A 57,671-nucleotide genomic window follows, 5' to 3' on the forward strand; every position below is an offset into this window, starting at 1 on the left:
TTCTTCATCTAGCAACGTTTGTGACTGATCAGCCATATGATTATAAAGCTCTTGGTAACTGCTCGCTACTTTACCCATTAGTTCAGCACTGTCATTGAAATGGTTATTAACTTTCGCTTTATATGCGTCTAATTCCGCTTTGTTTGCTTCAATTTCTTTTTGTTGAATACTTTGTTTTTTACTCGCAAAACCGAAATGAGAAATGATAAAACCAATAATACCACCTGCTACAAAGGTGAATAAAAAAGTTACAATCTCGTTTGTTTCATTCATATTAAGTTTCCTATCATTATGATTAAATGTTATCGGATGAGCAGAGCTACTATCCTAATAACCCGATAACAAATTTACTTTATTGACTATTTATTGTTAATAATAACCATCTTACTTTATATATTACTTACTTGTAAGTGTAAATAATGTTGCAATCCCATTTTCTTCTGCCTTTCCTTCCAAAGAAGGTTGTAACGCAAAAATTTGTTTATCTTCAACCTTTTCTTGCTGAATTAATTGAATTTTAATTGCGTTAAGACGACGTTGTGCCAATTGAGTGAGTTCAAGTTCAGCAATAGGTTGTTTTTCTTTGAGTACATTTTTCAAAGATTGTTCATAATTTTCTTTAATAACTTGCTGTTTTTTGTCTTTATCGGGATCTTTCTCCGTTAGTAATAATGCATTTTGCACAGTTGACTTTATTTTGTTTAATTCATTATTAGCATTAAATTTAGTCAGCAGTTCCTCAATAATATTAAGGCGTTGTTGCTGGTCAATATTATTGTTGATGCCTGATTGCGTAAGTAGTCGATCCATTTTTACCTGTTGTAGTGCAAGTGTATCCTGTTGTTTATCGACATAAGGACGAATTTCCAATGCTAATTTAGGACGGCTTTTTAATACGTCAGCCAATGTTGCCAATTGCTCATTATTTTCAGACGATAAAGTGGCCTTTCCTGCTGCAAAGTCCAATGATTTTAATTTATCAGGATCGCCTCCAACTAAATTAGCTACCATTGAAAACGGTGAGGTCACGGCTTTAGTAATTAAATTAACGAAGGTTTTCATTAAAATTCCGCCAATTGCAAAATCAGGGGAATTCATATCACCGGTGATTGGCAGTTTGATATCAATGACACCGTCTTTATCGGTAAATAGGGCAAGGGCCAGTTTAAGTGGTAGATCGATGGCTTCTTCACTCTTGATTTTTTTACCGAGTGTAAATTGATCCAGTACGAGGTGGTTTTTTGCATCCAGCGCATTTTTAGCAATTTTATAATTTAACGTTAAGCTCAGTTTACCTTTGTCGATACTATAACCTACATAACGACCAGAATAAGGGGTCATTGGAGCCAGTTCAATTTTGTCAAAAATAACATTAAGGTCTGTGTAGAGATCGCCTGACAGTGGATTGATTTTGCCCGCGACTTTCATTTTCCCATATTCTTCAATATTACCGTCAATATTGACATCTGCACGGGCTAAATTATCCGATGATAGTCCTGTTATTTCACCGTTGATATGTTCAATGCTAGTGCCAAATTGTGGTTTTAGGGATAAATCGGCAAAGTAAGCATCACCATCGGTAATGACTATTTTATCAATGGTAATAGGTAAAGGTTGTGAATCAGTTTTACTTTCCGTTGTTGCAGGCGATGTATCAGTGGTTGCCGTTTTATCTTCCGGTGCAGGGGCATCGTCACTATTAATCGCTAACTGAGCAAGGTTCATTGAACGGTTTGGTGTGATAACAAGTCGTGCGTAGGGTTGTGTAATTGCAATTTTATTAATCGCAATACTTAATGGATTTAAATTGACTTTGATAGGGTCGATAGCAAGACTTTGCCAGCCAATTAAACGCTGATTAATTCGAGTGTCTTTGGTGTTAAATTCATTAATATTAAAACCACCCTGGAAATCACCCGCAATTTGTCCGGTGTTGTCATTACTGACATTAATATCACCTTCGACGGAAAGTTTACCTTGTTCTAATCGAACCTTGGCAATGTCATTCAAATAAGGCTGAATAGCGGTTAGGGATAAATCCTTAAGCGATAAATGCGCCTGTAGATTTAATGGGGTTGCGGTTACGTTACCACTAATATTTGTATCACCTGCTTGATCAACTGAGTAAGCCAGATTAAATGGAAGGCTTTTCGATAAATCCTGGCTAACATCTTTCACATTGAAGTTGATTTTATTAATCGAAATAGTGGCATCTGTAGAAGGTTGTTTGTCAACATAATTGACTTGGCTATTATTCAAGGCAACGTCACTAATAGCCCACTTGAATGTTGATGCTGATTCGGTGTTGGCGGCGGCAGTTTCTTTTGTTGCGCTTTCTTCGGGTTGATTTGCAAAGGGAGCTAATAAATTAATATTGCCTTGTTTATCTCGATTAACGTTTAAATCTAAACTATCAATGGTCACGTTATCAATTTGCACCTGTTGATTTGCCAAACTGAAACCAATAGGGCCAACGTTTAATTTAGCTATATTGGCAAAGCTTTCCGGTGCGGCTTTATTCGCAACTTTTATATCGCTTACCTGTACATTCGCGTTACGAATATTAAGTTGCATAGGGTCATTGGCCATACTAAATTCATAGTCACCTGAAATACCCACAATAGCTTGTTTTAAGGTATAAGGTACTTGTTCAGAGAGGTATTCCCAAAAATCTTGAACTCTTAGACCACTGATATTCAGCGAACCTTTTGACTGAACAGGCGTCATGCCCAAGGTACCATCCCAGGTGATATTTTGTGCTTTACCAAGGGATATATCTAAGTGATAAGTTCCTTCCTTTTCGCCAAAAGTGAAGAAATTTTTCAGGTTAAATGAAATAGGGTGAAGTTGGTAAGTTACCGGCTGAGCTGGAGAGTTATCGACTATGTTGATTTTACCATCAACTAAATTGATGTTATCAAAGAGTAGCTTAACCATTTCGCTTTCTGTTGTTTCTTCTGCCGCTGCTTCTGGTGGATTTTTTTCCTGTTGTGCTTGTATCGCATGTTGAAAATTACTCACACCATTTTTATCGAGGGTCACATTGATATTGGGATCGACTAATTCAATATCTGCAAAAGTAAAAGCACCTTCAACGATAGAGCGTACTTCGAAGTTGATATAAAAGCGCTTAAAAGCAATTTGTTCAACCGACTCTTGATCTGCAATATTTAAATTATCGATTGAGAAGGTGAAGTTGTAAGGATTAAATTCAACTTTGTCTATTGTTGCTTGCCACCCAAGTTGCTGTTCGACTTGCGCTACAATCGTTTTATGAATGTATTTAGGGAGTGCAATAAAACCACCTAAAGTATAAATGGCGACTAATAACAAGCTCCAAAAAAGAGTGGAACGATAGAATTGTCGACTGAATAATTTTTGCAGATATTTCACATTATCTCCCTGTTCTTGTTGCAAGAACTGTTATTGGTGGTCTTATTTAGGGAAGAATTATAATCTACCCCCTTTTGTATTTATAGCTTCAATTAAGGAATAAATCCGATCCCGATGGTGGATGTAAAAATAGAGGAATATTTAGCGATAACATGAATAAATAAAATTCACCTTTTTTTGATTGTTCAATAAGTTATACTTTTTGTTAATAAGGTTATTTTAAAAATCGATTGAGGAAAATACGATGGTAAAAAAAATTGGTGTGCTAACCAGCGGTGGTGATGCACCGGGAATGAATGCGGCTATTCGAGCAGTGGTTCGTGAAGGTCTCCATAATGGTTTAGAAGTGTATGGGATTTACGAGGGTTATGCTGGGCTGCATAAAAATAAAATAGAGAAACTTAAACGCTCGGATGTCTCCGATGTCGTTAACTATGGAGGAACTTTTTTAGGGTCAGCGCGTTTTCCTGAATTTAAAGAGGAACATATTCGTCAAGAGGCCATTGAAAATCTTAAAAAACATGGCATTGATGCGCTTGTGGTTATCGGTGGTGACGGTTCTTATATGGGGGCTAAAAAGTTAACGGAAATGGGCTATCCGTGTATTGGTATTCCTGGCACGATTGATAATGATATAGCAGGTACGACCTATACGATTGGTTATGATACCGCGCTTAACACCGTTGTTAATGCCATAGACCGTTTGCGTGACACGTCTTCTTCCCATAAACGAATTTCCATTGTTGAAATCATGGGGCGTTACTGTGGTGATTTAACATTACGCGCAGCAGTTGCAGGGGGGATTGAGTTTATTGTTGTGCCTGAAAAAGAATATAATAAAGCGGAATTTATTGCGCAAATCAAAGAAGGTATTACACGTGGTAAAAAACATTTGTTAGTGGCGGTTTGTGAACACGTTACCGATATTCGACAGCTTGCAAAGGACATTGAAGCCGAAACAGGGCGAGAAACACGAGCAACTATTTTGGGGCATATTCAACGTGGCGGTGTTCCCACTGCACGGGATCGTATTATCGCTAGTCGTATGGGATCTTTTGCCGTGAAAAAATTGCTAGAAGGCCATGGTGGGCGATGTATTGGTATGTTGAATTCAGAAATGGTACATCATGATATTATTGATTGTATTGAAAATATGAAGCGTCCTTTTAATAAAGAGCTTTATGATCTTTCAAATTCCTTATTCTAATCGAATAAACAGGTGCGCAATAAGATAAAAATATTATTGCGCTATCCTTGTACCCGTTGGGTTATTGACGAAAAGCATCAATAATCGCACAATCTGGGTTTTCATCACCATGACACTGCTCAGTGATTTGCGTTAGCGTATCAAGTAAGGCTTGTTGTTGTGAAATCCTCGCTTTTAGTTCTGCTATTTTTTGCAAAGCAATTTTTTTCACATCGGCACTGCTGCGAGTCGTATTTTCGCATAAATGTAATAAATCCTTGGCTTCCTTTAGATTAAACCCTGCATCTTTGGCTCTTTTTATAAAGTGAAGCTGTTCAAGCAGTTGGTCAGAGTAATAGCGATAGTCATTATCTCCTCGGGTTGGTGAGATTAAGCCAATTGACTCGTAATGACGAATCGACTTAACTGACAATCCGGTGTGTTTCGCTGCTTGGCTAATGGATAACATGGCGTGTCCTCTTAATCTTTAAATCGTTTTAGTAATAACGAATTAGTTAATACCGTGATACTTGAGCAAGCCATCGCTGCACCTGCAATCGCTGGATTTAAATACCCTAATGCAGCAGCTGGAATAGCAATACTATTAAAAATAAAAGCCCAAAATAGATTTTGTTGTATCTTACGCCATGTCGCTTTAGAAATATCAATCGCCGTAGCCACTAATCGAGGATCGCTGCGCATCAAGGTGATAGAGGCACTTTGTTTTGCGACATCACTACCACTTCCCATGGCAATACTCACATCAGCTGCTGCGAGAGCGGGGGCATCGTTGACTCCATCGCCTACCATCGCAACGTCATGTTGTTGCTGTAATGATTGCAAATGGGCTAACTTTTCCTGTGGCTTTAATTCTGAAAAGTATTGATCTACCTGTAATTGTTGGCTTATTTTTTTTACCGTCGTATGTTTATCTCCGCTTAAAATAACGGTGTTTATATGGCGTTTTTGAAGTGCTTGAATAGCAGGTTCACTTTCCGGGCGAATTTGATCCACGATGGTTATATAACCACTAAATTGCCCATTTTCTGCAATATAAACAAGACTGCCTTGTTGTTGCGATGCGGCTTGAAGATACGCATTGGGAATCTCAATACCAAAGCGCGTCATTATACGTTGATTACCCGCAATCACGGCAAAACCATTAATCATACCGTGTACACCTTCTCCATTAATCGCCTGTACTTGGTCGGCTGAACTGATTGAAATATTATGTTTCAAACAATAGGATTTAATCGCATTGGCAATAGGGTGTTTACTACCTGCTTGCAACGCATTGAGTTTGCTTAGCAGCATATTATTATCACCGGTTAGATTTACTATTTCAGTAATGCGCCCATTGCCCTGTGTTAGGGTACCCGTTTTATCAAAAATAACCGTTCGTAAACGATGTGCCTGCTGTAGGGTTTTAATATCTTTAATTAATATGCCGTGCTGTGCAGCAACCCCCGTTCCCACCACAACGGCGGTCGGTGTTGCTAATCCTAAGGCACAGGGGCAGGCAATGACTAATACAGATACGGTACAGATTAATGATTGTTGAAAATCGTTACTAATCAAGTACCAACTTAAAAAAGTCATGGCTGCAATTACCAAAACAACGGGGACAAATACAGCGCTTATCTTATCGACTAATTGCATCACAGGCGCTTTGCTCATTTGCGCATTTTCAACCAGGGAGATGATTTTATTTAATGTGGTTTGTTCTCCAACTGCAGTCGTTTTAATCAGTAAAACCCCATCACCATTAATACTGCCAGCGATGACAGCACTGTTTCTTTGTTTTAAAATAGGGTTGCTTTCACCGGTTAATAACGACTCATCAATATGACTTTTTCCCTCAATCACAATGCCATCTACGGCAACTTTTTCACCAATCGCAACTTCGACTAAATCATCAACTTGAATATCTTCAATATCAACCTCAATGAATTTCTTTCCTTTTTTTACCCGTGCTTTATTCGGACGAAGTGACATGAGTGCATTAATAGCGGTACTGGTACTTTGTTTGGCCCGATGTTCGAGGTATTTTCCAAGTGTGACGAGGGAAATAACGAGGGTGCTTGATTCAAAATACAGTGGCATATCCGAGCCGCTTAAAAATAGGATCAAACTATAGAAATACGCTGCGCTACTGCCCAGTACAACGAGCACATCCATATTGGTCGAATAAGTTTTTAAGCTAGACCATGCTCCCTTATAAAATCGCCATCCGATAAAAAATTGTACGGGTGTCGCTAATAGAAATTCACTCCATGGTGCGAGTAATGGTTGATGATCATTGAGGCTCATATTCACCATGCTAATTAAAAAGGGCAAACTTAATAACATTGCGATAACGATGGTAAATAATGCTTTTTGGTTAGCACGTTGCTGCTGTGCCATTTTCTGTTGATGCTGAACATCAAGGTTTGTTTTAGATTTTAATGTTAATTGATAAGGCACTGATTGCGATAATTCAGTTATTTTTTGTTGTGTTAACGCCCCTTGAATTGTTCTAATTTGAACGGTTTCCGTGGCTAAATTACTCTGGGCTTCAATCACTAATGGTTGTTTATTAAGTATTTGTGCCGTTTTATTTGCACAGCTTATGCAATGCCAACCCGTTGCCGATAATAGTATTGTTTCCGTATCGGTTTGGTAGCCTTTCTGTTCAAGCACTTGAAGAATATCGGATAGGGTAGTGCGATGGTCAATATTGTTTGAAAAATTTATTAATGCACTTTCTAACGTAAAGTTAACTTGTGCCTCAATACCCTCAATTTTGTTAAATGCATTTTCTAAAGAGATTGCACAATTTGCACAGTTCATGCCATACACAGGTAATGTTAATGTAGTGACCGTTCCCATAATTGACCTCTAATTCGGTAACAATGAATAAATCGTATTATGTGCCCATTGCAATATCTTGAATACGCTTTAGATAAAGCATAAAAGGGCTTTACTTATTTACTCTAATTTTAAGGCTTACCCTTAGGGGAAGGTCAATGTCTTGAAGGCATTTTTCTGATGTTTATTAATGATGGACTGGTAATATACCCGTTACCATTCAAGATGCAGAAATCAGCAAGACGAGAGGTGAGCAGATTCTAGGCATAAAGGTGAAGATCTAACGGGTTAAATCGAGACTTTATAACAACGAAGATGTTTGCCTCTCGTCTTGCCCTGCGGTTCACTATCTCGAACACCAATACTGCGTTATAACATTCGATAAGGACTAGCCATTAAAGATGTAAAGTCTTGTTTTTACATCTACCGATAGAGGATTAACGCAGTTAATCGCTCGAAAGGTCATCATGTTACGCCTTGCCTTGGTATCCGAGCTAGTGACTGATAAACGCATCTTGATTGGTAACGGGTATAGAGTTTGTGACTGGTTTAATTTATCTAGATCTTTTAAAGGATAAATGACCATTTTGGTAGCTTGATTGCCAGTTAATAAGCCTTAATGGTTTTTTCAGCGTAATGTTTCATTCTCATTTGGTCTGAAATTGCAGATAAAAAGGGTGATTTCATAATAACGCCTTATTTTAATTGTAAATTGGATTTATATACAGTGAGGGGGGGTCTACATTTCCACCGTAAATCTGGCATGTTGTCGCATTTCTACATGATTTATATTTCACAATTGTATTTTAACTATTTGATATACGGTTAGGTTATAGTAAGATTTATTTTTGTTATGTAATTAGATTGCAGCCGTATTTGCAACGGAATTACGACTTTCTGCTGTCTAAGAAGCTGTTAAATGCATTTCAGGAATGTCAAATCCAAGGATAATTATGGGTTCAATTGTAAGTTTAGGTATTGGATATTTTGAAATTGACTGGGGTAAAAACAACCTTTTTATAAATCATTCCAAACTATTTTTGAAAGGCGATAAAAAATTAATTAATTCGTATGATTATGAAGGTGAATTATTTCAAGAATTTGGGTACTCAAGGAAGTTAAGAGATGTAAAGCTTCGGCTTGATTTACTTGGTTATTCAATGGGGGGCATAGAGAAAAAATACAATAATATAGTTGCCAACTTCCCTGAATACTATCCAGAGATTAATCTTAGCTTCGCTGAATTTACAGAAGTGATCTCTGAAATAGATTTGAGTAAAATTGCATTTTCTGAAGATCACCCTGATCCTGATTTAGGAGAATATGTAACTAAAATAATATTTTCAAAACCAGAGTTTGCAAAATTATCTGAGAAGATAGACATAACGGATAATGATATAGGTACTTTCTTTGAAAACTTAGACCCTTATATACAACTAAGGATTTTTGCTGAAAACAAAGCGAATTTAGACTTAGATCTTGAATGGAGGACACAAGACATTATTAAGGGTGGTTACGTTAATGAAGATGAATTATTTGAATGTATTCAAGACAAAGATAAGTTTTTAATTGTCACTGAAGGAACCTCTGATTCTTTTGTTATAGAAAGGGCAATTAACTTATTACGGCCTGATATATCAGACTTTTTTACTTATGTAGATATGGAAGAAGGTTACCCTTTTTCAGGTACTGGTAATTTATATAAATTTTACCAAGGCTTGGTAAGTATTAAAATGCAAAATAAATGCCTATTTATCTTCGATAATGATGCCGAAGGTATAGAGACATTCAATAAATGTGTTGATATTACAGGACCAAACAATATTCGAGTAACTAAGCTGCCTGACCTAGACGAATTTAATGACTTTTTAACAATTGGGCCAAATGGAGAACATAAAGTAGATGTAAATGGGCAAGCTGTTGCAATTGAGTGCTTTCTAGATTTATCGTATAAAAATAGAGATACTCCAATTATCAGATGGTCTTCTTATAAAAAATCTCTTCAATTATATCAAGGCTCGTTGGTAGGCAAAGATTACTACACTAAACAATTTAAAAAGGTAAAAGATAGAGAGGAAAATTATGACTTTTCAAAATTATATTTTCTAATTGATCATATTTTCGACCAATGCATACAAGGCGTTTAAACGTAACAAAAACAGTGTGTTACGTTTCGCTTCGCTACACATTATATGTTTGCGATTGATGGCTGCAAAATTAGATCCAATGCAAGCAAGGAATGGAGCGGTACGTTTGAAGAGCTTGAGCGTAAACAAACTAAACTACGCCGCGCAAGCCAACGCATTATAGCGCGTCATCAAGCTCAAGATAGTTTGAGTGAAGATGAAGTTGCTCATGATTTAACACAACAGGCCAAACTTGATAAAAGCGCAGATAAAATTAAGGCATTTTTAGCGAGCAATGAAGAGAAGCTAGGTAGTCAGAGAAAACCAGTGAAAAGTAATATCACCGATCCTGATAGTGCAAAGATGACGACCAGCAAAGGCACTATCCAAGGCTACAACGGCATTGCCATTAACGATGATAAACATCAAATCATCTTACAAGCCCAAACATGGGGCTCAGTTGGTGAGCAACAAACCTTAAAACCCGCTATTGAGCAGTTACAAAAGCAACTCTCCCAATTAGGTACGCCCGATACATTATCTCAAGCTAAATTCACCGCAGACAGTGGTTTTCATAGTGAGGTAAACCTTGAGTTCATGGCAACCACTGGGCTCGATGCTTATATGGCTGATACTGCTTTTAGAAGCCGTAACCCTTTGTTCCAAGAAAGTGAAACCTACCAAACAGAGCAAGAAAAACGACGAATAAAACGCAGTAAAGGCCGACCAAGGTTATTTAATAGCAACGACTTTTATTTTGATAAAAAGAAAAATGAATGCCATTGTCCTGCGGGTAAAGAAATGTGGTTAAGTGTTAAAAACATTGAAACAGCAGGTCGGCAGTATGTACGTTTCTCAGGTTACTTAAAAGATTGTCGTGTTTGCTCATTACAAAAGCAATGTATGCGTAAAGCCCCCACTAAACGAGGTCGACAAGTGCAGTTTGAAACAAACAGCAAAGGTAAAACTATCTCGTATACCGACAAAATGCGGATAAAAATAGACAGCGGTGTAGGACGGCGGCAATACAGTAAACGACTTGGCGCCATTGAACCCGTATTTGGTAATATTACGGTCAATAAAGGCATGAATAAATTTACACTGCGCGGGCAAGAGAAAGTAAATACGCAATGGCAGATGTATTGCCTTGTTCATAACATTGAGAAGTTAAGGAATAGTTTACATTAACCTAAGGGTTAAGCCCTTAAACCGCAATAATCCAGTCTAATTAACCTTATAAACACCTTTACAACTCAATTTAATCAATCATTTATTGAAAAGAGAATAATCTATTTGAATCTCAAGTAAATGTGAATTAATGTGGTTTTTATTTTAAATAATCAGGCTGAAAATGAGAAATTCTACAGCCTCGTTATGCGTCAGGAGTTTTCAATGGAATGGCAATCTACAATAACTGATAATGATATTGGTGTGCTCACATTTGATGAGGAAATGAATTGGTATACAGTAATAATGAATACTGGACACGGCAATGTAGAAGTTTCACTCGGATGTGATGACTTTGAAAACCAATCAGATCTGTTAAAAGACCTGAAAGGTTTTTGCTTTAATTTAAATTCAATATTAGATAGTGCATTACATGAGTTTGTAAAAGATTTGCTACCTCTGAAAAATGAAGATTGGTTGTCTAGTTCCGAGAGTATATATACGGAAAGTAGCTTCTTAAAACGGGTTAAGTCATCGAAAATTAGTATTAGTATGAGTGAGGGGGGACTAGCTGAAATATTTTTTGATGATCACGGTCTATTTGCAGATCACTCGATGGTAGTTTGGCATGAAGAAGATGGTGTTGTTAGCGGTTCCCATCTAGCAGGCTGAGCGCATAACAAACGATTCAAATCGGAACAAAAACAGCTGGCTTTGTTTACAAGTTTAGCCAGCAATTTTAGTTCGCTTGAGCGGGCGGTATAAGGTAATTAAATCGAACTCGTAGTATGGTTAAATCACTCCTCTTATTTCATTGAAAATCTAGTTTTTAGATTGGATATCGTGCGCTATGAACGCACGACGACTACTGGATATTCATCTAATTGGATAATCTGGGAGTTAACATTAAACAAATTATAAATTAACTGCTTATCGATAATTTTTTTAGGTTCTCCATATGTAAATAATTTACCATTATCTAATGCCGCTACTTTATCTGAGTATTGGATTGCTAGGTTTAAATCATGCACAACCATCAGCGTACATGCTGAATACTCTCGGGTGTAGGTTTTTACATATTCAAGTAGTTTTAATTGATTCTGCATGTCTAGGGCAGAAGAAGGTTCATCGAGAATTAATACTTTTGGTTCATTTATAATGGCTTGTGCTAACCCAACCATTTGACTTTCACCGCCCGATAACTCAGTACAGGTTTTATTAGCAAGATGAAGGATACCAATACGTTCGAGCAATGCTAATGCTTTTTCCGCACTGTTGGCTTTAATAAATAATGAGTTAACACTGACGTGCATTGTGGTGATTAATAACTCCACAACAGTGATACTGGCTGATATTCGATGATCCTGCGGCAAATATCCAATATCATCTAGGGTTAGTGGTTTGCCGTTCAATGTAATCAATTCAGGATTCAGGCGAAATAGTTTAGTCATTTGTTTAAGTAAGGTCGATTTACCCGCACCATTTTTACCAATTAATGACACTATTTCACCTGAATGAATTTCTGGAATCGTTAAATTGTCTAAAATAACGTTTTTTGAAAAGGAGACAGATAGGTTTTGAATGCAAAGGCTCATTAGAATTTCCCTCCTTTTTTAATGATTAAGAAAATAAAAAAGGGGACACCGATTATCGACATCATCACCGTTAATGGCAAAATAATTCCAGGCATTAGGGATTTACTCGCAATTGAAGCGAGTTCAACTAATATCGCGCCTAATAAAACAGAAGCGGGTAGAAAGAAGCGTTGATCTTCGCCTAAAATCATACGTGCTATGTGTGGTGCGACTAAACCAACAAAACCAATTGCCCCAACAAATGAAACAGATAATGCGGTGATTAAGGAAACCAGTAACAACGTTTTAATGCGTAGCTTTTTAACATTAATCCCCATTGACTCAGCACGTTCTTGTCCGATTTTTAATGATGATAGCTTCCATGCATCTTTCATCATGATAATTAAAACAACGGGCAATAAAATAGCGAGTATTGTTATTTTCTCCCAGGTGCCTCTGTCTAGGGCTCCCATTTGCCAGAAAACCAAGGTTTGGAGTTGAGTTTCAGTTGCAATATATTGCATCATGGTCAGCATGCCATCATAGGCAAACATAATCGCAACACCAAATAGCATGACCCCCTCAACGGAAATTCGTTTTAAAGATGACATGCCAGCAATCATAAATGTGGTTAATAAACACATTATAAATGCCATTACAGCAACTTCATATTCCGTTGAAATAAATGGAATAGAGACAATATTGGTAATCACTAAAGACGCCCCAAAGCCTGCGGCCGCAGAAATACCAAATGTGTAAGGATCAGCTAAAGGATTGTTTAAGGTAGTTTGCATTTGTGCTCCGGCCAATGCGAGTATTCCACCAACAAAGGGTGCCATCAGCGACATTGGCAGGCGGATTTCCCAGACAATGATGCGATCTGAGATATCACTGTGCGAGGGATCCAACAGGGTTCGAAGTACCGTTGATAACGTTAACCCTTGTGAACCGATTAATATGTCTGCAATTAGAAAGGCAAGCGTAAGCAGAAAGAAAATGACTAATGCGACTTTCTTTTTTCTTTCCCGAGACCAATGCAATGTTAACGCTTCTCGCATTGGCGTATTTATCACTTCTGCTGGATGTTCTTTGTAAGCTATATCAATCACTTTTGAATAACCTTAAAGTTATCTTGGCCGAAACTACCTTCAACTTTGCGATTTCCAAAGCGAAGGTTCATTTCTTTAAATGTTTCTGCCGGATCTAAATCTTTAAATTGTTCTGGATAAATCCATTTTGCAAAATATTCCAGTGCAACTAGGTTATATGGGGAGTTATAAAATGGCATGTAAATAGAGTAAACTCTTTTAGTTTGATATGCCTTTGTCGCTTCCATCCAACGACGTTTCATCAAATCTTCTGTTGCTTGATGGATTGCATTTTTATTTAATGGTGCATAACCAAAAGGAATGCCTGCTTTAGGCGTACCTTCTTTATCTAACCAACCGGCGGTTTGCATAATGTAAACATCCGATTGAAGAGTAATCACGCTTTCTGCTGACATTTGTCCCGTGATTGCGCCTTTTAATGGCTTTTCTGCAATATTTGTCGCTTTCAAAAAGGGGATGTATGCGCCCATATTACCTGTCGCGAACGTATGGCAGCATGAACTTCGGTAACCGGCTGCTCGTTCGATAAATACTTTTTGATTTAATTTTTCTTTTGGCATTAGCGCAATTGTGTTGCTTAAGGTTTCAATGTGCTGTTGGTAGTAGTCTGCAAATTTTTGGCCTTGTTCTTTCTTACCTAATGCCGCTGCTAAACTTGTTACTGACTGTACGGTATTTATGATTGGGTTTTCACGGAAGTCGATAGCAAGTACTTTAATACCCGCTTGATCGAGTTTTTTAAGTAAACCTTTATCTTGTGCTAATTTGATGTTCGAGATATCAACGACAAAAAGGTCGGGCTTACGTTCCATATTAATAAAACGCTCAGTATCAAATTCACTCGATTTTATTTTTCCGATATGTAATACATCTTTGAGTTGAGGGTAATCTTTTATGTAATTGGCATACATAGAAGGGGCTGATCTCACCATATCATCACGCCATGCCACTAGATGATCCGCCGCTTTCTCTTGATAAAGCATTTCTAGTAATGGGAAAACACGGCCCGTTGATAAAGCAATATTTTGGGGTTCTTTATCAATTGTAATTGTTCTTCCCGCCACATCTGTAACGGTTACGGGGAAAGTATCAGCGAATACTGAATGAGTAGGTAGTAGCATTGAAGCAGCTAGCAATGAGCATGATAAGAATAACTTTTTCATTAATATAAATTCCAGATTGGTGAGTATTGGATATGATTTTGCAAAAGATAATGCAACTCATTATCAATTGCAATGTAAATATTTAATTTTATGATAATTATTTCAAGTAATAATATTTTTAGTTTATAAAATACAGAGGATTGGCGGCTATTAAGTCATGATTAATGTTGTTTCAAAACAAGGGGGACAGTGACCGTTGTACTTGCCTGATAGACTTAAAAATATTGCTGGAGCAAATAATACGGTTTATAAAATAAAAAATATTGATGCTTTTATTTTGAGAAATACATGGTGGCTGTGTTTTTTCCGAGTAATTTTATGTTAAGCCTAATGAAAGGCGCTTTTTATATTTTAAATTTAATAACAATAAATCTAGTCGCAGTCAGTTAATACGATGCTAGAACGGTAGTGACCTGAATTTTTGCATGACTCATCGTTAGAATTGTTATCTAATTTAAAACTTATTTGATGGTTATTTAGGCAAATGTTGCTGCGTGTAATTCAATACATCTTCGGTTAATTGGGTCATTAATGCACCCGCTAGTTGCCAATGATGCCAATAAAGCGGGATCCTGATGATGTGATCCGGTAAAAGATTGATTAACTCTCCACTTTGTATGTATTTCTCGACCAAAAAACGAGAGTTGAGACTGTATCCCCCACTGGCTAATGTTAAATCAACAAATGCTTCGGAAGACCGGACCGTATGACAGGGGTATTGTCCCTTTTCGAGGTTAAAATTTTCCGCTAAAAATGCGATGTGAATATCATCGTGTTGATCAAAGGTTGTTGCTGGTGCAGATGAAAGGGATTGTTTGTTGATGCCATTTTTGAAAAATCGTTGAATAAATAATGGGGTTGCAACACAGATGTATTCCATATAACCCAAAAAGCAACTATCACTTCCGACGATGCTTTTTTCTTTACTTGTCACGCAAGCGAGCGCTTCTCCACTTCGCATTCTTTCCCAAGTACGTGATTCATCTTCAACATAAAGGTTTAATTCAATATTTTTCTGTTGCAATAGCGGTGTTAATGCAGGGATAAACCAACTCGATAAACTATCCGCATTAACGGCAATGGGCATTAATTGAGCCTGTTGATCATTGTCGTTAAATTGATTGACAAGTTCAGCTTCGAGTTGCAAAACCCGTTGATAATGCCCTAACAGTTGTTGACCAAGCGAGTTGGGTTGTATTGGTTGTGCTCTAATAAGTAAAGGTTGTCCCAATTGTGTTTCTAATAATTTTATCCGTTGTGAAATGGCTGACTGGGTAATGTGTAAGCGATGTGCTGCACGTTCAAAGTTTTGCTCGATGACAACGGCATCTAATGCTTTTAGTAGTTTGTAATCAATATTAGAAAACATATTATGACCTATTATTAGAAATTCTAATCAACTATAAATATTATTAGTTATATTAACATTAAAAAGCACATTATAGTTGAGCTCGAATTTTTAATAGAACGAGAGACTTATGCTAGCAAGTTACTTTACTGGGTTAACGTTAATGGCAACGTTAATTATGCCGATTGGAATGCAGAATGCATTTGTATTGAATCAAGGAGTGCGCAAGCAATATCATTTATCCGTTGCTGCATTTTGTTCTCTATCCGATGCTTTTTTTATGTCAATCGGTGTTTGGGGCGGAGCGCAACTGTTTTCAGCGTATCCTATTTTGCTTTATGGAATAAGCATACTCGGCGCTGGGTTTATGTTGACCTATGGTTGGCAGTGTTTACTGCGGGCTAAAAAAGGCAGCAGTGGTATTGATAATAGTAAAAAAATGAAAAACCTAAAAATGATCATGCTGACCTGTGCCGCCTTTACCTTCTTAAACCCGCATGTTTATATTGATACAATTGTTATTTTAGGTGGTTTTGCCGCCAATTTGAGTCATGAAGAAAAGCCGATGTTTGTCGTTGGGGGAATTAGCGCTTCATTTTTGTGGTTTTTCAGTCTAGCGTTGTTAGGTCAAAAACTCGCGCCTATTTTGGCTAAACCATTAGCACAACGTATTCTCGATACGGTTATTGGTGTCATGATGTGGATTCTGGCGTTATATTTATTAAAATCAGTGTTTCTGGAAGGGGTTATATAAGTGTGTTTTTTGCAAAAATAGAGTAGGTGTTATTGGATTATAACGGGTAAAATAATCAGTCTTCAACTTGATGTTAAATCCAATGTGAGTGTTTATGAGCAGTAGCCGATGCCTATTTTATCTGACTTTCTTAAATATTATTACCGATGTTCGTTGAGCCATTTATGATTGAAAATAGCAGTTTATTGCTTAGTGCACTGATTCTTGTTGCTAGTCTATGGCTCGATAAATGGCTTGGTGAACCAGCTCGATACCATCCTTTAGTCGGATTTGGTTTATGGGCGAATCAAATAGAAAAAAAATGTCGTTCACTTCCTTTACTAACTGCCAAGCAGCAAGGGATTATTGCTTGGTGCGTTGCTGTGCTACCTATCGTTATTATCTGTTATTTTTTGCTTAATCTATTGTTGTCTCTGTCACTGTGGTTATGGGTGTTAACTAATGTGGTCATTGTGTATTTGACCATTGGCGGCAATAGTTTATTACAACATGCGGACAATATTTATAAACCCTTAATAAAAGGAGATGTTGAGCAAGCACGTTATCATGTTTCTCGCATCGTAAGCCGTAATACTGAAAAAATGACGGAAGATGAAATTATCTCTTCAACGATTGAGTCGGTTCTGGAAAATGGTAATGATGCTGTATTTGCACCTATGGTTTGGTTTTTGTTACTCGGGGCTCCCGGCGCGTTATTGTTGCGGTTAGTTAATACCTTGGATGCAATGTGGGGCTATAAAAACGAGAAATATATATTATTTGGTTGGTGTAGTGCCAAAATTGATGATCTATTAGGGTGGTTACCGGCACGTATTACTGCTATTGCATACGCAGTCCAGGGAAATACACGTCAGGCTTTTCAGTGTTGGTTTACTCAGGCTAAAGATTGTAAAAGTCCGAATGGTGGCGTTGTGATGACGGCAGGAGCGGGCACATTAGGAATTATTATTGGTGGGCCGACCTATTATGATGGTGTTTTAGAAGATAAAAAGCCAATGGGCGTAGGTCATCGAGCGACAACTAAAGCGATTTTTGCTGCAAATCGCTTAGTCGATAGAGGCTGCTTTGGTTTATCCTATTTGTGGTTATTGTCCGTATTCGTCAGTCTTGCAGTACAACAATGAAATTAGTGTTAATTCGCCATGGTGAAACCCATTGGAACAATGAAAATAGAATACATGGTTGGCTCGATAGTCCATTAACCGAGCAAGCTAAGTCGGATTTATCGGCATTAACGTTACCTGCTTTACATCAGCCGCTTTTATACAGTAGCGATCTCGGTCGCGCTCATGATTCCGCTAATATTATTGCCAATAAAATGGGGATTGATGTCATTTTAGACAAACGCCTTCGCGAGAGAAACTTTGGTATATTGCAGGGGCAAATAATTAATCATGGTGAAGCGTTACAGGCGCACTGGTTAAAATATCATCGGCGTTATATTACCCCGTTAATAGATATACCGGGCATTGAATCTGAGCTTGATTTTTCAACTCGTATTAATGATTTTTTCCGTGCATGTTTTCAGCATGATGATAACCGCGATATTATCATTGTCAGTCACGGAGAATGGTTACGTGGTTTGTCTAATATTATTGATGGTATTCCGTGTTGGCATCAAGGTCGTGGAATACCTGTTAATGTAAAGTTATTGATTTACCAGTATATTTAACAAAAACGCAACATAAAACAAAAATAAATACTAAAAGATAAGTTAAAAATACATATTATTTGAAAGTACCTTTAATTCATCATTATATGTAAGTAATTGATACTGTTTATCAGTCGTTTATTTGTTGAACTTTTCTCTAAAAATAATGTCACTTCGCAGTTTTGTCCTCTATTTATGACCGCTCATTTTTATCAAAATCAACTATGTTTATTTCAGGATGAAGTGTTTTTCACTGATTATTTATTTAAATTCAGTACATTAAGAGGATTTATCGATGCATAAACTAACCACATTAACTTTAGCTATGAGCAGTATTTTGCTTTCTTCAAATATTAATGCTGCGACTAAAGTGGCTGATGCTCGTGGTAACGCAATGGGGAATACCGGGGTCGCTTCGGCAGACTATCTGACAGCACCATTTTATAACCCCGCATTAGCAACAAGTTATAAAAGCAATGACGATTTTGGATTTTTTATTGCCGTTGATGTCGCTGCTAATGATCCCGATGATGCCATTGAGACGATTGATGATTTGCAATCTTTTATGGATGATTATGATCAATCTACAGCATCTAATAGTGATGTTGAAGTATTAGAAGGTTATCTGGATGATCTTAATGATAATACCTTGGCTGTCAGTGCTGGGGTGGGGGGTGCAATTGCATTACCAACAGAATTAGTGTCAACCAATTTATTTGCACGCGGATATACTGAAGTTGTTGCCGCAACGTATATAAGCGATGATAGTACCAGTAGTGATGACGCAACGGCTGCGCAAGAAAATTATGAAAATTCGGAAGTTCAATTATTAGCATTTGGCTATGTTGAGGTCGGATTGGCCTTTGCAAAAGAGTTTAAAGTGGCGGGTGAGAAAGTGTCATTTGGCGTAACACCTAAATATCAACAAATGACAACCTATGCGCAAAAGGTCACTATCGACGATTTTGATGTTGATGATTACGACGAAAGTGAAAATACAAAAAATGCATTCAATGTTGATTTAGGGGCTGCTTGGTACATTGATGACTTTAGAGCTGCCATTGCAATTAAAGATCTTTTCTCGCAGAAAATTAAAGCTAAAAGCACCAATGTTAGTGATACATACAACCTAGATACGCAAATTACATTAGGTGTGGCTTATACGAATGATTATTTTGTTGCAGCCATTGATGCTGATTTGACTAAGCAATCTCGCTTTGAAAATATCGATGATGATACACAGTTCATTCGGTTTGGTGTAGAAGGTAATGCTTGGGGATGGGCACAGTTACGCGCCGGTTATGAAATGGATCTTCAGGATACGCTTGATAATTCTTTCACTGCTGGTTTAGGTTTTAGTCCATTTGATTTGGTGAGTCTTGATATTGCAGGGGCTTATGCGGGTGAAAACCAATTAGGTGCTTCTGTTGGCGTCGCGGTCACTTTTTAATCTTTTTTGTCATATCATATTTAAAAGCGTAGCTTTCGAGCTGCGTTTTTTTTTGTCGTTAAAATGGCGTCATTTCCTTGTTAATCTTTATACACTTCTAAAAAAATAAAACACAAAATCATTTTAATTCAAACCCTTACATTTATTTTCCGTTTTGTTTTCAAGCTCATAAATACACTTTTTATTAAATGGCATATTTCATGCTTGATAAGAGATTATGGCAAAACATTTACATGTTATTGACGCTGATAAAGGCAAATTGATTCACATTTGTCAGTTCAGTGTCACCAAAATGACTATTTAAGCTTGTAGCATTGATTGCTCTATTTTTAGTCGTATTACACATTGATGTGGCTGTGTTGTTATTCATTGAATTACCGACATTGCTGAACAAAAATTTAATAAAATTTAAGGATTTTTACTATGAATAAGTCTATCTTAGCTTCTGCGCTTATCTCTGTTCTATTATCTGGTTGTGGTTCTGGCGGAGGTGGTTCTAATGAGGTTGTTATACCTGTTACTCATACTTGGCAGATTGTTCAGTTAAAATCTGTTGCTGAGTCTTCTTTAGATCCTAGCTGTATTATTTATGCCAATTCAAATGAAACAAGTGGTAATGTAATCACTGCTTATAAAGCTACATCAAATTACAATATTTTATATCATAATGCCGATGGCAGCATATCTGAGATAACTTCCGCTGAGAGTTTAACGAATGGAAAAATAACAATTACCGAAAGTGATATCCCAGCAGGAGGGTATGTTTCTCTCGAAGAAGTAGATGGATCTATTTCTAATGAAGCTGATGTATTTATGTTTGGTGTTGAAAAGTCATTATTAACTGACTTAGTGATCAATGTTAGGCAAAGTCAAACTGGGGCTACTTGTTATGCGGGAAGTGATTATCGTGATACAGAAGTTACATCTGATAGTGCTGTGTTATATGTTGATACCGATGGGTTGGAGTATTATCAAACTAGTTATGATCAAGACTCTATCTCTGGTAAATCATCTGTTTTAAAAATTCCAGTAGAATCTCCAATAATACCATTACATGATGTATTAGTAACTGCATTTTCTAATTATGACTCTGATTCCGAACAAAAAACTGGTTTAAGTTATTTTGCTTTTGCTGAGCCTGATGAAGTGTTTGATAGTTCTGACACAGATATATCATTTGTAACATTAAATTCAGCTAGTTTTGACTATAATTGGAGCTACAGTACTAATTCTGGTAGTACTATTTCATTAAATGAAAGTGCAGTTTTCACATTGCATGATGATATTGTTTATTATTGGCAGCCTTTATATGATTCTTTTGATTTAACAATAGCAGATAGTAATGATGTGACTAATTGGTCTGTTTATTTAACGGGTAGTGATGATGATTATGGATGGGATTTTGAAGCCTATATTGCCTTTGATAGTGATACAAGTTCAAATATCGATTTTGCATTACCTGAATTATACAGTTTAGGATCTACAACAATTACAAGTAGTTGTAATATTGGCAATGAAACGATTGATAATTGTATTGATATTGACGGTAGCTATGACAGCGATGACTTCACCGTTCAACGTACTCACGTAGAATTAACCGATGACGATAATAATTTAATTTATCAATCAATTTACTCATCAGCTAGTGATACGCCGATTCTTCTAGAAAGTTCACAGTACGAATTAAATGTAGATTCAATTGAAAACATTGAAATAAATCTTGTTAACTCTGATGTAAGCAGTGAAAATGCTATTAAGTATTTAATGGCAGAAAGTACAGATGAAGTTGCAGTGGGGGATGATGCCAGTGAGATTTCAGCATTTCAAGATGCAAACGGTTATGTGCCAACCGGTGATGAGCGTGATGAACTTGAATTAGCGATGTTTGAAGGTACGACAACACTTGTCAAAAGTGCAAAATAAATACGTGGAAATTACAAGAGTAGAGCTCATAAATTGAGCTGTACTCTTGTTTTAAATTGTGATTTTTGCTTTTAATACTGTGTTATAAAGTAAAATTAATTATTTAACGTTATTATTGATCCAAATTGCTATTTATTTCCTATACTTCAACAAGTTTATTATTCAGTTTTAAAAAGTGATAAGCTTACTTATATTAAGTGAAATAAATTAACATAAAGTTGGGTACTGTTAATCGTGTCTAGACCATATTAATTGAAATATAAAAGTTATCGGGAGTTCTATGAAAAAGTTACCTCTTTTAGTGTTAGCTACGATTACATCGTTACCTATGGTTGCACGGGCAGAGTTTAACCCAGGCGCTTTTTATTCAAATTTAGGTGCGACGTTAATCACTAATGACTCCCATGATGAAAGTGCCTATTATGTTGAATTAGGTTACAGTCATCGATTTGACCGTATTTTTTCAGCGGATGTGAGTTATAAAAAAGTAGAAACCTTTAATTCAACCGTCAGTGCAGGATCTAATGATTTTTCTCAAACCTACGACTCATATGGTGTTGGGGTCCGAGCAGATCAACAGATTGGTGTCATTAATTTATTTGCCAAAGCAGGCGGTAACTTTATTGCCTCGGAACTAACCACTTGGAACAATACGACGGCATCGGAACAAACCGATAAAGATAATAGTGTGAAGCCCTATGCGAGCGCCGGGATAAATATTGCCAGTCCATTTGATAATCGTATTACCTTTGGGGCGGCAATTACCTATGAAATGTTGCCTAATGATGAACATGCAACGTCTTTCAGTAGTGGTGTGAACTATGCGTTTTAATTGTTAGAGAGTTGAAAAAGTTTTAACTCTCTTAATAAGCTCTTCCAGCCGTTTATCTCTTCTATTTTAATCCTTTCCTATTAAGTTTCTGATGTTTTACACCTAAACAGGTTAAACTCTCGACCTGAATTAGTTTCATAGATTTTATACCCATTACCAATCAAGATGCACTTATCGGTTATTTGTTTGGATGACAATGGATCAATATAGGAATAAACATGCTAGTAGTAGAATATCAGAGTAAAAGTTATTATCGTTTTTTAGAAGATATAACGCAGATTGCAGATCATAAAAATCGTTTTTTAATCACCTTTAACGCCGCCAATGCCGTTGATTTACAGGCAGCGGTACGAGAGCTTATTGCGAATACAGATAATGATTGTCTATTTTCAACGGCAATAAAACAACAGATGCAAGATGCGGGAGTATCAGATTTATTTGCAGAAGTGCGTAGTAATCGTAATATGCTACTTTTTCAACATGCAGATATTCTTTTTGATAAAAGAACCGCCGTTAAAAACGGCCATGAACGTGAAACCGAGTTTAATATTAATCATTTATTTAAAAATATTGCTAAGCATAATGGTATTGTCATTCTTGCTACGGATAAAATGCAAACATTAAGCTCGGCAATGTCGACAAAAATGGATGTGGTCATTCGTTTTCCAAGTAGTTAAAGATGATTGCTTTTTTTAGCTGTATCCTTCGTTTATCGTATCACTTTGTACATATTGATATTCCTCTTCTATAAACTTATCTTTATTATGTTATTTGGTTTAATATTATTGATATCAAAGGATTAAAAGGCAGTGATGTGGTGAATAAAACAGCAGTTGTTATTGGTGCAACGGGGTTAGTTGGTCACGCTATTGTGATGCAAATAATACAGATGGAACAGATTAGTAAAATTGTGACTTTAACGCGCCGTCCGGTCTCGTATTCCTCGGAAAAAGTGGTTAATCAGGTCGTTGATTTTGATAATTTAGAAGGCATCTCAGAGCTGTTACGGGGAGATTATTTGTTTTCATGTTTGGGTACGACACTAAAACAAGCTGGTAGTATTGAGGCGCAACGAAAAGTTGATATAGATTACCAATTTAAAGTTGCACAACTCGCTGCTAACGTCGGAGTTGAACATTATTTATTAGTTTCTGCCAGTGGTGCTAATCCGCAGAGTAAAAATGCCTACTTGAAAATGAAAGGGGAGTTAGAGCAAAAAATTACCGCTTTACCCTTTTCTCAAATTAGTATTTTTCAACCTTCATTATTATTGGGACAACGAGATCATTTCCGTATGGGAGAAAAAATCGGCAGTTGGATATTGCCAATCTTAGGCTTTATTCCTGTGTTGAAACGCTATCGTCCGATAACTGGTCAACAAGTCGCTAAAAAAATGATTGCAGTGAGCCAGCAAACATTACCTCGATTAAATTATTTTCGTTTAGACGATATTTTCATTAAATAAATACATACATAAAGGAATGATTTTATGATCACACTTACTGATTTACAAAGTCGTGTTATTGGCGTCATGCTTGAAAAAGAGATCACGACACCGGAGCAATATCCATTGTCTTTGAATGCACTGACTAATGGTTGTAATCAAAAGAGTAATCGAGATCCTGTGTTGTCATTGTCGGAATCAGAAGTGCAAAATGTGGTCGATGAGTTAATCGAGTTGAAACAGGTTATGGTTGATACGGGGGCATCTGGACGAGTTAATAAATATAAGCATCGTTTTTGTAATACGTCATTTGGTAGTTTACAGTTTACAGACCAGCAAAAGAGCCTCATTTGTGTGTTATTACTGCGAGGTGCACAAACACCCGGTGAACTGCGTACGCGTACTAATCGACTGGCTGAATTTAGTAATGTCAACGAAGTTGAAGAGGCATTAACACAATTACAGCAGCTAAATAATAACAAATTAGTTAAAAAATTAGAGAGAGAGCCAGGTAAAAGGGAATCTCGTTATATTCATTTATTTTCCGGCAGTGTTAATATTGATGTTATAAAAGTTGATGAACAAACAGAATCGTTAATTGATCAGGATGATCTTGAATCTCGGGTTAAATCGTTGGAACAAGAGGTTAACGATTTGAAAAGTGAGTTAGCTAATTTTGCCGCGTTAATGAATAAATAAAGAGTCTCAAATGGATGATTCAAATATAATTATTACCCAGATAGAAAACTGGGTAAAACAAGTTATTGTAAAATATAACATTTGTCCCTTCGCGCGAAAAGAGGTCGAATTAGGTTCGATTCGATACCATGTTGTTGAGCAAGATAATCTTGAAGGTGTGTTGGCTGACTTGGTGAAAGAGTGTCAATTTCTAGATAAGCACCAAGAGACTGAAACGACATTATTTATTATTCCGAATGGTTTCCAATCATTTGACCATTTTCTCGATTTGGTCGAATTAGCCAATGATTTATTATTTGAGCAAGGGTTTGAAGGTGTTTATCAATTAGCCAATTTTCATCCCGATTATTGTTTTGCTGGAGAGCCTCAACATGATCCTGCAAATTACACAAACCGATCGCCATACCCTTGTTTACATCTTATCCGCGAAGACAGTATGTCATTGGCATTAGATACTCACCCGGATCCCGATGCCATTCCCGAGCGTAATATTGAATTTTGTCGGAAAAAAGGTGAGGAATTTTTTGCTAATTTATTGGCTAAGTGTTTAAAGTGAAAATTAAATATTTGTCGATTTAGTTTTATGATTTCTTTATTGCGAACTGTTGATACCATTCAACTTCACTCATTAAATCGTCGGCGGATTCTAGTTGATCAATAAAGGTTAATCCATTTAGGTGATCGAGTTCATGTTGAAAGATACGTGCAATAAAACCGGAAAATGTTTTTTGATGTACATTGCCTTTTCGGTCTGAATAGCGCACCGAAATTTGTTTATGTCTCGGAACTAAACCTCGTAAACTGGGTACACTTAAACAGCCTTCCCAACCTTTTATTTTCTCACTAGAGCCATTTAAAATTTCTGGGTTAATGATGGCTGTCGGTTCCATAAATGGTGCATCGGGATAACGTTCATTAGGCTTTGAGCACATAATAAATATTTGTTGGCTATGGTGAACTTGTGGGGCAGCAATACCAACGCCATTTGCTTGTTCGACGGCAATCATCATTTGATTTATTAATTGCTGGCACTCATCGGACAGAATGTTGTCAACTTTGGCTGCTTTTTGCCTTAATACCGGATTACCTAATTGAGCAATAGAGTAATTCGCACTATTTGCTTGATTCATTTTCTTAATCTTCTGTTTTGATTGTTATTTCAATGTGTTTACTTTTTCCTGCAAACCAATTTTGTACATAAATAGAGCCTAATACCGGTGGCATACCGTCTTCGGCAATTTCTTTAAAACGAATACTGTTTTTATTTTGTTTTTCAATTTCAAACTTTATTGTTTTTTCAGGCATGATTTAGATATTTCAATGGCTTGATTAGACTTTTATTGTATACCTGTTAGGACTGAATATGCAAAATTCAGACATGTATTTAAACAATACATTTTAGACATTTACGTATAGGTAATCGATTGAATGCTATAGTGAAAATATTATTTATAACGAGAATTATTATCAATATTTGCTATTGTGCCTTGTGTCGATTCAAGAATGGTTTTACTATTTTGTTCTATCAATAACGTGACTGGATGAAGGCGTTGTCTTATGCATTAAAATGGTAATAAAGCCTATTAACCTCATCATTTTTACACATAAAGAATAACTCTCATGGATATATAATGAATACAGAAAAAAATTACCCTATTGGTGTTTCTGGACAAAAGTGGGGAAGTAAAGAAGTCGTAGAATGGCGAGAAATCCAAGTCATTAAGCGTAGTTATCAGGATTGCGTAATAAAAAAATTTAAAGCGATAGGTGATCATTTAATCACTATTCAATATGGTGAATTACTCTACGGCTCAATGACATATCCATTATATGCCTTAAAATCTAAGCATTGGCGAAATGATCGTCCAACTATTTTAGTCACGGGAGGGGTTCATGGATATGAAACGAGTGGCGTTCATGGTGCAATTCGATTTGCGAGCGACACAGTTAAACATTATCTAAATCAGTACAATTTTATTGTTATTCCCTGTGTTAGCCCCTGGGGGTATGAAACGATTAACCGCTGGAATCCAGATGCAATTGATCCGAATCGTTCTTTTTATTCACAAAGCCCTGCACAAGAATCTGCATTAGTGATGGATTTTATTGATTCACTTGGTATTGAATTTGTCGCTCATATTGATCTTCATGAAACGACGAATACCGATAATACTGAATTCAGACCCGCATTAGCGGCGCGAGATGCTATTGAACAAAAACAATGGGATATTCCCGATGGTTTCTACTTGGTGGGTGATACAACTAAACCGGTTGATAATTTTCAACGCACAATTATTCATAAAGTACAGAGCGTCACTCATATCGCACCAGCCGATTCACAACAACGATTAATTGGCGAATCAATCACACAATTTGGCGTGATAAATTATGCTGCTCGCGAATTAGGGCTATGTATGGGGATGACCGATGCACCCTATGTCACCACAACAGAAGTTTATCCCGATAGTTTGCTCGTTGATGATGAGAATTGCGTTCAGGCTCAAGTCGCTGCTATTTGTGGCGCCATTGAATACTTGAATTTGTCCCTTAGTTAGTAAGAACAATATAAACCACTGAACATTTATTACATCAAATTAAATAATTTAAAATGAACGTGGGGTTATTTCACTTCTTGTGCGTATTTTGATTTATAATCACCGGCAATTAGTATTAGTAAGCGTTCAAATATCGAAACAAATAATTTTATTAATGAAGGTTATTTGTTAATAGAGGAAATATGTCAAATACAGCAGTAACGTTAAGCGAGTCAGCCATTCAAGTCCGAGATGCACTTATTGAATGTGGATTAGAAACCCCAATGACAACGAATGAGTACAGTCCTGAAGAACGTAAAATCAAAATAGAAACGCATATGCGAGAGATATTGAAGTTAATGTCACTAGATTTAACCGATGACAGTTTAGCTGATACTCCTAAGCGTATTGCCAAAATGTATGTTGATGAGATCTTTTCAGGATTAGATTACGCTAACTTTCCTAAAATTACCGTTATTCAAAATAAAATGCACTTCGATGAGATGGTAAAGGTTAACGATATTACGATGATAAGTACGTGTGAACATCATCTTGTTACGATTGATGGATTAGCGACGGTTGCTTATTTACCAAGAAAAAAAATTATTGGTTTATCTAAAATTAATCGGATTGTACGTTTCTTTGCACAACGTCCACAAGTTCAAGAGCGACTTACGCAGCAGGTACTTGTTGCATTACAAACTTTATTAGAAACGAAAGATGTGGCTGTTAAAATCGATGCGGTACATTATTGCGTTAAATCTCGTGGTGTAATGGATTCGACTAGTTCAACAACAACCACTTCGTTAGGGGGGATTTTTAAATCAAACCCAGCCACTCGTCATGAGTTTCTTCATCCGTAAAGAATAGGTTACTTAGATATCAACTTCCTATAATGTGTGGGAAGTTGATTTTTCAACCCGATAGAAACCTTCTCCTTTTTATCCCCTGCGTTTAGCAATATCAGTTGTATTCCTTTTCATTAACTCTCTACTCGAACTAAACAATTGATTATACGTACGAAAGAAAGTCAATTAAGCTGCTTTGTAGTAAGTTTAATTTTCCATGCTATTCTTAATGTTTTTAGATAATAAATATTTTATTGAGTCAATTTTGTGATTTTTGTTTCACAATGTATTTTTCAAAATAATAGTATGTAGTTTAACTGGTTACTTTTATTCACGATCATCAAAAATAGGAAGTAATATGCGGGATATTTTATATAAAATGCTTGTAATAGGGATGCTGTCAGTAACTTCTATTGCTGCTAATTCAACGGTCATGATGGGGAATTTAAGTTATGATGATACTGATTCTCATCTTTTTACTGGTATCAATGGCGGGAAGTCTTATGTTGGATGGACTGAAACTTTATTTTATTCCTATGAAGAAACACTTGCTTTAACACAACCCGGTGAAATTTATGAAAATTACTATTTAGCAACAGCTTATGAAGCAGCTGAATTTTTCTCTTTAGCGACGGGGGTATTCGCCGATGTAGGTACTGAATATGATAAATTTAAATCTTCATACCTATCGCCTTCGTTACCTAATTTATATGGGGAAAATGATTCTACATTTGGGATCACGGCTGGCGATGAAGGTTTATCTTATTTATTTAAGTCAGGTAAAGATGAATGGGGAAATCAACTCATTGGTCGTGTGACACTTTATGGTTATGTTAATTGGATGACTTATCATACGATTACAACATCATCAACGGATACTTCTGATGCATGGAAACAGGGGATGACCACCCGTAGCCATACTGCTTGGATTTTAGTGCCGGAACCTAGTAGCTTATTGATTTTAAGTATCTGTGTGTTTGGATTGGTTGTTGCGCGTAAACGATTTGGAAGGACAGCGTTAGACCCTGTAAATAACTTACTTTTAAAACGTGTTTGATCGTTTATTAGTAAATGAAGGTATTGTAACTGTTACACGATACCGACTGCATCGAGGTTGGTATTCCTAAAATCATGTTTAAATATTGGGCATGCCTTATGGAATACCATTATTCGTAGCTGCTGGTGGACACTAATAGACGTTGATAGATGCTAAGTGATTGATTTTACTATTCTACAGGCACAAAAAAAGACGTCCTGAGACGTCTTTAAATGTGTAAGTGGTGGAGATGGGGGGATTTGAACCCCCGTCCGAAAAACCTACATCCTCGGTACTACATGCTTAGTCTTTCTTTTGGTTAACTTGGTACTCTCCGAAAGACAGGATAGCAACAAGCGAGTCCGATACTGTTTCGCGGTTCACCCTCGAACAAGGTTCCCTCGCTATCCAAATGTAAATGACCTTCCGAATCCCTGCCCATAGGAGAAACGTGGGTGGAAGGCTAGCTAGCCTAAGCTGCTAGAGCGTAGTTATCGTCGTTTGCAACTATAACTTTGACGGCTTTTTACGAGGCCAGCCGTCACCTCGGCATGCACCTTGGGTTTCATGAATCTCGTCGAATCCTGAATCATCCCCACGGTCATAAGCAGTTACTGCTTACGGTGTGATACTAACAAAACAAAAGGTTATAGGATAGTGTTATCTACGCTATATTCCTATTTTTGTTGCTTATTTATATCGTTTGCTTAACTTTTGCGCGTATCGTGTTTCATCATTCTTTCTTTCTGTACTTTCCATTCACGATCTTTAATATCTGAACGTTTATCGTGTGCTTGTTTACCCTTTGCTAATGCAAAAGAGAGTTTAACCCACGCTTTTTTCCAATACAGAGAAACGGGAATGATTGAATAGCCTTGGCGTTCAACTTTGCCGACTAATGCTTCAATTTCTCGTTTTTTGAGTAATAATTTGCGGTAGCGCATTGGGTCACACACAACGTGTGTTGATGCTGCGATTAAAGGAGGGAAAGTTGCACCTAATAGCCATGCTTCTCCGTCTTTTAGGAAAATATAACTATCTGCGATGTTTGCTTTGCCCGCACGTAACGATTTTACTTCCCATCCTTGTAATGAGAGACCTGCTTCAAAGCGCTCTTCTAGATGGAAATCATGACTAGCACGTTTATTGCGTGCTATCGTATTGTCATTGTTTTTAGATTTTGAATTTTTTTTAGCCATAGTCTGGCATTGTACCTCTAAACAATTTGTAATTGCTATTTCAATTGCGGGTAAATTTAAGGAAATTCCCCCAAATTTGCAATTTATTTTTTATTCAATGACAAACTTCTCGTGTATCAAGTCCTCCTAATTCTTGAAGTCGTTTAGGGATAGTGTTGTAATATGCGTTTTTTGGCAAGAGGTTGATAAATGGCAGAAGTATCACGTAGCGCATTGCTGATGTACAGTGCAGATGAAATGTATCGATTAGTTAATGACGTGGATGCTTACCCTGAGTTTTTACCGGGTTGTGTTGCTGCTAATGTCCTCGATAGTTCAGCGCAATTAATGCGCGCTTCGATCAAGGTGTCAAAGGCGGGTATTAGCCAAACATTTACAACTGAAAATACGCTGATAGAAAATCGCTCAATTGCAATGAATTTGATTGAGGGGCCGTTTAATCATTTAAGTGGTGGATGGACCTTTACCGAACTTGATACGCTAGCTTGCAAGGTTAATCTTGATTTACAGTTTGAATTTAATAATCGTTTAACCGAAATTGCTTTCGGGCGCATTTTTAATGAGTTAGTTGGCACTATGGTTAAATCTTTTGCGGCACGAGCAAAAGTTGTTTATGGGGTTCGTTAGGAATAAATATGAATAAGTTAATTGATATTGAAGTTGTGTATGCATTACCCGATCGTCAACAACTTATATCACTTCCGGTTCCAGAGGGGAGTTCGATAGAAACGTGTATTAATTTGTCAGGTATCACTAAACATTTTTCTGAGATTGTGGCAAGTAAAGCACAGGTCGGCATCTTCAGTGTCCCACAAAAATTATCTACTATTGTTAAGGCCGGCGACCGAATTGAAATATACCGTCCGTTAATTGCTGATCCTAAAGAAATGCGTAAGATCCGAGCGGCTAAGTTAGCGAAGAATAAAGTTTAATCATGGCCATTAATCGGTAATGCGTTTTATGTTACAATAGCCGCAATTGATAATGTCGTTTCAATTGCGGATGACTCTATTTTTATTGTTCAACTGTTACCGTATTATCTTTGGCTTGGTTGCTGTCATTCGCTGTGTTTTCAGCCGCTTTATTCGGTGCATTTTTAATTTTTTGGTTTTGTAATGGATTTTCTTCAATCGCTTCGTCTTGTTGAATACTGGTCAATATTTTACCCTGGAAATGCAGTACAACATATTGCTCTTGTACTTTTTCGCCACCCGGTTTGATATAACGAATATAATACCATTTTGAAGAATCAAATTGATCAATCAGCATGGGCGAACCGAGAATGAAAATGACTTGTTCTTGAGTCATCCCTACTTCGACTTGATCAAGTTTTTCATCTTCGAGGTAGTTACCTTGTGTTACGTCTATTTGATAGACAAAGGTATCATAAAGGTATGAACATCCCGAGAGGGAAAATGCTAAAAATGAACAGCTAATAAATTTTTTGATAGACATGATTTTTGCAACAACTTAATTCATAAAAGAATGTTGATAATACCCAAGGCTTTGCCACTTGTAAAAATATAAAGGAAGATATTTTTTATTTGTTTAGATGAGCGTCTACAATCGCGGCTATTTTTCGGTAAAATTATCTATTTGCAGACGGATATGAAACGTTTCTTTAAATGTGGTGCAAATGTCCGTAGAATTCGACCTTTATTTTAAATACTTTTTTCTGGTTTTGTGAACTTATTGAATGCCTCTATTTTCGTTAGGAATTAATCATCAAACAGCTTCAGTCTCGTTGCGCGAAAAAGTTGCATTTGCTCCTGAATCGTTATTAGAAGCTTATCAGCAATTGTTGCTGCAAGAAACGGTGAGAGGCGCCGTCATTGTGTCAACGTGTAATCGAACGGAGATTTACTGTGATTTATCGTTAGATGATGCTCAGCCGGTAATTGATTGGTTGTGTCATTTTCATCAGTTAGATAAAAATGAGTTAGCCGCAAGTTTATATTGTTATCAAGGTCGCCAAGCGATTCAGCATCTTTTTCGTGTTGCCAGTGGATTAGATTCACTTGTGTTAGGCGAGCCGCAAATACTTGGGCAAATCAAACAAGCTTTTGCGACTGCTAATCAGACTAAAAATGTTAATCAGGTTATTAGTAAATGGTTTCAGCGCACATTTTCTGCTGCTAAGCGTGTAAGAACAGAAACTCAAATTGGTGCAAATGCCGTATCCGTTGCCTTTGCAGCAGTAAGATTAGCGACACAAATTTTCAGTGATTTATCGAAAAGCCACATTTTATTAATTGGCGCCGGTGAAACGATTGAATTAGTCGGTAAGTATTTAATCGAACATAATGTGCCAAATATTACTATTGCGAATCGCACGTTAGCTCGCGCGGTTGAGTTGGTTGATAAGTTCGACGCTCAAGCGATTTCTTTAGAGGAGATCCCAAATCATCTCGCACACGCTGATTTGATTATTTCGTCGACGGCCAGCCCGTTACCTATTATCGGAAAAGGGTTAGTGGAGCGTGCATTAAAGGCGCGTCGTCATAAACCAATGTTGTTTATTGATATTGCGGTTCCTCGCGATATTGAGTCGGAAGTCGGGGAGTTAAATGACGCCTATTTATATAGTGTGGATGACCTTCAAGGTATTATCGATGAAAATATACAGGCACGTCAGGAAGCCGCCATTGATGCTGAGAAAATAGTGGCGGATTGCGTTGATGACTTTATTGCTTGGCAAGAGTCATTAAAAGCCGTTGAAAGTATTCGTTTGTATCGAAATCATAGCGAACAGATACGAGATCAACTATTAGCGAATGCTAGTTTAGCGCTAGCGAATGGTAAGTCGCCTGAAAAAGTATTAAAAGAATTTGCATTTAAGTTAACCAATAAATTAATTCATCATCCAAGTAAGGCGCTTACCGAAGTTAGCCATTCCGATGATAATCATGAATTGCAGTTATTGCGGATGGCTTTAGGGTTAAATACAGAAGAATAATAAAAATGATAGCCGTTTTATTTGAATTAAAAATAAGCGCATTGAATCGAATTGTTAAAAAGAGATTAAATTAAATATGAAAGAATCAATTATAGCTAAGTTAGAAGGTCTCGTTGAACGTTATGAAGAAGTTCAAGGATTACTTGGCGTTCCAGAAATAATGAATGATCAAGATAAATACCGTGAACTAACCAAGGAATATTCTCAGTTAGAAGAAGTGGTTAATTGTTTTCAATCTTATCAGGGGGCGGTTGATGACTTAGACGCTGCTGAAATGATGTTAGAAGATGATGATCCTGATATGCGCGAAATGGCTAAAGATGAAGTTTCTGAAGCAAAAGAAGCACGCGAGAAATTAGCCGATGAATTACAAATTTTATTATTACCTAAAGATCCAAATGATGATCGCAACTGTTATTTAGAGATTCGAGCAGGCGCTGGTGGTGATGAAGCTGCTATATTTGCAGGCAATTTATTCCGCATGTACAGCAAATATGTTGATACTAAGAATTGGCGTATGACGGTTATGAATACAAATGCCAGCGAACAAGGCGGTTATAAAGAGTTAGTGGCTAAAATTGATGGGCAAGGTGCCTACGGTGTAATGAAGTTTGAGTCTGGTGGTCACCGTGTGCAACGTGTGCCTGAAACCGAATCTCAAGGTCGCGTTCACACTTCTGCTTGTACCGTTGTTGTTATGCCTGAAATCCCTGAAGCTGAAGCGATTTCGATTAATCCTGCTGATTTAAAAGTTGATACATTTCGTGCATCAGGCGCGGGTGGGCAGCACGTTAATAAAACCGATTCTGCGATTCGTATTACCCATTTACCAACGGGGACCGTTGTAGAATGTCAAGATCAGCGTTCGCAACATAAAAACAGAGCACAGGCAATGTCTGTTTTACAATCACGTTTACAACAAGCTGAAGATGAAAAGAATCAAGCGGAAGAGCAGACTATTCGTCGAAGCCTAGTAGCAAGTGGTGATCGAAGCGAACGTATTCGAACTTATAATTACCCACAGGGGCGTGTGAGTGATCACCGTATCAATCTAACCCTTTATCGTCTAAATGAAATTTTAGAAGGGGATTTAGATGCATTACTTGAGCCGATTCTTCAAGAAGATCAAGCTGATAAATTAGCCGCGCTTGCACAGGGCGATTATTAATTGCGTATTGATGATGCATTAACATGGGCGACATTTTTGTTGGCCGGCAGTGATAGCCCTGAACTCGATGCGCGAGTGTTATTAGCCCATGTACTAGACAAAGAAACAATTTATTTAATGACCTGGCCGGAACGTGATATTAGTCGCGAGCATAAAGCTGAGTTTGAAGCGCTTGTACAAAAACGAATTAACGGTGTACCTGTTGCGCATTTAACGGGGATTCGTGAATTTTGGTCATTGCCTTTGAAGGTGAATGATTCGACGTTAATTCCAAGACCTGATACTGAAATATTAGTCGAGGCAGCCCTTGAAATTTTACCTAGTCAGGCCAATATATTAGATATGGGGACAGGAACTGGTGCTGTTATTTTGGCATTAGCATCCGAACGACCTCAAGCTAATTGTGTCGGAATAGATTTTAGTGCCAATGCGGTTAAATTGGCGACTGAAAATAGCAAACGGTTAAATATTAAGAATACCGTATTTAAGCAAAGTGATTGGTTTGAAAATGTAACGAGCACCTTTGATTTAATTGTGAGTAATCCACCTTATATCGATAAAAGTGATCATCATCTTAGTGAAGGCGACGTTCGCTTTGAACCTTTGTCGGCATTAGTCGCCGATGATAATGGATATTCCGATATTCAATTGATTGCGGAACAAGCCATCGATTACTTAAATGAAGGTGGAAAATTGATGTTTGAGCATGGCTTTGAACAAGGGGAATCAGTGCGAGCGCGATTAAATAAGCTTGGATATTTAGATATTAAAACGATAAAAGACTACGGTGGTAATGACCGTGTCACCAGTGCAACTTTTAGGAAACGCGCATAAAATGATGACTATTTTAAAATACATACACTTAGTATTTATTGCCATGGCAGTGTTATTGTTTATCTTTGCATTTGTTCAGCAATTTATCCGTAAAAAAGCATTGCCAGTTAAAGCTAAAAAAATATTGTTGCACACTCATTTAACTATTTTTCTTATTGGTGCCGTGTTGGCGTGGGCAAAACAGATTAATCCATTAATCGAAGAAAATTATTGGTTCTTGGAAAAAGTACTTGGCTTTGTTGCCTATAGCATCATGGTTTTTGTTTCTTTAAATAAAGATAAGCAAAAGGGCTTACAGGTTTTAGCATTTTTAGGCGCCTTCGGTTGGCTTACTTTTATAATGATGCTAATACATAGTCATCAAGCTATTTTATTAGGATAAAACGGACGTGATTACAGACTCTGATAATACAATGATTGAACATAGCGATTTCAAAAATGAGAATGGTCATTTAGTGTTTAATGAGCAATTTGATTTTGAATCGCATCCATTAATCGACATTGCGATGGCTATTGAATCTGAATTGACAGGCATTAAAGTCGCTCAGATTAAGCAAGAATTAACCCTTCAACATATCGTGATAAAATCGAAATTGTCGAATTTTCCTTATTCAGATAAAGGAAAGTTAACTGAATTAATTGATATTATTTATAATCAACAAGGTTTTACCGGTGATTGGAAAGCGTTCTTTAAAGTAGAAAATGCATTAATTTCAAAAGTGATTGAACGACGTAAAGGTATTCCAATTAGTATGGGGGTTGTCCTTTTAGACTTACTTGGTGTATGTGGTTTTGATGCGCAGGGAATTTGTTTCCCAAGTGGGTTTATCGTTAGGATACCATTAGAAAATGAAGTGGTTTATCTTGATCCCTTTACTGGTGATATGCCATCTTGGGAAGGGCTGGAACTTAAGGTGCGTGGGCAATTAGGTAACCATGCACGCTTGACCTTAGATATGCTTAAACCCGATACCAATAAAACAATTATTAAACGTCTTATTACTGTTATTAAAGCCGCTTATCTGCAAGATGACCAACTGACATTGGCATTGTTGTGCAGTGATATATTGCTGCGTATTGATCCTGATGATGCCTATGAAGTACGTGACCGAGGCTTTATCTTCCAGCAGTTAGATTGCTTTAAGTTGGCCAGTAGCGACTTTGAATATTTTATTGAACAGTATCCAGAAGATCCTATTGTTATGTTGTTGAAGCAGCAGATAAAAAAAATGAAAATAGAAAAACATACGCAAACCATTCATTAAAGAGAGTTAAGATGCAGCAAAAAATAATTAAAGTAGGTAATATTGAAGTCGCTAATGATCGTCCATTTGTTCTATTTGGTGGGATGAATGTACTTGAGTCTCGCGATTTAGCCATGAAGATGGTTGAGACTTATGTTGAAGCGACATCTGCCTTAAATATTCCCTATGTGTTTAAAGCTTCTTTTGATAAAGCGAATCGTTCATCTATCAATAGTTATCGCGGTCCTGGTTTGGAAGAAGGACTACGTATTTTTGAAGAAATTAAAAAAACATTTAATGTGCCAATTATCACCGATGTGCATGAACCTTATCAAGCGAAACCCGTTGCTGAAGTCGTCGATGTCATTCAGTTACCTGCTTTTCTAAGCCGTCAAACTGATTTAGTCCAAGCAATGGCTGAGACCAATGCCGTGATTAATGTTAAAAAAGCACAATTTCTTGCCCCGCATGAAATGAAACATATTATTACTAAATTTAATGAAGCAGGAAATGACGACATTATTCTTTGTGAACGCGGTAGTTGTTTTGGTTATAATAACTTAGTTGTTGATATGCTTGGCTTTAGCACCATGAAAGAAACCGGCTATCCGGTGATATTTGATGTGACGCATTCATTACAAAAACCCGGTGCACGTAGTGACAGTGCAGATGGTCGTCGCAGTCAAGTTGTTCAACTTGGTTTAGCGGGAATGTCTCAGGGGATTGCCGGTTTATTCTTAGAGTCCCATCCTGATCCTGCTAATGCAAAATGCGATGGTCCTTGTGCATTGCCGCTGGATAAATTGAAGCCTTTCCTATCCCAAATGAAACAGATGGATGATTTAGCTAAAAGCTTAGATATCATTGATACCGAGTAATTATTATCCAAACCATTACGTTTAGTAAAAGCACGCGTCTATTCCTTATTATTGCTTCTTTATTTGGGGCAGCGGGCGTGGCGCTTGGTGCATATGCCAGTCACGGATTAGCTTCGTGGGCTACAATCACTCAAATTGAATATTTTAAAACAGCGGTGCTTTATCAACTGTTACATGCCGTTGTTTTATTTGCCATCTCTTTACTCTCTCTCTTTTTGCGAAGTCGGTTTTTAATCGCCAGCCAAATACTATGTACTATTGGCATTCTATTCTTTAGTGGTAGCTTGTATGCCTATGTCATTACAGGTACTAAAGTATTAGGTGCTATTACGCCTGTCGGTGGATTGTGTTTAATCTTATCTTGGTTACTTTTGGTGATTGCATTATCGGTTAAATCACGCCATACCACGTAAACCCCATTATTTAAAATATTTGAAATAGGTAAGTATGTTAGGAATTTTATTATATTGTCGTCCTGGTTTTGAAAACGATTGTGCCAATGAGATACAGGATAAGGCTGCCGCTTTAGAGATCTTTGGTTTTATTAAAACCGTACGTAATAGTGGTTATGTATTTTATCAATGTTATAACCCTGAAGAAGTAGAAGGGTTGGCGAGTCAAATTGATTATTCACAACTTATCTTCGCACGCCAAATGATTGTGGTGAAAGCGTTTGTGGATAATTTGCCACTTGAAGATCGTATTTCTCCTATTTTAGCGGTTACTCGTGACATGCCAATGAGCGGTGATTTATACGTGGAAACACCTGAAGGGGATGAGACTAAACCGTTATTAACATTTTGTCGTAAATTTACTGTGCCGTTACGTCAGTCCCTTAAAAAGCATAATAATTTAACGAATAAAGAAAACCGCAAAAAACGGTGCCTGCACCTTTGTTTTTTAGATAACCAATCCGCTTATATTGGGTACTCTCTGCCAAATAATCGTAGCGAACTTTATATGGGCATTGCACGCTTACGTTTTCCTAGTGAAGCCCCAAGTCGTTCTACGTTGAAGTTAGACGAAGCCATACAAGTTTTTTTAACCCCTGAAGATCAACAAACGCGTTTGCATTCAGGTATGCGTGCTGTTGACTTAGGTGCATGCCCAGGTGGTTGGACCTATCAGTTAGTAAGACGTGGCTTATTCGTTAGTTGTGTTGATAATGGTGCAATGGCCGAAAGTTTAATGGAAACAGGTCAAGTCACGCATTTTATGGAAGACGGTTTTAAATTCGAACCTGAACGTAAAAATATTGATTGGTTAGTTTGCGATATGATTGAAAAGCCGAAACGCGTCGCCAAATTGATGGCCAAATGGCTTATTGAAGGTTGGTGTAAAGAAGCTATTTTTAATCTTAAATTACCGATGAAAAAGCGTTATCAAGAAGCTTCTCAAGATTTGCAGATTCTAATGGATATGCTTGACGAAGCTGGATTAACCTATCAATTACAAGCTAAACATTTATACCATGATCGGGAAGAAATTACAGTGCATGTCAGCTTACAGGGAAATGTTTGGGGGAAGCAACTAGGTAAATAAAGGTTAATGTCAAAGAAAAACCCGATAACCTTATGGTTATCGGGTTTTTAGCATTTAATAGGTTCTTAATGCATTATTCAATTAGAAATTATATTGAATTGCCGCAGTCCAAACATTGTCATTGCCATCAATTTGGTCTGCTTTATATTCAACCCAAGTGATCAGATTATTGTTCACTGCATATTGCGCACCTAATGTAACTTCATCGGTCATATCTGTATTATCATCCGCTTCTTGGAAGGTGTAACCACCATACAATTTAGCGTTATCAATTGTGTATGAAGCGAGTAAGTCGTAACCATCATATGTATTCGCGTCAGCAACATCTGTTGAGCCATCTTGATCAGCTGTTAAATAAACACCTGCTAGATATAGATCATTGTAAGTATAAGTTAGACTTAACGCATAAGAGGTTTTATCGCCTAAATCATCAAATTGTTGGATCCACGTCCCTGCATGAATACCTAGGCCTTCTACGTTATAACCGAGTGTTAATGCATAGGCTTTATCCAGAGAAGCAATTCCACTAGTAGTATCATCAAGTCCCTCTATATCGGCGAAAGCTTTATCTTGGAACTGATAAGAAGCATCAACGGAAAAACCAGAAAATTCACCAGAATAGATAATTTGACCTTCTTGACGATTAACACCATCAAACGCACCGTAACCATAAGTGTTGTATATATCCGTTGCTGCAACTGCTTGATAAAATGCACTATCGGTTTGACCAAAAATTAAAGAGCCCATTTCATCACTCGCAAAACCAGCATATAAATGACGTGTAGTAAATTCACTGTCATCTGAATTTTCTGCTGCGATTTGCCATTCACCTCTCGCTATTGCACTCACATCTGAGTTAATCATCGAGCTGTATGTTGTTCCGATACGTGCAGATCCAACACCGTCTAAACTATCATCAGAATCAGTTGCATCACCATTATCACTAATATCAAACTGCATACGGCCATACAGGTCAGCAGTGGTGCCATCTGCATCATAAATATTGGCTGCGTATGCAGTATTAGCTAATAGTGCAGATATAATGGCAGGTAGTATTGCTTTTTTCATGCTATTTTCCTTGTATTAAATGAATTGATATTTTGTCCTGCAACAAGAATACGCGCTATTAAATGACAGAAAATGAACACTAAAATGACAGCTTTGTCATTTAAGGGAATAAAGCGGATATTTATAAAAACAATAGAGTTTTTGTGATTTAGATCACCAAAATTAAAGGTGCTGATTAATGTGATATGAATTTTTAAACTGCTAACTAATTGTTCTTATTGTAAATACATTATTAATATCAACGTTATTGGTGAATTTAATTGGTATTGATAGTGATGAGTCGAGCATGAAAATGTAGATTGTATTTAGTCGGGACTATCCGATAACTTGGCATTATCGGATTTGAGCAGAGCAGGAAATTTTATGATTATTTTTCAGTTTTCCAAGTTTCGAAAGCCGCTATTTCTTCAGGTGTTGCTTTACTATACCAATATTTTAATTGTGCAACGACTTTACTTTCCTTCGCATCCTGTTGTTTGATAATTTCACTTGCCGTTAAGTTTTCTAAACCGTTTTCGGCAAAATAGATGCCATTTACTTCATTATAATGAGTGACTAATGCGGGGATATTGGAATAAGGAAGTACTTTTGAAATTGCAGGTAATACTTTTTGTTCTAACACATTTGTATCGAGTTTGAAAATTGGTTTATTTTGTTTAGCTAAAGTAACAATATTATTGTACTTAGAGGAAATAGTTGTCATTTTTACATCTGACTGAATATTTAATGTAATCAGGTAAGGTTTAGATTCAAAATGTTCAGTTTTACCCTGTTGTCGTAATTTACCATCAAATCTTATTGCTATTTGATTTTTTCCAGCAATAAGCGTTAAATTATCTGAAGACTTAGAGGCTAGGTCTATACCATTAATAGTATAAACGGTAATGCCTTGAGTGACATTTAAATTATAAGCTGAAGCTAAACTGGGGAGTAAAAGTATAAATAATAAAATTTTTTTCATCGAATGACCTTAAATAAAATAGAAAGACCGACGATAACTTAAGTAACAAAGAATTATTAATACCTCGACCTTTTCTTTCAAAAAAAAAACCAGTGCAAATGCACTGGTTTTATGTTTTTAATCTAAATTTAGATTAGAAAGAGTAGTAAATACCAGCACTTAATAGAGAAGTGTCTGAATCTTGATCATTATACTCAACGAAAGCATAGATGTTAGCAGTGATATCTTTTGAAACACCAACATACCAGTTAGTTATATCAACGTTATCACCATCATTTACTTGGTAAGAGCCGTATAATGAAGCAGGTTCAAATGCATAAGAAGCAGAAACAGCATAAGTATCGAAATCATTATCGCTATCGTCATCTTGTGAATTGATGCTGTAAGTCGCAGCTAGGAATAATGCGTCAGCTTCATATGATGCAGAAACACCAAGACCTGTTACATCATCGCCACTATCAATGTAACCAGCACCAATTGAGAATGCATCTGCACTGTAGTCTGCAGAAACAGCAAAACCTTCAATATCAGCACTATCGTCAATGAAGTAGTTTGCAGAAAGTGCTACGGCACCTACTGTTTTTTGGTAACGAATAGAGTTACCTGAACCTTCACCGTCCGCATATGCAAGTCCAGCATTATCATCACCAAGGTCGATATCATTACCTTCATTAGCAAGTTCAGCTTTTTCTAGAATACCGTATGAACTACCAGTTTCACCTAGTTTGAATGTACCGAAGTCACCTGAAATACCAACCCAAGCATCATCAACTTTAACTTCAGAACCATCGGTTGCTTCAATTTCAAAAGAAGCCATACCAGTAGTGCTATCAGAAATTTTAGTTGAAATATCTAGTTGTGCATTTGCCCAGCTAGAAATTGAATTAGCAGTACTTGAACCATCATCCGCTGCATAATATAAACCATCAACTTCACCAGAAAGTGCAACTGACGTGCCATCTGCATCATATAGATTTGCTGCGTGTGCTGAAGTTGCAAGAAGTGCTGCTGAGATCACTGCTGGTAATATTGCTTTTTTCATTATAATAATTCCTTGTTGTTTATATTTATAAAACTATATGTAATCTATATAGTTATGTCCTAATAGATGTGTTCCAACATGTATTGCTGGATTCACATTGAAAGCAGGGCTTTTAAATCCCTTTCGAACCGAAACTACTCTAGCATAATTTAGACCGAATACAAATATTGCCTATATTTTTGTTGTTATTTGTTTTATCTTGCTGATTTTAAGGTGTTTTTCTTGTTTTTACAGAAGTGATAATGTTATTTCATTTAAATTAAGGGGGATTAATATAATGAATGAATCACTTTGGTGCGGGAGTGCTCTTATAAGGGGCGTGAAGGAACTACAAAATGCTTAATATTTAATCGCAAAGTGATGCTATTTAATCAAATAAGGTATAAAAGGTTGTAAATTGTACAGGTAGTGGTTAATTAATCCTTTTTGTTTGCTAAATTAAAATTTAAATAATTAATTTTATTTTTGCCAATGGATTATTAAATAATGTTTTGAAGTTAATTTTATTGTGTGTTCGTTTATTTATATAGATTATATTTTCTTAATTATCTCCTTTAACATTCCCTTTGAACATCACCCTTGTAAAAAATGCGTCTATTTTATTTGCCCTATTTTATTATGATTAAGGAGTTAGCAAATAATGGTGGGAGAACATGTTTAGCGTAATTGGTATTAAAAATGTGATTAACATTGCAAAATGATAACTAAATTAGTAAAAACTTAATTAAATAGCAATCAAGTATAGAAATCTCAATTTATTTGTCATACAATAAGACTGTAAGTTCAGCTTGGTATTGACTACCTGGCAAACTTTGATAGCAAAAGAACTATTAAAGGTATTCACTCTTACTTGTCAAATAATCGATAACGATGCCATAAGTTTTAAATTGGGTTACCTTAGTGCCTACTGCATTGTTGGTGTTGTTTACAAAATCTGAGTGCTGTTTTAAATCCTTTGAGATAATTATTAACTAATTTAAGAGAATATAGACATGTCTAAAAAAATTGCATTTATTTCTGGCGCAACTGGTGGTATTGGTTTTCAAGTTGCTAAACGTCTTGGTGAAGATGGATATACTGTAGTTCTTAACGGTATAGAAGATGATCAAGGTGCTATTCGTGTTGCTGAGCTTAAAGAAGCGGGTATCGAAGCTGAATATTACGGATTTGATGTAACTGATGATAAAGCAGTAACAGAAAACGTAACAGCAATCGGTAATAAATATGGTCAAATCGATGTTGTAGTCAATAACGCGGGTGGTCTAGGTGGTCGTTCTTCTGTTGAAGAAATGACAACTGAATTTTTCCGTTTCGTTATGGCACTTAACCTTGACAGTGCTTTCTTTGTTTCTCGTGCTGCGATTCCATTTTTGAAAAAATCAGAAAATGCATCGATCATCAACTTCACATCAAATGCAGCTTGGAATGCAGGTGGCCCAGGAGCTGGTATTTACGGTACTTCAAAAGCAGCGGTACATACATTAACTCGTGCGTTGGCTAAAGAACTAGCACCAGCTGGTATTCGTGTAAATGCTGTATCTCCAGGTACTATCGATACACCTTTCCATGCGCAAATTAAATCGACTAAACCTGAAGTATTTGCTTCATGGGCTAACAGCATCATGTTAGGTCGTCTTGGTCAACCAGAAGAAGTTGCATCTGCAATCTCTTTCTTAGTAAGTAAAGACGCTTCATTTATCACTGCTGAAACACTTCAAATTGGTGGTGGTCAAGCATTAGGTATCTAGTACCTTTTGTAAAATAAAGCTTTTTATTCTGCTTTATTACGATGAACGGCACTTATTACAAGTGCCTTTTTTATATCTGTTTTCTATGTATTGTTTACCTAAAGTTACAACTAATATCCCCCCTAAAACAAGCATAGATGCAAGGGTTAATTTTATTGTTACTAATTCATTTGAAAATATTACCCCGCCAATTGTTGCAATAATCGGGACTGATAATTGGATCGTAGCTGCCTGAGTTACCGATAATTTCGTTAATACTGAATACCAAATTGCGTAGCCTAATCCCGACATTACTGCACCGGAAGCAATGGCTAATATAATTCCTTTATTAGACAATTGAATATCATCTAAAGTTAACAGTGTCACTATGGCGATTAAAGGCAGTGTTTTTAAGAAATTATGTGCAGTGTCTACCAATGGATTTTGCGAACTTTTACCCGCTAATGTATAAGCTCCCCAAGCTGCACCAGAAATTGCCATGAGTATAAAACCATTTAATGAAGGTGCCGATGCGCCGGGTAATAGTAATATACAAAGTCCTAATGCGGCGAAAAGTAAGCCTACCCATTCAATAAACAATAATTTTCTCCCTTTTATAAGACTAAATATAATCATCGTTGTTTGTACGGCACCGAATAAAATAAGTGCGCCAGTGCCTGTATCAAGGGTGATGTAACCGTAAGAAAAGGCGAGGGCATATAAAAATAAAAAAGAAGCTGATAACCAACTTCCTTTTTTGAAACTTATTTTTTGTTTGCTTTTAGTTACAACTAAAAAGAGAAGGAATACAATGCCTGAAAATAAACGGATCGATGTAAAGCTGGCGGCATCAATGACATTATTATCTAGCGCAATACGACAAAGTACAGAGTTACCTGCAAAAGCCAGCAGTGCTAGCATTGTTAATGAAATGGTTTGAACCATGCGACCTCACAGAAAAAGTAGATTAAACCTTGAATATACAGGCATTAAGGATATTAATGATAGTTATTTCTGTTTAGACGTGGTGAGTCGATCATTTCTTACACATCAGATTCAATTATTATTTTAGCCTGTTTTATACCCATGATACTTTAAAATGCATTGTCTAGCGCAAGCTTAGATATCAGTATCATGAGGTAATGCTTATATTTACATAAACAATAAAGCTATAACTGGAATGTGATGAGGTTTGTCAGCATATTAGGTTGCTTTATATATTCGTTGAATCATTTATTTAAGTGTTCAATTGATACTATTCATAACGACACAAAGTAACGGCCGAGGCGTTGAAGCAAACCCGAATCGGTTGCTCTGTTTGTAAATCAAGTTGTGTTCTGCTTTGTTCAGTTATGGTAACACTGAGTGATTTTTGATCCGATAAAGCAACGGTAATATCAGAACAAACAGCGCCAGGGTGAATGTGGCTTATTGTACCTTTAAGTTGGTTACTGACCGATAAGGTTAATTCATCGTCACGATGTAAAATCATTTGAGATGACTTTATGAGTGCAATCAATTCCTGACCAAATTCAATATTTAATAATTCAGCGGATTCTTTGGCGATGGCTGCAATAATCGTTATTTGTTCACTGACCTTTAATTCAACAATGACATTAACGGCGCCAATAGTTATCGAGGTGACGATACCAACTAACTGATTTCGTGCACTACTTTTAAATTTTATACGCGTCATTAACTGTCTAAAATCATTTATTTCTTTAACCTCTGGAGTCTCAATAAGTGCTTGTTGTAATTGCTCGAGATTTTTCTGATACTCTATTTCCATTGCTTTATACATGCTTATTAATTTTTTAGCGTAGGGCGTTAAAACCGTTCCACCACCATTTTTGCCACCGGTTGAGCGAATGACAAGTTCCTGATTCGATATGTTATTCATCGCATTGAGTGCATCCCAAGCCGCTTTATAGGACATGGGTAAGGATTTTGCCGCTGCGCTCAAAGAACCGTGGACGTCAATAGCATCAAGTAAACGGATCCTATTGTCATTAATAAATTGACCTACGTCGGCCGTTAAACTGAGTTTGACTGCGCCCATCATTTTATTGTTTTTCATTATTGGCTCTCTTATTTTTTGTATTTACGGGACTGCAATCATGACATTGGATGCTTTGATGGCGGCATAAGCTGACATTCCTTTTTTAAGCTGTAGATTTTCACATGCTTGTTTGGTAATAATCGAAGCGATTTCAACACCGGGTGCTATTTCAATAATAACTTCCACATTTACAGCACCTGGGGTGATTTCAATGACTTTACCGGGTAAAACATTTCTTGCGCTAAGTTGCATCATTATTTTCCTTTATTGTAGGTTCATTTAAAGTACTGCGACTGATTTTACTTGCGCCCAAATTTGACAGCCGAGTTTCAGTCCTAATCGAGAACAGGAATAACTCGATATTTGTGCTAACAGTTTTTGTCCTTTCTCTAATTCGATGGTAACGAGTAATTCTCCATTTTGCTGTCCCTTATCAATATGTAATACCTGACCTGGAAAAATATTTAAGATGCTGGATTGATTGGGTTTTTCTGTGCAAAGGCTAACATCACTTGCATAAACGCGACTTCTAATTGGAAATCCTAATGGTAGATCACGATGAGTCATTTTTAATATTAATGTGTCCGTACTGACTTCGGTTATCAATTGTTCATGCTGTGCTGAAACAATGCCTTCAAATAGCGTGCTTGCACCGTCTCCAAATAGAGATGCATATTGCGGCGTAAGCATAATGTCTTTAATTGGGCCTGCACAAATTAGTTTGCCATGATCTAACATGACGATATGATCAGCTAATCGTGCTACTTCGTCGGGGGCATGACTGACATAAATAACTGGAATAGACAATGAACGATGTAGTTGTTCTAAATAGGGCAAAATATCGCGTTTTAATTGACGGTCTAATGCAGAAAGCGGTTCATCCATTAATAATAACTTAGGCGATCTTAATAATGCTCTTGCAATAGCGACGCGCTGTCGTTCTCCACCTGAAAGTGCGGCAGGGGGGCGTGATAATAACGGCTCGATGCCTAATAATTCAATCACTTCTTGAGGTTGTATTTTTTGTTTTTCTTTCGTTAATCGGTTAAAACCAAACGTTAGGTTTTGTTGTACATTTAAATGCGGAAATAAGCTCGCTTCCTGAAAAACATAACCAATTTCTCGTTGATTAGTCGGAACAAATAAACCTTTTGATTCGTCTTGCCATACTTCATTGCCAATTTGAAAAAAACTATTTGGCAATCGTTCTAACCCTGCAATGGCGCGTAAGCACGTTGTTTTACCTGATCCCGATGGACCAAATAACGCGGTAACCCCATTAATAGGTGAGGAAAATTCCACATCTAATAAAAAATCACCACGGTTCGCTTTAAAATGGCCTGTTATTTGACTCATGTTAAGCTCCTTTGTGCTGCCCTTTGATTAACCATGTAAATAAGTAATAATGCTATAAACGAAAAGACAACCATGCCACCTGCGAGCCAATGAGCTTGCGCATACTCCATTGCCTCTACATGGTTATAAATTTCAACCGATAACACTCGTGTTTTACCCGGAATATTACCCCCGATCATCAAAACAACACCGAACTCACCAATTGAGTGGCAAAATCCCATTACCATGGCAGTAATAAAACCAGGGCGTGCTAAGGGGACAATAATATTCCAGAAGCAGTCTAAATGCGAAGCGCCTAAGGTAGCAGCGACTTCTAAGGGGCGTTTTCCTATGGATTCAAACGCATTTTGTAATGGTTGTACAACAAATGGGAATGAATGAACGGAACAGGCCAAGGCAATACCAGCGAAACTAAAGGGAAGGGTACCTAAACCTAAATGATTAGCAAGTTGGCCGATTGGACCATTTGGTCCGAGTAACAGGAGTAAATAAAACCCCATTACTGTCGGCGGAAGTACTAATGGTACCGCAAATAAAGCACTTATTATTGGTTTGTAGCGTGACCGGGTTTGCGATAACCACCAAGCAAGTGGTGTCGCGACTATTAGTAAAATAATGGTCACAACAACTGCCAGTTTGATAGTTAACCATACAACGGTAAAACTAGTTTCAAACATGTTTATTTCCCTATAAAGTTTGCATAGTTGAGATGATCAAATTAAATAACCAAAAGACCGGATGGTTCGCTTCGCGGGCTCACTTTGTAAAAAGGTTAAGAAAGATTGAGCGACTGGATTTTTTTCTCCTTGCTGTAAAAGAATCGCATCTTGTTTTAACTCACGATGTAAAGTTGAAGGTACTAACCAAGCACTACCTTCGCTGATTTTCCCGTTTAAATATACTTGTGATAATGCTACAAAACCACAGTCAACAGTTTCTGAACTGATGTATTGGAATGTTTGCCCTATATTATGCCCTTCAACAATTTTAGGTTGTGTTTGTTTATATACACCTAATTTGTTCATTACATCAATAGATGCTGCTCCATAAGGCGCATTTTTGGGATTGGCAATAGCAATATGTTCGACGTGAGAAATTGCATCGATAAAACTTTGTTTGTTAGTATAACCAGGTTGTTTGGACCAAAAAGCAAGTTGCCCTTGTGCATAGGTAAATCGTGAACCTAATACTGCCTTGTTTTCATTTTCGAGGGCGATGGGGCGTTTTTGATCTGCTGCTAAAAAGAGATCAAAGGGGGCACCATTTTTAATTTGCGCATATAACGCGCCTGTTGCACCCGCTGAAACGACGACTTTATTTCCCGTTGTATCAGAAAACTGTTTAGCAAGCTGAAGCATGGGTTTATAGAAGTTAGATGCAACGGCAACCTTAACTTCCTTGGCGTGCACGTTTCCGGTGCTAATAAGTATTAATATTAATAGTATTTTTTTTAGATAAATCATGCGTGTGGCTCCATTAGTTTAATCATAAAAGTAATGATGCATTTCCTGTATTCTTTCTGTTGCATTTACATCATAACCGACATGTATTTGTAAGTATAACGACAATGATTGTGTTTTATTTTTTAAATGTTTTTATGTTTTTATGTTTTTATTTTAAAGTTAATAAAAACATGGGGTTACATTTAAATTAGCTTCTTGAAATAGTTAGATTAAGCACGTTTATTTTTGTTTTTAACTTACCATTGTGTATTTACAAATATAACGATTGCAAATATAACGCCATATATTGATCTAAGATGCTTTTGAATAGTTATAAGTTGAATACATCGGAGGGGGATATAACGTAAATAAACCATTTTTAAAGTAGGTGATAATTTTGCTTGTTTTTTTTCAAAAGGTTATTAATATGAGACGTAGTTCAACATAGTGAACTACTCGACTTCAGGGCGGAGTGAAATTCTCCACCGGTGGTATTTTTATTGCAAACTTATATGTTGCAAATAAAAGAGCCCACGAGCGCTTAATGTATTTGATTTTGTAATTGATCATTAAGGTCAGCAGATTTGGTGAGAAACCAAGGCCGACGGTTAAAGTCCGGATGGAAGAAGATCGATAATAAATAAAATACCGAAACAAAATACGGGGAAGTTGTGTGTAAAAAACACAACGTTTTTGTAATGACTCTCGTTATATTATTTATTCATTCATTAATATGAAAATAGTGTGAATGACGTTTTCTCCTAGCTCTGTCTATCTATCCTTTTTTGATTAGGAATTGTGATGACAGGTATTACCTTCATATTTTTTGCGTGCATACTTTGGGCCGCAGATACACTTATACGTTACCCCTTACTTTTTGGCGGTTCGAGCGCACAACAAATTGTGCTGTTTGAACATCTATTGCTTGTAACTGTTATTTTAGTGCTGTTTGTTTTACAGCGTCGAAAAATTAACTTTATCAACCGTAAAACAATTTTACCTTTTACTGTTATTGGTATATTTGGTTCTGCTTTGGGCACATTGGCTTTTACCGAAGCGTTTTATCTGGCCAACCCAACCGTTGTTATTTTATTGCAAAAATTACAACCATTAGTGGCAGTAACTTTAGCTACTTTATTACTTAAAGAAACGATTAGTCCGCGATTTTTTATTTGGTTAGGTTTAGCGTTAATCGGTAGTGTTTTATTGATATGGCCGGATATACAGACATTATATTTTAGCCTACAAGCCGATGATATAGATCGCAGTACAAGTGTGCTTTGGGGATATGGATTAGCATTGTTTGCCGTTGTTAGTTGGGGAAGTGCGACTGTATTCGGTAAAAAATTAAGCAGCGATGGACTCAATAGTGTCGACTTAATGGCAGGGCGTTTTAGTTTTGGTTTGTTGGGGATGTTACCCTTTGCTTTTATGACACCCAGTTTAGTTACTACTATTGAAGTTGATACGTTACAGAAAATTGCAATACTTGCATTAATTTCTGGTTTAATTGGGATGTATTTTTATTACCAAGGTTTAAAGCGTATTCCTGCTCATTGGGCAACCCTTGCCGAAATGCTATTTCCCGTTGCAGCCATTTTCATTAATTGGTTATTTTTGAATGTTGGGATGACGCAAATACAACTTATCGGGGCGGTTACGCTTATTATTGCGAGTACCATGGTGCAAGTTAAATTACCTGCTCGGGCAGATGTTAACGCTATTTAAAAAATTATATCGTAAAAGGCGAGGTATTCCTTTTACGATATAACAGGGTTTAGTGTATTGCCTTTTAAATTCTTCTATTACGAATTATCTAAGCGCCTTATCGTCGGATCACAACCTGTGCTTCCATCACGACTTTACGCTGTAATTTGTCCTCTATCGTTGCTTTTATATTATCAAGGTCAGTATTCGTTAATGCCGTTGGTGTTACTAATTGGAGTGATAATTCAAGTGGTTCAACGGATCGGGCATTCACCGTACGAATAGCGACACTCCCAATAGTTTCTCCTTGAAGTTTTTTAACAATTTCGGCTTCATCGGATAAATGGATAAAACTCACAACCAATGGGATGCTCACTAAAATCACGGCTGTTAGTGCAATCATTAATCCTTTTTTTGCACGTTTAAAGGGTGCAAAGCCAAGCGTTAAAAAAGTGATTGATGCTGCAAATACGATGCCTGCTAAGTTAGTTAAAAATAAAAGTAATGCGCCCCAGGCAATATGAAAATCCATCCAACCTAAACCAATACCGGTTACAGCTAAAGGCGGGACGAGTGCAACGGCAATTGCTACACCCGCCATGCTTTTTGCTACGCTAACCCTCGCATGGGCATAAGCGCCGGCAACTCCTGAGATTACGGCTACCCCGAGATCTAATAAACTTGGACTTAAGCGATCCGATATCTCGGATGTGACTATTTCCATTGGGAGGATAAAACTTGCAATGGCGGCAAAGAGTAACGCGGTACACAAACCTAAAAATAAGGTGTTAATACTGGATGTTAGCAAAGTGCTGTCTTGTCGAGTTAATGCCATCGATAATGAAATAATTGGTGCCATCAATGGCGCTAAAATCATTGCGCCAATGATAACCGGTGTTGAATTGGCATAAAGTCCGATGCTTGCTAGTAATGTTGAGAGCACCATCAAGGTTAAGAATACTGGAGAAGCAACGGCATTTTCTCGTAGTAATTGATATAACTCTTTAAATTCTTCGGTTGCAGCATGAGCAATGAAAGGGAGGGGATTACTTGCCATCGCGGCGACTGCTTCGCCTGCAGGTAGAGCGGCAACTTTTCTTTCTTCTTTACCACTTGGCGTACCGTCTGCGATCGGGAAATCAGGGCTAACGAGTAGGTTAATGACACGGTGTTCCGTTTGAATTTCAAGGGTAGTCGCGTTTTGTACTCGTCCATCTATTTTATATTCTAAATTTTTATTGTTACTGATGGCGATGGCATGTGTTTTTAGTAGTCCAATAAACTGAGGGCGTTTAGTTGAACCTCCAAAAAGTGCGCGAATAAAATAACGGATCATGCCCATTACACTGCGTGGTGCTAAAATTAATACTTGAAACATGCCATCATTAATATGGCTTTCAGTGATGATATTTCGAGATAGTGATGAGCGATGCCCGTGTTCTACTACCACAACACCTAAAGCTGCTGTTTCGAATGTTGCATCTTGTCCCGTTGTAAAAGATAACTTTTTGGGGATGAAATCAAAGACATCTCGTATATTGGACCAGGTACTTTTTAATTTTTCTTTCCAGCTAATATTTTTGGTATCCGGTGAAAGGTGGAATACATGCCCAATACTCACAGAACTTAATATAAGTTCACCATTGCATCGCATGGCATCGACTTTTCTAGGTTTAGATTGTTGAACATCGGTAACGGCTTTTTCAATATCTTTTTCGATACAAAAACCACGACCTAAATAACGTGCTTCGGGATGAGGTAAAAAAGCAAGATACCATCCATTTTTAATAGCAGCTTCGATAACAACGGGCGCTTGTTGATCACTGATATATAAATAAACGACACTCTCCGGTGCAAGTTCAGGAATGTTATCGGGAGAAAATACACAGGGTAAAACTGTTTCTTCGAATAAAGGGAGCAAGGTTGAACTGACGTATTCTTTTGTGCTTTCGTCAAATAATAAAAAACAATCCGCCATGAAATAAGTGCTCTGAGTTGGTAGTTAAATGTAAACTCAGTATGATAACAGTTCAGGTTTTGTGCAAGAACCCTCATTTATTTAGTTGTTAAATAAATGAGGGTTCTTATACCCGTGATACTTCAAAATTCCCGTCCTATGGGGCGAATGGTCAAAAACTAGCGCTTGAGTTTCACATAACGAAATAATCACTACCTTATGTTGCTTCTTGCTCTGGTATTCGTGCTTGCGCCTGACAAAGCATATTGAAACAACACGGTCATATATCGTTAGTATGTAAATTCAGCAATGGCCAATTTCTCACCTGCTTCATTTTCTAATATGACAGACCAATCACCTTGTTTGTGTGGTTGGATAAATTTATGGGTGAAACTTCTCCATCGATTTCCCCAAGCCCCAACTTCAACGCGTGCTACTTCTCGACCATTAAGGCGCCATTCATAGTAAAGAAATTTATCTGCAAAACCGATGGCGTCAGAATAGGCATATACCGTTGCAATGTTATTTTCATCAAATTGAATGTTTTCCACTGAACCGATTGGCTCTTTATCAATAACAGCTTCAGCAATAGCAAACCGTTTGATTTTTGGAGAAAAAATTTCAACCTTAGTTTGATTGAAAATAGCAGCGGGAATATTGTCTTTTATTGATGAGAGTTCGTTAGTTTTGTTGTTAATTTCTAATGTTTTAGAATTTTCTATTAATGCTGTTGTATCTCTATCAGATGGAACCTTTCCGAGTGACTGGCTTGCTGTTGCTGATGAATTGATAGGTTCAATTTGTAATCTAGGTTGAGTGCCCGTTTGCTGTGTTGTTAATGGTAATTTATTGGATTCCGTCTCGGGTATGGCGCTTGGTGTATTGTCTTCTTCAACCTGATGATTGATTTCAACGGTTTTATTTGAAGAAGGAACTATCTCTATTCTTTCTACTGGTATCGTATTATTTTCAGAAACAATCGGTAATTCACTTTGTGATGGATGTTGCGATGTTGTTGTATCAATAGAAACGGTTTTTTCTGGGGTTGGATGAATAATTGTCTCTTGAGTGTCTTTTTGAGCTGTTTTTGAAATATCGACAACTTTTTCAGAGGTAATAGATGTCGCTGGTATTTGATTTTTACCGTTCGAGGAAAGTGAGGGGAGTGTGTTCGTGTCGCCATTAATAAAGTAAACCCCACCTCCAATTGTACTTAGAGTCAATATCACTGCGCTGATAATACGAGGCCAATGATAAATGTATTCAGGTTCCGGTGTTTTGTGGGGGGATGTTGGTTTGACATCTTTAGGGGTGAATTTAATGCGAATATTAAATTTTTTATCTTTGCTCATTGTATTAAATTGCATCCAAGCTGATTGAAATATTAATAGTGTCCACTATTTTAAGCTATCATTTGTTGTATTTTTGCTCACCCTAGAGAGACTATAAGAAAAACTAGGTAGATCCAAGTATTTGCTGTGTTAATCTGGATTTTTTGAGAGCTGTGATATTAGCATTTTAAGGTCGATTAGGTATATACTAGCGACACTTTTTATAATTTAACTTATTGAATTCGGAAATCATTGTGGAAAAAAAGATCCAAGCTATTCGTGGTATGAACGATATCCTTCCAGAACAGACTCCTGTTTGGCAAAAATTAGAATCCCTATTGAGACAAGTTGTCAGTAGTTATGGTTATTCCGAAATCCGTATGCCGATTGTTGAAAATACGAACCTGTTTAAACGCTCTATTGGTGAAGTCACTGATATTGTTGAAAAAGAGATGTATACCTTTGCAGATCGCAATGGCGATAGCCTAACCTTAAGACCTGAAGGCACTGCCTCTTGTGTTCGCGCAGGAAATGAGCATGGTTTGTTGTACAATCAAGAGCGTCGTCTTTGGTACACTGGGCCTATGTTTCGTCATGAGCGCCCACAAAAAGGTCGTTACCGTCAATTCCATCAGTTTGGCGTAGAAACCTTCGGTATGGCCAGTGCAGATATTGATGCGGAAGTTATTTTGCTTTCTGCGCGTCTTTGGAAAACCTTAGGCATTGAACAACATGTCGAATTGCAATTAAATTCTCTAGGCAGTAATGCAGCTCGTGCCTTATATAAAGAAGCTTTGGTTACCTTCTTAAGCCAACATGAAGATAAACTGGACGAAGATAGTAAACGTCGTATGTTAACCAATCCATTACGTGTTTTAGACAGTAAAAATTCAGACGTTCAGGCACTATTAGTCGATGCCCCGAAACTTTCTGAACATCTTGATGCCGAATCAGTTGCGCATTTTGAACAATTAAAAAAATATTTAGATGCTGTTGGTGTTAAGTATGTCATTAATGAGCGTCTTGTACGTGGTTTAGATTATTATAACCGTACCGTATTTGAGTGGGTCACAACGAGTTTAGGTTCACAGGGGACTATTTGTGCGGGTGGCCGTTATGATGGTTTAGTTGAACAACTCGGTGGAAAGCCAACACCAGCCGTTGGATTCGCAATGGGGTTAGAACGTATCGTGTTAATGTTAGAAACTTTAGCATTAAATGATGATGTGAAAAGTGATGTAGATATTTACAGCGTATTAGTTGGAGAAGGAACGGATACAGCTGGTTTTAAAATAGCAGAATTAATTCGTACCGAATTGCCTGCATTGAAAATGATGCATCATTGTGGTGGTGGTAACTTTAAAAAACAAATGAAGCGTGCGGATAAATATGGAGCACGTATTGCATTAATTATTGGTGAAAGTGAGTTAGCTGAAAATACCGTCACAATTAAAGAACTGCACGGAAATGCGCCACAACAAACAGTGGCAATGGATGAGTTAATTACTAAGTTAGCTCGCTATTTTTAAGCAAACAATTTTATAAAGGATAAGTTAGTGGTTGATATTATTGAAGGTTATGAAACTGAAGAACAACAAGTCGAAGCAATTAAAGGCTGGTGGAAGAAAAATGGTAATACGTTAGTTATTAGTGCTGTTGTTGGTTTAGCTGGATTATGGGGATGGCGCTATTATAACGCTTCCGTGATAACTGCTCACGAAAGTACATCTCAAGCATTCTCTGAAATGCAGACTAAATTTGCCGCAGAAACCGGTGAAAAAGATTTACAGGTGATCAGTGATTTTGTTGCTGAAAATAATGACAATACCTATGGGATGTTAGCGTCTTTATTGCTAGCGAAGGAAGCGGTTGAGCAAACTAAATATGATTTAGCAAAAACACAATTACAACAAGCTCAAAAACAAAATAGTTATGCACCACTTGATCCTGTGATTAATTTGCGTTTAGCACGCGTTGAGTTTGAGCTTGGTAATAATGATGCGGCATTATCAACACTTGCACTTATTACTGAAAAACCGTTTTTAGCTCGAGCTGAACAGTTGAAAGGTAATGTTTATTTACAAATGGGTGAGCAAGATAAAGCACGTAGTGCGTTCCAAGATGCTATTAATAACTCACAGGGGCGTGTTGATCCCGTGTTGCAATTACAAGCAGATGACCTCGGTTTAGCTGAACCAGTTATTGCGACTGAACCTGTTCTTGATGGTGAATAATAAGTTGAGATTTCCGATGAATAAATGGTTTAATCGATTGACTGTTATTGCCGGTGCAACGCTTGTATTGTCTGGCTGCTCAGCATTTTCTGGTGAAGAAGATGTTGTGAAAATGGCAGAGCTTCCTGTATTTGAAAGCACTTATAAACCACAAATTGCGTGGCAAAAAAATATTAGTGATGGCGTTGATAAATATTACTCTCAGTTGCAACCAGCTGCGGATCAAGATGCTATTTATGCGGCTTCTCGTGATGGATTGATCAAAGCTTTTTCACCGGACAGTGGAAAAGTACTTTGGACAACCGACTTTAGTGATGATCCAAGTAACCAACTAAATCGTTCTGCTCGTTTATCCGGTGGAATTACATTAACACCCGATAGTGTTGTTATTGGGACTGAAAATGCGCAGGTATTGGCTTTTAGTAAAACCACTGGTGAATTAAACTGGGAAACCGATGTAACTGGTGAGGTTGTTGCTCAGCCTGTTTACGATAGTGGTGTTGTTGTTATTCATACCACACGCGGTGATTTAATTGCGTTAGACAGTGATACGGGTGAACAACTTTGGAATTTAAGTAATAAACAGCCGAATCTTTCATTGCGAGGCAGTGCAACACCTGCAATTTCTCAAGGTGGTATTGTATATGGGCGTGCTGATGGTTATGTCAGTGTGGCTTTATTATCAACGGGGCAGCCCCTATGGCAGCTTCCTGTGGCACGACCTTATGGTGCGACTGAGCTAGATCGTTTGGTTGATGTTGATATGAAACCTATTATCAGTAATGGTGTGGTTTATGCGCTTGCTTATAATGGAAATTTGATTGCAATCGATTTACTTAAGGGTAAGCAAATTTGGTCTCGTAAATATGCAGGGTTTAGTGATATTGCATTATCTGGAATGACTTTATATGTCACTGACTATCGAGGCTATGTTTATGCGATTGATCGTAGTTCAGGAACAGAGCTTTGGAGTAATGATAAATTATCATACCGCAATCTCACAGGCGTAACCGTCGCGAATGAATACATCGTTGTTGGTGATGGAGAAGGTTATTTACATTGGTTAAGTCGAGAAACTGGTACCTTTGTTGCGCAACAAAAGTTAGATTCGGATGGTTTGTATATGGAGCCAATAGCGACGAATGATTACCTTTATTTACAGACTCGCAGTGGTAAATTAATCGCCATTGAAAAACCATCGTTAAACCTAGATTAATTACTTAATTATTTACGTCAGAAATTATTGTATACTATGAAACCCTTAACTTTTTTGGTAAGGGTTTTTTTTGTTTTATAGGATTGAAGTATGTTACCAGTCGTCGCATTAGTTGGACGTCCCAATGTGGGCAAATCAACATTATTTAACCGCTTAACTCGTACTCGTGATGCGTTGGTTGCGGATTTTCCCGGTCTAACTCGAGATCGTAAATACGGTCAGGCAAAGATCGATGAAAATGAGTTTATTGTTATCGATACCGGTGGTATTACCGGCGATGAACAGGGTATTGATGCATTGATGGCAGGGCAGTCATTACAAGCAATTGAAGAAGCCGATGCCATTCTATTCCTTGTTGATGCGCGAGTTGGGATGACTGTTGCCGATGAAGCAATTGCAGATCACTTGAGAAAACAAGAAAAAAACGTATTTATTGTTGCGAACAAAACCGATGGGATTGATGCTGATTCTGCCTGTGGTGAATTTTATGCGCTCGGTTTAGGTGAGGTCTACCATATTGCTGCTGCACATGGTAAAGGCGTTCGTCAAATGATTGAAACTGCACTCGATGGTTTCTTCGATGAGGTCGTTGTTGAGCAAGACGGTGATGATGATAACCTTGAACCAGAATTCATAGAAGAAGATGAAGAAGCACTGCTTAAAGAG

Annotated in this window: 56 protein-coding genes, 1 other RNA gene, 1 pseudogene and 1 riboswitch (2 of these 59 cut by a window edge); of the genes and pseudogenes, 33 read left to right on the forward strand and 25 right to left on the reverse strand. The window is 37.2% G+C overall.

Annotation, left to right across the window (positions count from 1 at the left end):
• On the reverse strand, nt 1-273 hold the 5' portion of the coding sequence (locus tag ACR30L_RS06890; protein ID WP_435237291.1) for a YhcB family protein. It extends 312 nt beyond the left edge of the window; 273 of the gene's 585 nt are visible here — the first part of the coding sequence; the start codon lies at nt 271-273; its stop codon lies off the left edge, out of view.
• Nucleotides 274-396: 123 nt separating this feature from the next.
• Nucleotides 397-3,393, reverse strand: a complete 2,997-nt coding sequence (locus ACR30L_RS06895) for a DUF748 domain-containing protein (protein ID WP_435237292.1) — start codon at nt 3,391-3,393, stop codon at nt 397-399.
• A gap of 244 nt (nt 3,394-3,637) precedes the next feature.
• Between ACR30L_RS06895 and pfkA the strand changes: the two genes are divergently transcribed.
• Nucleotides 3,638-4,600: a 6-phosphofructokinase gene (gene pfkA / locus ACR30L_RS06900; RefSeq protein WP_435237293.1), complete on the forward strand. Its 963-nt coding sequence runs from the start codon at nt 3,638-3,640 to the stop codon at nt 4,598-4,600.
• Nucleotides 4,601-4,661: 61 nt separating this feature from the next.
• On the opposite strand, the gene cueR is transcribed toward pfkA, so the two are convergent.
• Complete coding sequence (cueR, locus tag ACR30L_RS06905; RefSeq protein WP_435237294.1) at nt 4,662-5,048, reverse strand: Cu(I)-responsive transcriptional regulator; 387 nt, start codon at nt 5,046-5,048, stop codon at nt 4,662-4,664.
• Nucleotides 5,049-5,059: 11 nt separating this feature from the next.
• A complete protein-coding gene (locus tag ACR30L_RS06910; protein ID WP_435237295.1) occupies nt 5,060-7,447 on the reverse strand; it encodes a heavy metal translocating P-type ATPase in 2,388 nt (795 codons plus the stop codon).
• Between the two features lie 932 nt (nt 7,448-8,379).
• Here ACR30L_RS06910 and ACR30L_RS06915 point away from each other — a divergent pair.
• The 3 genes and pseudogenes from ACR30L_RS06915 (at nt 8,380) to ACR30L_RS06925 (ending at nt 11,391) form a co-directional block, all read left to right on the forward strand.
• Nucleotides 8,380-9,573 (forward strand): HEPN/Toprim-associated domain-containing protein, encoded by a 1,194-nt coding sequence (locus ACR30L_RS06915; protein ID WP_435237296.1) that lies wholly within the window; start codon nt 8,380-8,382, stop codon nt 9,571-9,573.
• Between the two features lie 45 nt (nt 9,574-9,618).
• A pseudogene (locus ACR30L_RS06920) lies at nt 9,619-10,740 on the forward strand (transposase); the annotation flags it as partial.
• A 204-nt stretch (nt 10,741-10,944) separates the two neighbouring features.
• Nucleotides 10,945-11,391, forward strand: coding sequence for a DUF2262 domain-containing protein (locus ACR30L_RS06925; protein ID WP_435237297.1), 447 nt, complete (start codon nt 10,945-10,947; stop codon nt 11,389-11,391).
• A gap of 176 nt (nt 11,392-11,567) precedes the next feature.
• Here ACR30L_RS06925 and ACR30L_RS06930 read toward each other — a convergent pair whose 3' ends face one another.
• The 4 genes from ACR30L_RS06930 to ACR30L_RS06945 form a co-directional block, all read right to left on the reverse strand.
• On the reverse strand, nt 11,568-12,314 hold the full coding sequence (locus tag ACR30L_RS06930) for an ABC transporter ATP-binding protein (RefSeq protein ID WP_435237298.1): 747 nt from the start codon (nt 12,312-12,314) through the stop codon (nt 11,568-11,570).
• Nucleotides 12,314-13,402 (reverse strand): FecCD family ABC transporter permease, encoded by a 1,089-nt coding sequence (locus tag ACR30L_RS06935; RefSeq protein ID WP_435237299.1) that lies wholly within the window; start codon nt 13,400-13,402, stop codon nt 12,314-12,316. Before ACR30L_RS06935 ends, ACR30L_RS06930 begins: the two co-directional genes overlap by 1 nt.
• Nucleotides 13,399-14,565, reverse strand: coding sequence for an ABC transporter substrate-binding protein (locus ACR30L_RS06940; protein ID WP_435237300.1), 1,167 nt, complete (start codon nt 14,563-14,565; stop codon nt 13,399-13,401). The genes ACR30L_RS06935 and ACR30L_RS06940 overlap by 4 nt, the downstream gene beginning before the upstream one ends.
• Nucleotides 14,566-15,037: 472 nt before the next feature.
• Entirely contained in the window at nt 15,038-15,934 is an 897-nt protein-coding gene (locus ACR30L_RS06945) for a LysR family transcriptional regulator ArgP (RefSeq protein WP_435237301.1), read from the reverse strand.
• Between the two features lie 109 nt (nt 15,935-16,043).
• Here ACR30L_RS06945 and ACR30L_RS06950 point away from each other — a divergent pair, with 109 nt between their 5' ends.
• The 4 genes from ACR30L_RS06950 (at nt 16,044) to ACR30L_RS06965 (ending at nt 19,768) form a co-directional block, all read left to right on the forward strand.
• Entirely contained in the window at nt 16,044-16,667 is a 624-nt protein-coding gene (locus tag ACR30L_RS06950) for a LysE/ArgO family amino acid transporter (RefSeq protein WP_435237302.1), read from the forward strand.
• A gap of 164 nt (nt 16,668-16,831) precedes the next feature.
• Complete coding sequence (gene cbiB / locus ACR30L_RS06955; protein WP_435237303.1) at nt 16,832-17,791, forward strand: adenosylcobinamide-phosphate synthase CbiB; 960 nt, start codon at nt 16,832-16,834, stop codon at nt 17,789-17,791.
• A complete protein-coding gene (locus ACR30L_RS06960; protein WP_435237304.1) occupies nt 17,788-18,339 on the forward strand; it encodes a histidine phosphatase family protein in 552 nt (183 codons plus the stop codon). Before cbiB ends, ACR30L_RS06960 begins: the two co-directional genes overlap by 4 nt.
• Nucleotides 18,340-18,613: 274 nt before the next feature.
• Nucleotides 18,614-19,768: a conjugal transfer protein TraF gene (locus ACR30L_RS06965; protein ID WP_435237305.1), complete on the forward strand. Its 1,155-nt coding sequence runs from the start codon at nt 18,614-18,616 to the stop codon at nt 19,766-19,768.
• A gap of 229 nt (nt 19,769-19,997) precedes the next feature.
• On the opposite strand, the gene ACR30L_RS06970 is transcribed toward ACR30L_RS06965, so the two are convergent.
• Nucleotides 19,998-20,138, reverse strand: a complete 141-nt coding sequence (locus ACR30L_RS06970; protein ID WP_435237306.1) for a hypothetical protein — start codon at nt 20,136-20,138, stop codon at nt 19,998-20,000.
• A 53-nt stretch (nt 20,139-20,191) separates the two neighbouring features.
• Here ACR30L_RS06970 and ACR30L_RS06975 point away from each other — a divergent pair, with 53 nt between their 5' ends.
• From ACR30L_RS06975 to ACR30L_RS07000, 6 genes are all read left to right on the forward strand, one after another.
• A complete protein-coding gene (locus tag ACR30L_RS06975) occupies nt 20,192-21,691 on the forward strand; it encodes a hypothetical protein (protein ID WP_435237307.1) in 1,500 nt (499 codons plus the stop codon).
• 280 nt (nt 21,692-21,971) lie between these two features.
• On the forward strand, nt 21,972-22,523 hold the full coding sequence (locus ACR30L_RS06980) for a hypothetical protein (RefSeq protein ID WP_435237308.1): 552 nt from the start codon (nt 21,972-21,974) through the stop codon (nt 22,521-22,523).
• A 218-nt stretch (nt 22,524-22,741) separates the two neighbouring features.
• Nucleotides 22,742-23,200, forward strand: coding sequence for an AAA family ATPase (locus ACR30L_RS06985; protein WP_435237309.1), 459 nt, complete (start codon nt 22,742-22,744; stop codon nt 23,198-23,200).
• 140 nt (nt 23,201-23,340) lie between these two features.
• Nucleotides 23,341-23,988: an NAD-dependent epimerase/dehydratase family protein gene (locus ACR30L_RS06990; RefSeq protein WP_435237310.1), complete on the forward strand. Its 648-nt coding sequence runs from the start codon at nt 23,341-23,343 to the stop codon at nt 23,986-23,988.
• Between the two features lie 24 nt (nt 23,989-24,012).
• Nucleotides 24,013-24,666, forward strand: coding sequence for a YceH family protein (locus ACR30L_RS06995; protein WP_435237311.1), 654 nt, complete (start codon nt 24,013-24,015; stop codon nt 24,664-24,666).
• Between the two features lie 10 nt (nt 24,667-24,676).
• Nucleotides 24,677-25,222: a DUF1415 domain-containing protein gene (locus tag ACR30L_RS07000; protein ID WP_435237312.1), complete on the forward strand. Its 546-nt coding sequence runs from the start codon at nt 24,677-24,679 to the stop codon at nt 25,220-25,222.
• 25 nt (nt 25,223-25,247) lie between these two features.
• Here ACR30L_RS07000 and def read toward each other — a convergent pair whose 3' ends face one another.
• Nucleotides 25,248-25,796 (reverse strand): peptide deformylase, encoded by a 549-nt coding sequence (gene def / locus ACR30L_RS07005; protein WP_435237313.1) that lies wholly within the window; start codon nt 25,794-25,796, stop codon nt 25,248-25,250.
• Nucleotides 25,797-25,800: 4 nt separating this feature from the next.
• Nucleotides 25,801-25,971: a hypothetical protein gene (locus ACR30L_RS07010; protein ID WP_435237314.1), complete on the reverse strand. Its 171-nt coding sequence runs from the start codon at nt 25,969-25,971 to the stop codon at nt 25,801-25,803.
• A 326-nt stretch (nt 25,972-26,297) separates the two neighbouring features.
• On the opposite strand from ACR30L_RS07010, the gene ACR30L_RS07015 reads away from it, so the two are divergent.
• From ACR30L_RS07015 to ACR30L_RS07025, 3 genes are all read left to right on the forward strand, one after another.
• Nucleotides 26,298-27,221: a M14 family metallopeptidase gene (locus ACR30L_RS07015; protein ID WP_435237315.1), complete on the forward strand. Its 924-nt coding sequence runs from the start codon at nt 26,298-26,300 to the stop codon at nt 27,219-27,221.
• 182 nt (nt 27,222-27,403) lie between these two features.
• Complete coding sequence (gene folE, locus ACR30L_RS07020) at nt 27,404-28,063, forward strand: GTP cyclohydrolase I FolE (protein ID WP_435237316.1); 660 nt, start codon at nt 27,404-27,406, stop codon at nt 28,061-28,063.
• Nucleotides 28,064-28,406: 343 nt separating this feature from the next.
• On the forward strand, nt 28,407-29,105 hold the full coding sequence (locus ACR30L_RS07025) for a PEP-CTERM sorting domain-containing protein (protein WP_435237317.1): 699 nt from the start codon (nt 28,407-28,409) through the stop codon (nt 29,103-29,105).
• 221 nt (nt 29,106-29,326) lie between these two features.
• On the opposite strand, the gene ssrA is transcribed toward ACR30L_RS07025, so the two are convergent.
• Nucleotides 29,327-29,681: a transfer-messenger RNA gene (gene ssrA, locus ACR30L_RS07030) on the reverse strand.
• 110 nt (nt 29,682-29,791) lie between these two features.
• Complete coding sequence (gene smpB, locus ACR30L_RS07035; protein ID WP_435237318.1) at nt 29,792-30,283, reverse strand: SsrA-binding protein SmpB; 492 nt, start codon at nt 30,281-30,283, stop codon at nt 29,792-29,794.
• Nucleotides 30,284-30,472: 189 nt separating this feature from the next.
• On the opposite strand from smpB, the gene ACR30L_RS07040 reads away from it, so the two are divergent.
• Both ACR30L_RS07040 and ACR30L_RS07045 read left to right on the forward strand, forming a co-directional pair.
• Complete coding sequence (locus tag ACR30L_RS07040) at nt 30,473-30,910, forward strand: SRPBCC family protein (protein ID WP_435237319.1); 438 nt, start codon at nt 30,473-30,475, stop codon at nt 30,908-30,910.
• Nucleotides 30,911-30,918: 8 nt separating this feature from the next.
• Nucleotides 30,919-31,215: an RnfH family protein gene (locus ACR30L_RS07045; RefSeq protein WP_435237320.1), complete on the forward strand. Its 297-nt coding sequence runs from the start codon at nt 30,919-30,921 to the stop codon at nt 31,213-31,215.
• An 82-nt stretch (nt 31,216-31,297) separates the two neighbouring features.
• Here ACR30L_RS07045 and ACR30L_RS07050 read toward each other — a convergent pair whose 3' ends face one another.
• Nucleotides 31,298-31,738, reverse strand: a complete 441-nt coding sequence (locus ACR30L_RS07050) for an outer membrane protein assembly factor BamE (RefSeq protein WP_435237321.1) — start codon at nt 31,736-31,738, stop codon at nt 31,298-31,300.
• A 241-nt stretch (nt 31,739-31,979) separates the two neighbouring features.
• On the opposite strand from ACR30L_RS07050, the gene hemA reads away from it, so the two are divergent.
• The 8 genes from hemA (at nt 31,980) to rlmM (ending at nt 38,905) form a co-directional block, all read left to right on the forward strand.
• The gene (gene hemA / locus ACR30L_RS07055; protein WP_435237322.1) at nt 31,980-33,239 is read left to right on the forward strand and encodes a glutamyl-tRNA reductase; all 1,260 of its coding nucleotides are present in this window, start codon (nt 31,980-31,982) and stop codon (nt 33,237-33,239) included.
• Nucleotides 33,240-33,315: 76 nt separating this feature from the next.
• Nucleotides 33,316-34,407: a peptide chain release factor 1 gene (gene prfA, locus ACR30L_RS07060; protein WP_435237323.1), complete on the forward strand. Its 1,092-nt coding sequence runs from the start codon at nt 33,316-33,318 to the stop codon at nt 34,405-34,407.
• Nucleotides 34,408-35,241, forward strand: a complete 834-nt coding sequence (gene prmC, locus ACR30L_RS07065) for a peptide chain release factor N(5)-glutamine methyltransferase (protein WP_435237324.1) — start codon at nt 34,408-34,410, stop codon at nt 35,239-35,241.
• A 1-nt stretch (nt 35,242) separates the two neighbouring features.
• Nucleotides 35,243-35,623, forward strand: coding sequence for a SirB2 family protein (locus tag ACR30L_RS07070; RefSeq protein ID WP_435237325.1), 381 nt, complete (start codon nt 35,243-35,245; stop codon nt 35,621-35,623).
• A gap of 7 nt (nt 35,624-35,630) precedes the next feature.
• Entirely contained in the window at nt 35,631-36,506 is an 876-nt protein-coding gene (locus ACR30L_RS07075) for a SirB1 family protein (RefSeq protein ID WP_435237326.1), read from the forward strand.
• 11 nt (nt 36,507-36,517) lie between these two features.
• Nucleotides 36,518-37,363, forward strand: coding sequence for a 3-deoxy-8-phosphooctulonate synthase (gene kdsA / locus ACR30L_RS07080; protein ID WP_435237327.1), 846 nt, complete (start codon nt 36,518-36,520; stop codon nt 37,361-37,363).
• 77 nt (nt 37,364-37,440) lie between these two features.
• Nucleotides 37,441-37,776 (forward strand): DUF423 domain-containing protein, encoded by a 336-nt coding sequence (locus ACR30L_RS07085; protein ID WP_435237328.1) that lies wholly within the window; start codon nt 37,441-37,443, stop codon nt 37,774-37,776.
• Between the two features lie 34 nt (nt 37,777-37,810).
• Nucleotides 37,811-38,905: a 23S rRNA (cytidine(2498)-2'-O)-methyltransferase RlmM gene (gene rlmM / locus ACR30L_RS07090; protein ID WP_435237329.1), complete on the forward strand. Its 1,095-nt coding sequence runs from the start codon at nt 37,811-37,813 to the stop codon at nt 38,903-38,905.
• Nucleotides 38,906-38,986: 81 nt separating this feature from the next.
• Here rlmM and ACR30L_RS07095 read toward each other — a convergent pair whose 3' ends face one another.
• The 3 genes from ACR30L_RS07095 to ACR30L_RS07105 all read right to left on the reverse strand — a co-directional run bounded on the left by ACR30L_RS07095 (nt 38,987) and on the right by ACR30L_RS07105 (nt 41,976).
• Complete coding sequence (locus tag ACR30L_RS07095) at nt 38,987-39,973, reverse strand: porin (RefSeq protein WP_435237330.1); 987 nt, start codon at nt 39,971-39,973, stop codon at nt 38,987-38,989.
• 367 nt (nt 39,974-40,340) lie between these two features.
• Entirely contained in the window at nt 40,341-40,934 is a 594-nt protein-coding gene (locus ACR30L_RS07100; protein ID WP_435237331.1) for a DUF2057 family protein, read from the reverse strand.
• Nucleotides 40,935-41,067: 133 nt separating this feature from the next.
• Nucleotides 41,068-41,976, reverse strand: coding sequence for a porin (locus ACR30L_RS07105; protein ID WP_435237332.1), 909 nt, complete (start codon nt 41,974-41,976; stop codon nt 41,068-41,070).
• A gap of 992 nt (nt 41,977-42,968) precedes the next feature.
• Between ACR30L_RS07105 and ACR30L_RS07110 the strand changes: the two genes are divergently transcribed.
• Nucleotides 42,969-43,724: an SDR family NAD(P)-dependent oxidoreductase gene (locus ACR30L_RS07110; protein ID WP_435237333.1), complete on the forward strand. Its 756-nt coding sequence runs from the start codon at nt 42,969-42,971 to the stop codon at nt 43,722-43,724.
• 36 nt (nt 43,725-43,760) lie between these two features.
• Here ACR30L_RS07110 and ACR30L_RS07115 read toward each other — a convergent pair whose 3' ends face one another.
• From ACR30L_RS07115 to modA, 6 genes are all read right to left on the reverse strand, one after another.
• Nucleotides 43,761-44,648 (reverse strand): DMT family transporter, encoded by an 888-nt coding sequence (locus ACR30L_RS07115; protein ID WP_435237334.1) that lies wholly within the window; start codon nt 44,646-44,648, stop codon nt 43,761-43,763.
• A gap of 310 nt (nt 44,649-44,958) precedes the next feature.
• Complete coding sequence (locus ACR30L_RS07120; protein ID WP_435237335.1) at nt 44,959-45,780, reverse strand: TOBE domain-containing protein; 822 nt, start codon at nt 45,778-45,780, stop codon at nt 44,959-44,961.
• A gap of 24 nt (nt 45,781-45,804) precedes the next feature.
• A complete protein-coding gene (locus ACR30L_RS07125) occupies nt 45,805-46,017 on the reverse strand; it encodes a TOBE domain-containing protein (protein ID WP_435237336.1) in 213 nt (70 codons plus the stop codon).
• A gap of 24 nt (nt 46,018-46,041) precedes the next feature.
• The gene (modC, locus tag ACR30L_RS07130; protein WP_435237337.1) at nt 46,042-47,118 is read right to left on the reverse strand and encodes a molybdenum ABC transporter ATP-binding protein; all 1,077 of its coding nucleotides are present in this window, start codon (nt 47,116-47,118) and stop codon (nt 46,042-46,044) included.
• Nucleotides 47,115-47,795: a molybdate ABC transporter permease subunit gene (gene modB / locus ACR30L_RS07135; protein ID WP_435237338.1), complete on the reverse strand. Its 681-nt coding sequence runs from the start codon at nt 47,793-47,795 to the stop codon at nt 47,115-47,117. The genes modC and modB overlap by 4 nt, the downstream gene beginning before the upstream one ends.
• Nucleotides 47,796-47,831: 36 nt before the next feature.
• The gene (modA, locus tag ACR30L_RS07140) at nt 47,832-48,581 is read right to left on the reverse strand and encodes a molybdate ABC transporter substrate-binding protein (protein ID WP_435237339.1); all 750 of its coding nucleotides are present in this window, start codon (nt 48,579-48,581) and stop codon (nt 47,832-47,834) included.
• A 433-nt stretch (nt 48,582-49,014) separates the two neighbouring features.
• A riboswitch (FMN riboswitch) is annotated at nt 49,015-49,196 on the forward strand.
• Nucleotides 49,197-49,361: 165 nt separating this feature from the next.
• Between modA and ACR30L_RS07145 the strand changes: the two genes are divergently transcribed.
• On the forward strand, nt 49,362-50,288 hold the full coding sequence (locus tag ACR30L_RS07145; RefSeq protein ID WP_435237340.1) for a DMT family transporter: 927 nt from the start codon (nt 49,362-49,364) through the stop codon (nt 50,286-50,288).
• 97 nt (nt 50,289-50,385) lie between these two features.
• Here ACR30L_RS07145 and ACR30L_RS07150 read toward each other — a convergent pair whose 3' ends face one another.
• Both ACR30L_RS07150 and ACR30L_RS07155 read right to left on the reverse strand, forming a co-directional pair.
• A complete protein-coding gene (locus ACR30L_RS07150) occupies nt 50,386-52,245 on the reverse strand; it encodes a TIGR00341 family protein (RefSeq protein ID WP_435237341.1) in 1,860 nt (619 codons plus the stop codon).
• A gap of 269 nt (nt 52,246-52,514) precedes the next feature.
• Nucleotides 52,515-53,576, reverse strand: a complete 1,062-nt coding sequence (locus tag ACR30L_RS07155; RefSeq protein ID WP_435237342.1) for a DUF2914 domain-containing protein — start codon at nt 53,574-53,576, stop codon at nt 52,515-52,517.
• A gap of 233 nt (nt 53,577-53,809) precedes the next feature.
• Here ACR30L_RS07155 and hisS point away from each other — a divergent pair, with 233 nt between their 5' ends.
• From hisS to der, 4 genes are all read left to right on the forward strand, one after another.
• Entirely contained in the window at nt 53,810-55,084 is a 1,275-nt protein-coding gene (gene hisS, locus ACR30L_RS07160) for a histidine--tRNA ligase (RefSeq protein ID WP_435237343.1), read from the forward strand.
• A gap of 27 nt (nt 55,085-55,111) precedes the next feature.
• Entirely contained in the window at nt 55,112-55,789 is a 678-nt protein-coding gene (locus ACR30L_RS07165; protein WP_435237344.1) for a YfgM family protein, read from the forward strand.
• A gap of 16 nt (nt 55,790-55,805) precedes the next feature.
• Nucleotides 55,806-57,005, forward strand: a complete 1,200-nt coding sequence (gene bamB, locus ACR30L_RS07170) for an outer membrane protein assembly factor BamB (RefSeq protein WP_435237345.1) — start codon at nt 55,806-55,808, stop codon at nt 57,003-57,005.
• 90 nt (nt 57,006-57,095) lie between these two features.
• On the forward strand, nt 57,096-57,671 hold the 5' portion of the coding sequence (gene der / locus ACR30L_RS07175) for a ribosome biogenesis GTPase Der (RefSeq protein WP_435237346.1). The gene runs 891 nt beyond the window's last position; 576 of the gene's 1,467 nt are visible here — the first part of the coding sequence; it begins with the start codon at nt 57,096-57,098; its stop codon lies off the right edge, out of view.

The sequence above is a fragment of the Psychromonas saccharinae genome (genome assembly GCF_051201515.1).
Classification (GTDB): Bacteria; Pseudomonadota; Gammaproteobacteria; order Enterobacterales; family Psychromonadaceae; genus Psychromonas.

Coding starts and splice junctions, on each gene's coding strand:
- ACR30L_RS07110 (WP_435237333.1), top strand. CDS start 42,969: ATGTCTAAAAAAATTGCATTTATTTCTGGCGCAACTGGTGGTATTGGT.
- cueR (WP_435237294.1), bottom strand. CDS start 5,048: ATGTTATCCATTAGCCAAGCAGCGAAACACACCGGATTGTCAGTTAAG.
- pfkA (WP_435237293.1), top strand. CDS start 3,638: ATGGTAAAAAAAATTGGTGTGCTAACCAGCGGTGGTGATGCACCGGGA.
- ACR30L_RS06915 (WP_435237296.1), top strand. CDS start 8,380: ATGGGTTCAATTGTAAGTTTAGGTATTGGATATTTTGAAATTGACTGG.
- ACR30L_RS07045 (WP_435237320.1), top strand. CDS start 30,919: ATGAATAAGTTAATTGATATTGAAGTTGTGTATGCATTACCCGATCGT.
- ACR30L_RS06925 (WP_435237297.1), top strand. CDS start 10,945: ATGGAATGGCAATCTACAATAACTGATAATGATATTGGTGTGCTCACA.
- ACR30L_RS06950 (WP_435237302.1), top strand. CDS start 16,044: ATGCTAGCAAGTTACTTTACTGGGTTAACGTTAATGGCAACGTTAATT.
- ACR30L_RS07115 (WP_435237334.1), bottom strand. CDS start 44,648: ATGGTTCAAACCATTTCATTAACAATGCTAGCACTGCTGGCTTTTGCA.
- rlmM (WP_435237329.1), top strand. CDS start 37,811: ATGTTAGGAATTTTATTATATTGTCGTCCTGGTTTTGAAAACGATTGT.
- ACR30L_RS06970 (WP_435237306.1), bottom strand. CDS start 20,138: ATGAATAACAACACAGCCACATCAATGTGTAATACGACTAAAAATAGA.
- ACR30L_RS06940 (WP_435237300.1), bottom strand. CDS start 14,565: ATGAAAAAGTTATTCTTATCATGCTCATTGCTAGCTGCTTCAATGCTA.
- ACR30L_RS07010 (WP_435237314.1), bottom strand. CDS start 25,971: ATGCCTGAAAAAACAATAAAGTTTGAAATTGAAAAACAAAATAAAAAC.
- ACR30L_RS06985 (WP_435237309.1), top strand. CDS start 22,742: ATGCTAGTAGTAGAATATCAGAGTAAAAGTTATTATCGTTTTTTAGAA.
- bamB (WP_435237345.1), top strand. CDS start 55,806: ATGAATAAATGGTTTAATCGATTGACTGTTATTGCCGGTGCAACGCTT.
- ACR30L_RS07100 (WP_435237331.1), bottom strand. CDS start 40,934: ATGAAAAAAATTTTATTATTTATACTTTTACTCCCCAGTTTAGCTTCA.
- ACR30L_RS06945 (WP_435237301.1), bottom strand. CDS start 15,934: ATGTTTTCTAATATTGATTACAAACTACTAAAAGCATTAGATGCCGTT.
- modA (WP_435237339.1), bottom strand. CDS start 48,581: ATGATTTATCTAAAAAAAATACTATTAATATTAATACTTATTAGCACC.
- ACR30L_RS07120 (WP_435237335.1), bottom strand. CDS start 45,780: ATGAAAAACAATAAAATGATGGGCGCAGTCAAACTCAGTTTAACGGCC.
- ACR30L_RS06980 (WP_435237308.1), top strand. CDS start 21,972: ATGAAAAAGTTACCTCTTTTAGTGTTAGCTACGATTACATCGTTACCT.
- ACR30L_RS07125 (WP_435237336.1), bottom strand. CDS start 46,017: ATGATGCAACTTAGCGCAAGAAATGTTTTACCCGGTAAAGTCATTGAA.
- ACR30L_RS06965 (WP_435237305.1), top strand. CDS start 18,614: ATGCATAAACTAACCACATTAACTTTAGCTATGAGCAGTATTTTGCTT.
- ACR30L_RS07000 (WP_435237312.1), top strand. CDS start 24,677: ATGGATGATTCAAATATAATTATTACCCAGATAGAAAACTGGGTAAAA.
- smpB (WP_435237318.1), bottom strand. CDS start 30,283: ATGGCTAAAAAAAATTCAAAATCTAAAAACAATGACAATACGATAGCA.
- ACR30L_RS06930 (WP_435237298.1), bottom strand. CDS start 12,314: ATGAGCCTTTGCATTCAAAACCTATCTGTCTCCTTTTCAAAAAACGTT.
- ACR30L_RS07025 (WP_435237317.1), top strand. CDS start 28,407: ATGCGGGATATTTTATATAAAATGCTTGTAATAGGGATGCTGTCAGTA.
- def (WP_435237313.1), bottom strand. CDS start 25,796: ATGAATCAAGCAAATAGTGCGAATTACTCTATTGCTCAATTAGGTAAT.
- modC (WP_435237337.1), bottom strand. CDS start 47,118: ATGAGTCAAATAACAGGCCATTTTAAAGCGAACCGTGGTGATTTTTTA.
- cbiB (WP_435237303.1), top strand. CDS start 16,832: ATGATTGAAAATAGCAGTTTATTGCTTAGTGCACTGATTCTTGTTGCT.
- ACR30L_RS07015 (WP_435237315.1), top strand. CDS start 26,298: ATGAATACAGAAAAAAATTACCCTATTGGTGTTTCTGGACAAAAGTGG.
- ACR30L_RS07070 (WP_435237325.1), top strand. CDS start 35,243: ATGATGACTATTTTAAAATACATACACTTAGTATTTATTGCCATGGCA.
- ACR30L_RS07145 (WP_435237340.1), top strand. CDS start 49,362: ATGACAGGTATTACCTTCATATTTTTTGCGTGCATACTTTGGGCCGCA.
- modB (WP_435237338.1), bottom strand. CDS start 47,795: ATGTTTGAAACTAGTTTTACCGTTGTATGGTTAACTATCAAACTGGCA.
- ACR30L_RS07040 (WP_435237319.1), top strand. CDS start 30,473: ATGGCAGAAGTATCACGTAGCGCATTGCTGATGTACAGTGCAGATGAA.
- kdsA (WP_435237327.1), top strand. CDS start 36,518: ATGCAGCAAAAAATAATTAAAGTAGGTAATATTGAAGTCGCTAATGAT.
- ACR30L_RS06960 (WP_435237304.1), top strand. CDS start 17,788: ATGAAATTAGTGTTAATTCGCCATGGTGAAACCCATTGGAACAATGAA.
- ACR30L_RS07105 (WP_435237332.1), bottom strand. CDS start 41,976: ATGAAAAAAGCAATATTACCAGCAGTGATCTCAGCAGCACTTCTTGCA.
- hemA (WP_435237322.1), top strand. CDS start 31,980: ATGCCTCTATTTTCGTTAGGAATTAATCATCAAACAGCTTCAGTCTCG.
- folE (WP_435237316.1), top strand. CDS start 27,404: ATGTCAAATACAGCAGTAACGTTAAGCGAGTCAGCCATTCAAGTCCGA.
- ACR30L_RS07095 (WP_435237330.1), bottom strand. CDS start 39,973: ATGAAAAAAGCAATACTACCTGCCATTATATCTGCACTATTAGCTAAT.
- ACR30L_RS06995 (WP_435237311.1), top strand. CDS start 24,013: ATGATCACACTTACTGATTTACAAAGTCGTGTTATTGGCGTCATGCTT.
- prfA (WP_435237323.1), top strand. CDS start 33,316: ATGAAAGAATCAATTATAGCTAAGTTAGAAGGTCTCGTTGAACGTTAT.
- ACR30L_RS07050 (WP_435237321.1), bottom strand. CDS start 31,738: ATGTCTATCAAAAAATTTATTAGCTGTTCATTTTTAGCATTTTCCCTC.
- ACR30L_RS06910 (WP_435237295.1), bottom strand. CDS start 7,447: ATGGGAACGGTCACTACATTAACATTACCTGTGTATGGCATGAACTGT.
- ACR30L_RS06975 (WP_435237307.1), top strand. CDS start 20,192: ATGAATAAGTCTATCTTAGCTTCTGCGCTTATCTCTGTTCTATTATCT.
- ACR30L_RS07155 (WP_435237342.1), bottom strand. CDS start 53,576: ATGAGCAAAGATAAAAAATTTAATATTCGCATTAAATTCACCCCTAAA.
- ACR30L_RS07150 (WP_435237341.1), bottom strand. CDS start 52,245: ATGGCGGATTGTTTTTTATTATTTGACGAAAGCACAAAAGAATACGTC.